Here is a 57,671-nt window from a genome sequence, read left to right as displayed (position 1 = left end):
AGAGTAAAACCGGCATAAAAAGCCGTTGCATACAGTATAAAGAAAAACGGCAGAACAACAAAAAAATTTTTTTTGAAAATAGCTTTACTTTCGGCGATAATATGCTTCATCTTCATACTTTCTTTTTTATACACCAAGATAGTCGGTACAAACACCAATCGGCTGAACCAATATAAAAGAAGAATAAAAACCAAGCCTTTACCTATCCAATCCATAACGGAGGCAAAACCAGATACTTCCGGCTGTACCGAACGGAACATCAGCATAACAAAGACAACCGGTACTGTGATAATAAGCAACTGAATAAGATAAATAACATAGAGGTGCAGAATTACGGCAAAAATAGAATTGAAAACGACATTCCCTATCTGTTGTTTTATATATGCGCGTTGAAAATAGACAATAGCGGCTGTTTGCAAAACAGCTACGGCAAGAATTAAAAGAGTTATAAGAGAGTTTACAGCCTGATTTGAACTGTTAAACAGAGAAAGCACGTTTGAAACAACTGCCAAACCTATATAGGCAAGCGTATAGTTGATAAACGGTTTCCCCAGAAGTCTCATATCGGATACGATCGATCGAATAAGATTGATGAATTGTTTCATACCGGTTTTCCTTCTCTTATATTCTTAACGGTTTTGCTATCATAATCGATATCCGATGTTTTTACAACGAGAAAACATATTTTTTAGAAAAGACCGGAGAAATACATCGTTGACCTTTCATAAGGGGTATTCTATAATTATGGAATGAAAAGCACTATTACCATTGAAATTTGCGCAGGCTCGCTCGATGATGCGATTGCAGCCGAAAAAGCCGGCGCTGCAAGAATTGAATTAAATTCTTCATTATTTTTGGGAGGGCTAACCCCCTCGCTCGGCACCCTTCTCCTCGTTAAAAAAGAGACCAACCTCAAAGTGATGACGATGGTTCGTCCCCGTGCCGCAGGATTTTTGTACACCGCATCCGAATTTAAGACGATGAAAGAAGATGCAAAACTGTTTATCGACAACGGAGCGGACGGTATCGTATTCGGCTTTTTAAAAAAGAATGGAACGATAGACGAAAAGCGGTGCGAAGCGCTCATCAAAATTGCAGGCGATAAAGAAAAGGTATTCCACCGCGCCATCGATGTCGTACCCGATCCCCTTAAAACGCTCGATATTTTGATTGATCTCGGCTTTACCCGTGTACTCACCAGCGGACAGGAACCGACCGCCTACGAAGGCATGGAGCTGATCGCCGCGATGGTTAAGCACGCAAAAGGCCGCATAGAAATTCTACCCGGCGGCGGCATTACAAAGAAAAATGCAGCGAAGCTCATAAAAGGCACCGGCGTCAACCAGATTCACTTTGCAGCGTTAAAAGCCGTTGCCGAACCTTCCACGGCAAAGAACCCCGCCATCTACTACGGCGGAGTCCTTTACCCGCCGGAAGACCGGTTTGAAACAGCCGACCTCGGCGCAATGTCCGAAATTATCGGCACCGTAAAATAATAAGCGACGGGATCAGGGAACCTCTAAAACCTGCTATCTTTTAGAAGTTCCCTCTGTTTTATCGGCGGCTTTCGGAGCTGCTGCCGGCAGCGGTTTCAAAATCAGCTTTGATTTTTTCCAATACTACACCGATATCATTTTGATAGATAAAATCCCAGCCTACCCACGAGAATTTTTTATCGGCCGATAAACGATTATCGACGGACGGATTGGTAGATGGGAAGAAACCGCTTTGCGCAAAAACCGTACCGGTCTTTTCCGAAAGGAAAAACGATACAAAATCTTTTGTGAACTCCTCAGTATCTTTCTTTACCAGCATAAAAATAGGAGCGACAATCGCACCGTCTTCCGGCCAAACCGTTTTAAGAGGAGTCCGCTCGTCTATCATCTTAGAGAAAAAGTATGGGCTGATACTGACCACAGGCTGCACAGCCGCGGCTTTACCGCCTTTGACCATTTGAGCGGGATGCATATAGGCACTGCAAGCCTTCCCTAATTTCTTAATGCCTTCGTCCCCGAAACGTGCGTAGATATTGAGAATAACCGAATTAAATAAATCCAAATCACCGAACGGAATAGCGACGGAATGTTCAAATTCGGGAGATAAAATATCCTCCCATGTTTCCGGCATTTTTCTGCCGTCCAACAGCGCAGTATTCACAATCATAATTGCAGGAACGACACCGATAATGGCGTAATTTTTTTTCTCATCCCGCAAATCGATAGAGTCATTGCAAAAATCTTTATTGACCGTATCAAGTGCGCAGTGGAATTCCTTGTTTTCAATAAAAGAGCCCATCAGTTTTTTATCAAAAAACAGTTCAAAACCGGCAGAAAGGAGCACATCCGGCAGGTTTTCTTTTTTACCGGTTTTTGCCAGATCGATTATCCAATCAATACCGAGATTAGCCGATCTGAGATCATACCTGATTTTATAGTTTTTCTTTTCAAACTCTTCCTTATGCGTTTCGACATAATCGGAATAAAATGCTTCAAAGCTTTCCAGAAGAGGAATCCGTATCGGACAAGGCAAAACACCTTCAATCCTGATCGTTTGTTTACCATCATCCGGTTCAACACGGTTATTATTCTTTGTCTTTAAGCTCAGATCAATATGAGCAAAACCTGATGAAGCGTTTTGTTCGATAATTTCAACCAGTTCCCGCTCACATAAATCGATATCCAATTTCTTAGAAAGAAACGCTTTTTCAAGTGTGATTTTCTTTCCCATCAATTTACGCATCATGGGGTTTGTCAGCGGGCTAAAACCTTTCCCTGCTAAATAGCGGATTGTTTCGGGGTACCGTTCCGTAACGTCAAAAACCGTTTCATCCATGCTAAAATAACTATTCATTTACTGCTTCTCCTTATAACAGACTATTTACAACCGATACTAAAAAAAGACCCACATACGATGCAAAGGAAGGACGCTGTGAATCCGTTATTCAAAGATATCCCTGTAGAGGAACTAAAAAGCTATCTTACCGCAATCAAAGCAAAAAATACCATCTATCAAAAAGACAGTTTTATTTTCTTTGAAGGAGACCTCCCCAAGGCATTGTTTGTTCTTAAATCAGGGGTTGTCCAAATCGAAAAAAATGATGCCGATGGTAAGCGAATCATTATGAACCGCTTTGAAACACCGGAAACCGTCTTCGGTGAAGTCTATGCATTCTTGCAATCCACCCCATACGATTATTCATGCAGGATAATCGCCGATGCGGAAATTCTCAGTATTCCGGCAAATATATTTTCGGCTTCTGCAACACTGCCTGCCGTACAAACAAAAATTGTACAGAATCTTTTATCCATTCTTGCACATAAAGCTTATTTTTTAAACCAGAAGCTGTTGATATTTTCATCATTTACCTTGCGTAAAAAAATAGCCGTGTATCTGTTACAGCAAGCGCGCGGTCAGCCTAAAATAACGCTTAAACTGAACCGAGAAGCTATGGCCGAATATCTTGCCGTTCCTCGCCCTTCCCTATCCCGCGAATTGATGAATATGCAAAAAGATAAGCTGCTCACCATATCCAAAGATACCGTAACCGTTAATATCGATAGACTCGAAGATCTTGCATAAATTAAACCTGTTCGGAAACTTCCGAATAGGGTTATTAATTGCGCAGGTAACCGGCTCTAAAAGTCCAATTTTTAGAGCTATGCGGACTATATCATAACGAAAGCAAGAACTCGGTACCATTTGTTACCGGATTGGGTTTTAGGGAAGCAATATAACCGCAAAACCGGTGATTGACATTTCACGGTCAAGCTGGTAGAGTTATCAACTGTCCATCTAAAAAGTAAGCATATTGAAAATTAAATAGAGAATCTATAATTAAGGAAACAAAACTATGGCGGGCTTTAAAAAAAATACTTTAGCAATCGGAAGTATTATTATTTTGGTTTTTTCGGTAATTGCGTTTGTCTTTGTTCCGGCAGCAGGCGGGCAATCGGGCAGTAATGCTAAAACAATGCTCGGTAAATGGAAAAACAAGCAGCTTGACAACACTGCTGACGGGCTTTTTTTGCGGGAATACCGGCAGCTTCATCGTGCCGCCGAACTACGCGGGTATCTGAGAAACGACAATAATAACAAGGCACAGCAGGAATTTATAGAACGGCAGATTATGCGAACCGCATTTAATTCTTCCATGATTCAGCTTGCTGCACAGGAAGAAGCCCTGAGCGCCGGTTTTTATCTGCCGAATAAAAATATCAATAAAGCGCTTATCTCCTTTTATACGGATTCTACGGGTACTTATTCTGAAAAATTGTATACGGATACATCGGAACAGCAGCGGCTTACCAATAGACGGCAAGTAATCGATTATCTGACCGCACAACGCTATATCGAAGATAACTTCGGTACATACGATAATATCTTCGGCTTGAAAACAAGCTCGGCAGAAACTGCTTTCGTGCAGAAGATGGCGGAAAAAGAACGCACCTTTAAATATGTTGTATTTGAGGAAAGCCAATTTCCGCAGGATAAAATCCGTGCGTATGGCGAAGAACATGCCGATTTATTTGCTGAACATAACTTACTCATGCTGACATTTAACTCGCAAGAGGACGCAAATAAAACCGCTCAAGCGCTCCAAAAAGGAGAAATCACGTTTGAAGATGCCGTTATCACAAACTCTACCAAGGCGGGTACCGATTCTAACGGAAAACTGTTATCCCCATACCGAACAACGGTAAACCGGACATTCCCCGAATCAAAGGATCTTGATACCGTACTCAAGCTCGGTACCGATGAGGTGAGTTCCGTTGTTAAAACGTCTTCAGGATATGCAATCGTAAAATGCACTGCTCCGGTTACACCTGCCGATTTTACACTAGCCGAAACTCGAGACCGTGTTCTTTCGTATATGAAATCGAATGAGCGCGGCATTATCGAAGATTACCTTGAACAAAAGGCAAAAACCTTTATCGAAGCGGCGAAAATCGGCGGATTTGCACATGAAGCATCTATAAATGATTTGGTCGTGCAGACAAGCAACCCGATAACACTGAACTACGGTAATGCCGCTATTTTACCGCAAATTTCTTATCAGTCGGATACTTTCTTTACGGCCGGTGTACGGAATGAAATCTTCTTTAAAAAAGCCTTTGCACTTAAACAGGGGGAAATTTCGGAGCCGATTTTGCTGGGGGCAAACGTACTGGTATTGCAGCTTGACGAAGAGAAAGCAGTCTCGGAAGAAACCCAAAACAATATCGCAACATCATACCGGCAATTCGCATCGATTTGGTATTACGAATATCCGCTTGCTATGCTTGCCTATCAGCAGCTTTCATGGGGTCAGCAAACCTTTATTGATTTTGTCTTAAACAGTAAAAACTTTACCGACAATTTTAATGCGGTATTCAACTAAAGAGATTGATTAACACCAACAAAGATGAAAAGCCTCTGCTGATACAAACAGACAGGGGCTTTTCCGTTTTATACCGAAATAAATATCTCTATTCAAAATACAATCCTCAAGCAGCTATTACTGCACAGATTACATCGTTGCAGATACCCGATTCTACATTAATACTCTGCCTGTCGCCGGTACTGGGCTACGGGCTTAAAGAATTGACGGAAAAGCTGCCGGCATCTTCTTATATTCTTGCGCTGGAATACGATCAAATGTTGATGCGGTTCTCGCTCGATCATTGTGATTTCTCTCCGTTTGCACAGCAGCGATTTTCTTATATCCGGACGGATTCGGTTGCAGAGGTACTGAAAAAGGTAGAATCCTTGCCGCTGTTTCCCTTTAAAAAGTGTCTTGTGCTTTCCTGTTCAGGCGGGGTACAGCTGAATCAAACCTTTTATGATGAAGTGCGTTTGTATGCCGATGAGGTGATTTCACGGTTTTGGAAAAACCGGATAACGCTGATGCACCTCGGCAGGAATTACGCGCATAACACGTTCCGCAATCTCCTCTCGCTTGCGAGATCACTCGCAAGCTCGCCGGCGAGACCAATGATGGGATCACTCACAAGATCGCCGGAGAGTTCTCCGGCGGAATCCTCTGTATGGGGGGCACCGTCGAGTAAGAACAGGTTCCGTTTACTCACCGGCAATGAGCGTATCCGCAAGCCTCTTTTGGTTGTAGGTGCCGGTCCTTCGCTCGATACTGTACGGGATTTTATCATCAAGAATAGAAATTCCTTTTTTTTACTTGCGGTGGATGCCGCAGCCGCAGCGCTTCTACCCGATATTCAACCTGACGCAATCGTATTGGTGGAATCGCAGTACTGGATTGATTCGGCGTTCATCGGCTTGCGCAAATACAGCATACCGGTCTTTGCCGATCTGACGGCTTCCCCCCGTGCGTTGCAAGCATGCGGCGGAAGTGTATACTTTTTTTGCACCGAGTACGCACGGCTGAAGTATTTGGAACATCTCTATCAAACGCTGCAGCCGCTTATTCTTCCGCCGATGGGATCGGTAGGATTGACAGCACTACAGCTTGCCTTAGCGCTGACCGCCCCTCACCTGCCCGTACTGCATACCGGCTTAGATTTTGCATGGCAAAACGGTCTTACCCATGCCGCCGGAAGCAGCCCTATAAAAAAACTCTTTGCGGAAATAAACCGTACCGAATCGCCGTATAAGCTCAGTCTCTCTACCGGTATGCAGCGTATTTCCGGGAAGCGTGGACTTTCCTATTGGACAACTCCGGTGCTATCCGGCTATGCGGAACTGTATCGCCATACCTTCTCCGAAAATAAGCGGGTCATCGACATTGGAACGGAAGGCTGCTTTTTGAACGGCAGGCAGGCTGATATGACTGAAGCGGAGCGGATACTTACCGATGTCTGTGCCTCGGATGCGGACAGTACAGCTATCGGAACCGGTTGCTCACAGACAAATGCAGCCGATACTTTTTTTGATTCCGTTTGTGAATCAGACACTGCAAACGAACGATATGAAGCGCTCTGCGGCTATCTTGCCGGTGAAGCGGAAGCGTTGACTATGCTGAATGACCATTTGCAGGGCAAGCGCTCGATATCGGAACACATGATGGAACAACTCTTCGCAGCGCGCGACTACCTCTATAGTCATTTTCCTGATGCGGCACGCGGCTATTCGCTTGACCTCGGCTTTCTAAAGCGGGCAGGTATCGAGCTGCGGTATCTGCTGAAGATTCTCGGCTAACGGTGGTGGAACCTCCTTTTTCAGAAATTTGAAAAATTTTTAGAATTTTTTGTTGCATTTTCCTGAAAGGTGGTGTAATCTTATATTATGATATGTAATATATTACATATCATAATATAAGCTAAGTAAAGGAGAAAGCAATATGTTAATTGCAACATGGATCATTACGTTTTTAATCGTTGTCGGTATCGGTATTTATGCCGGAACAACCATTAAGTCGTCCGCACAGTGGTCGGGAGGTGATAAGTCCCTGAGCGCTGTTTCACTCGGTGCTATTTTTGCCGCATGGCAAATCGGCGGCATGGCAATTGTCGGAGCAGCTCAAAACGGATATAACCTCGGCATCGCCGGATCGTGGTATTCAATAGCCGGATCGTTTTACTTTATTGCATTAGCTGTTTTTGCAAAAATAATCCGAAATAATATGCCCGGTGAATCGGTCCCTGTATACTTACAATCCAGATTCGATAATAAAACGGCAAAACTGTACTCATACGCATGGATTGTCTACGGTTTTCTCTATATTCCCATTCAGTTAAAAACGGTTTCGTCCATCATTCAAATTGTATTACCCAATATAAACTTCATGGCGGCAATGATAATCGGTGTAACGGTTGCCGTCGTTTATACCGGTTTTTCGGGTATGAAAGGAGCATCAGCGGTAGGAAGAATCGTCTGTATCGGTATTTATATCTTACTCATTATTTTTGTTGTAACGACACTGCCTAAATTTGAAGGCTTTAGCGGATTGCTGGCAAAATTACCGCAAGGATATGACAGTATGAAAAATATGCCGCTGCACAGAATCATCGCGTGGATATTCGGAGGGTGTATCAGTACGGCTGTTATGCAATCGGTACTTCAGCCGTTATTGGCGGCAAAAACTCCGCAAGCTGCCCGCACCGGTTCCATCCTCGGATATCTTATTGCAGCACCGATTTGTTTCTTTACGGCAACCTGCGGAATGCTTGCAAAAGCTTCGGGAGCTGATTTAGGTGATGGAACAAGCGCATTTGCCTATGCTATTAAAACCTTTACCTCACCGTTCTTCGGCGGTATTATCTTTGCATTCGTTACAATGATTATCGCTGCAACGATGGCAACAATGATGCTGGCCACCGGTACGATTATCACCAACGTATATAAGACGGATATCAATCCAAATGCCGATGATAAAAAGGTTCTCAGTATTTCCAAAAAGATTACATTTATTTTTGCATATCTTACGCTGATACCTGCACTTTTTATTCCAAGCCGTTCGCTTACGAATCTCTTTTTAACGCTCCAGCATGTTGCCGCTGCTCCTATCAGTTTTTCTATCTTAGTCGGTTTAACATGGAAAAAGGTTACCAAGCAAGGTGCTTTCTGGAGTATCCTCTGCGGTATGCTCGTTGGGATAGCTTGGATGTTACTGCGCTTGAGCGATAAGCTTGAAGCGATTTATCCGGTTGTCATCGTTACATACGGCGTTGGAATAATCGTTTCGTTACTGACATATAAAGAAGGCGGTAAATAATCGTATGCAGGAAAAGAAAATGTATATGTGGCCGTCTGCATGGAATCGGCCGTCTATCAACGGAACATACGGGGCAATCAGCAGTAATAATGTGTATGCCACTCAAGCAGGACTGAATGTTTTGAGGAACGGCGGAAATGCTTTTGACGCTGCCGTTGCGGTTTCGTTGGTATTATCCGTTGTCGAACCGCATCATTCGGGAATCGGCGGGGGCTGCTTTACACTGGTGTACTCAAAGCAGGAAAATGCAGTCTATGCATTGGATGGGAGAGGAATAGCTCCGCGGAATGCGACAAAAGATTTATTTTTAAAAGACGGAAAGGTGTGCGACGAATGGAAGGATATAGGCGGAAGATCGGTTGCCGTTCCGGGATTATTGAAAAGCTTAGATGTCTTGCTAAAAAAATTCGGTACAATGACAATGCAAGCGGTTGCACAAGATGCAATCAAGTTGTCGTTCAACGGTTTTAGGACAAGCTTTACCGGCTCGATCACCGGTACGGATGACTCGGTTATCAGAAAACGGAATACCTATCCCGCCTTTAAAAAGAATTTTATGAACGGAGATAAGGGATATGAATTCGGCACTATGCAAAAAAATGAGAAACTGGGACGGCTTTTAGAAAAAATCGCAACAGCCGGAGTTGATTATTTTTATAGCGGAGAAGCAGCAAAGACAATCATCAACACAATAAATGAGCATGGCGGTTGTTTTTCCTATGAAGATATGTCCGAATATCAACCTAAATTCCGTGAACCCGTAAGTATCAATTATCGAAATGCCGCCGTATATTCCTTTCCTCCCCCCGGAGGAGGCTGTACCGTACTCGAAATGCTGAATATCCTTGAAAATGCGGATATAAAAAAAGCAGGACATAATTCGGCACAGTACATACATCTATTGGCGGAAGCAATGAAGATTGCTTTTGCAGACAGAAGTATCGGATTAGGTGATCCCGATTTTATCAAAATCGACACGCATAAAATTCTCAGTAAAGATTATGCAAAATTACAATATCAGCATATCAATAAAACGGCACAAGAGTATAAACCGGGAATCGACACAGCATTCGACGAGCATAAAGGAAACACCTCTCATTTTTCCATTATGGATCGATATGGAAATACGGTATCGCAAACACAGACGATCAGAGACTGGTTTGGAAGCGGCATTGTCGTAGATGCTTACGGTTTTGTATTGAATAATGCAATGTCGGATTTTTCCGCAACGGAAGGGGCACTTACCAGTCAAGGATTATCGTACGGCAGCTCCAATGCGATAGCCGGCGGAAAAACACCGATTTCCAGTATGTCGCCGACTATTGTTTTTAAAGAAGGAGCACCGTTCATGGCCATCGGTTCTGCCGGAGGACCCAGAATTATTACCGGTGTGCTGCAAGGAATAGTCAATGCAATCGATTTTGATATGGAACCTGAACAGCTGGTAGATATGCCGTATATCAACTGCCTGAGTAAACAACAAGGCATAGAAACCGAATTCGGTATTTCACCCGATACTGTCGCTCATCTGCAAGCAGCACTGCATACCGTACATCAGGTTCCCGTACATCAGGCAATGAGTACAATGGTAAATTGCGTGATGAAAAAACAGGATAGGTTTTATGCAGGGCGGACAAAGCGAGTCGATGGCTGCGCAGGAGTTCTTTTTTCCTCCGGCGCAAGCTTTGACGGCATAGGATTTATGGAAATATAGGAGAGCATCTCTAAAAGCTAAGCGAGTTTTTAGAGATGCCCGGTATTCGGCTTTAACATACGGGGATGTCTCAAAAGTTGGTTACTTTTTTGCCAGCCCCGTTCAGCAGCAGGGCTTAGTTTAAGCTCTGTTCCGGTGCTTATGTCAATCGAGGGAAAGCGGCTGCTGTCCGCTTGCGCTGAACATACGCCAGAACCACACAGCACACCCCAACCGCAAACGCTGCGGCCGAAAATATTGCACGCTGTATTCCGCTTTCCGGCGCAATAACCGGAAGCCGTGCAAAAAAATCTGCTGCTACAAAAATTATCCGATACGCGGCGTTCAATCCGTATCCCAGCAGCGGACTCGTGAAAGGGAAAATAAGTGCAAGCGGAATGCAGATAAGCCCCGCAATGAGGAAAACCGAAACGAGCGGGCTGACCATACATGAAGCAATGACTCCCGCCGCTGCGATATTCCCGATTGCAGAAATAACAATCGGAGCAGTAAAAAGCTGTGCGCCGACAGATGCGGAAATACTGCCTGCAAGGGCAGGCGGTATTTTTCCTGCCATAAGACGAGCGCACGCATCGCCGAAGATGATAATCCCTGCACATGCCCCATACGAAAGCATAAACCCAAGCGTTATTGCTTCGGCGCCGGCGATTGCAATATGGACGGTCAACATGGCGCACAGCACCGACAAGGGCGGCGGCTTTAACCCGAGCGCTCTCCCTGCGGCGGCGATACATACCATTCCCAATGCACGGTTTAACGAAGGAGCAGCGCCCGCAAACCAGACAAACAGGAAAACCGCCGCAAGCGAAAACCATGCGGCCCGGCTCTTATGCCCGAATAGCCTGCCGCCTTGCAGCGCCGCTGTCCCGATTAATGAAAGGTGCATCCCCGACAAGGCAAGGATATGAGCAAGTCCGGCGTTGCGGAAAGCTGCGATGCATTCCGCCGGTAAGAATGCCTTATCGGCAGCAAGCAGCGCAAGCAAAAGTCCGCCTGCCTCCCCCCAACCGTATAGCATCCGCATAAAAGCAAAGCGGAAAAACGCACGGAGGCGGCTGAGCGGAGAGTCCCATCCGAGAAATACCGGCTGCACCGGCCGCGCATAAAATACCGTTCCCGTCTTACCGAACTTTCCTTGAACTGCAAGCTTCATTCCACAGACATAAAACCGGCATTCTTGAGGATTTCGCAAAGCCTCCGCAAATACAGCCGTACCGGACAGTAGCGGCGCTGCCGCTTCTGATTGCTCCGCTCTGCTGATACGGGTAATACCTCCTGAATATGTTCCGCGGACAAGCGCTGCGGGAACAAAAAGCTGCACGATACCCGATGCGGAAAACTGCTCATTGCGTCCGGTATTACACGCAATCAGTTTAACCGGTATGCGGTAATAATCAGTACCTGCCGGAACAGGCTCACCGGTTAATTCCGCAATAAGCGTCCGCACCGTAGGCAACGCAGCAAGCGTTTGAGGAGGGCGTTGCTCTCTTTGGAGTGTATGCACGGAATACGAGCCGATCGCAGCTCCGGCAGCGGCGAAAAGTATAAAGCGTATTGCAGACAGCGCCGGCTTCTTCCGGCTGCTGCGCCGCCCTTCCCTTCCCTGAAGCGGCAGCTTACCTGCTACGGATACCGCTATTAAAAACACCGCTAGTGCGCAGAGTAATAAGAATGCCGTTATAAAAACAAAAGATATAATTTTACTGCTTGTTTGAGCAAATGCATACAATCCGTAAAAAACCGCGGCCGCCGCCACGGCTATGACCGTAACAGGCGGAACAACGTGTCTCTCCATACTCACCTCTTACAATTCCTTATACGGCACGAGGTGTAAAATGGCTACAAATTAACGATTTTTACGGGATCGATTTTGTATTTTTATATGATACAGCGTATGATTATCAGGATTACCCTTAAACCGTATCTGCTGTTTCTGTACGGTATCGGTAACGGAAAGAATGGCACGTTTAACGGAGCGGTTATTAAAAAGAGCTTCGGAAATAACGATCTCATTCGGAAGCGCGGTATCTTTTATATCGATGGTACTATTGACCGTTAAACCCACATAATCGAGCCGATTATTCAACGTTACAGCCAACATAGGACCGCTGTGCAAACCTATTTTAATTTCCAGTTGTTCCTGTATCGGCTTATTTTGAGTATGTTTCATCAAGTACCGCAGCGCTTTCACAGCAGCATTAAAAGCCTTACCGGGATCGATAAAAGTACCCATAACGGCAGCACCGATTGTCTTAACCGGTACCCCACCGCATTTTTCAATCGTATCGGAAAGAATACACGTATACTCTTTCAGCAATGAAAATGTTTTTCTGTCATCTAATGATGCATACAGTTTTGTCGAATTTATAACATCCGCAAAGAGAACCGTTGCATTTTTCAACGGGAGAACTTGGTCACCGATAAGCACTTCGGAACGCATCAATTCACGGTATAAATTATTTTGAATAATCTCAACGCCTTTTATCGCATCGGGTGTATCCCACGTCCGGTATTTCCCGTTCCGAATACTTTTACCCATATCAGCGATATAATTAAGTTTAAATGCAGGATCAAGTGTTTTGAGCCGTGGATGAATCGAAAAGCACACTTCAATATTGGTGTCAAGCGTATTATTAAAAACCTTATTACAAACCGTACAAAAATTTTGCGACGAAGCTTGTTGAAGAGACGATGCCTCATAGACAACATGCCCACACGTAGGACAATGATAAATCCACTCCAAGATGAACACTCCGTCATAAACACCTTGAATAAAAATATCAAGAATTTTTTCACGGGGTATATCGAAGGCTTTACCGATTTCATAGAGCGGAATATGGAAAAGCAGTCTATCGGATACATTCGTTAAAAAAGCCGCAATTTTATCAGCCGCTTTTTGATTCATTTTACAGCGTAATTTCATACTCATAGTTCTCTCCTTTGCACAGCATCTAGGCAAACACTCAATGTTTTGCACTGTGTGTTCTATTCGATGCAAGTTGCCATCGTTCATAAATGTACATATATACATTTATGAGCTAACTCTCAGGGAATCGTCCAAAAACCGAAGTTATTGGACAGCCCCTCGATACTGTTTAAAACCACTGATGTTCTATCAGCAGAAGCAACGTTTTGAGTTGGACACACAAACAAAAACCTTCATGATGAAAAGCAAGGGAGTGCGGAAAATCATGGCAGGTGGTACGGAATATTTTTAACGCACCATGCTAAACAGCCGGTTTTCAAAATGGTTATAAAAAAATTTTACAAAATTTTAACAAATATTTGACAAATCGTTTTTTCCCATGCTATAGTAGATAGAAACTCGGTGGTATTACCACATATTACTATTCTACCTACGAGATTATATGAAAAAGAAACGACAAACAACGGCCAAAAGCAATAAAGAGCGCTTTATAGAGCAGATGGAAACACTGCTATTGATGCACCTTATTCTGCCCGGAGAGCAGCTGCCACCTGAGCGGGAACTGGCACAGCAGATGGGTGTCTCTCGGCCGGTGATTCACGAAGGGCTTTTGGAGCTGGGGGCGAGGGGGCTCATTTCCATTCGCCCGCGGCATGGCTGGATTGTCAACAACTTTACGGAAGAAGGTGCACTGCCGCTGCTTTCGAGTCTTTACCGCTTTTCGGCGCCGCAATCGGCCGCCCGTATCGATGCCGATTTGGAAGAAGTCCGCCGAATGATTTTAATAAAATCGTTGATGCAGTATTTCTCTTCCGATGCAGCGAAAAAAGAAACCAATTCACCGCTTATCGAAAAATTGAACAAAATCTACAAAGAAGAAAAGAAAAATAATACAGGACGTTTACGCCCTGCCGACATACGGCGGTTGACCGAATTGGATTTCCTTTTTTATCGTGCCATTATCGAAGCGGGAGGCAATACCGTATTTCTCCTGCTTTTTAATTCGGCACGGGAGTTGTACCATCAAAAACTGGAACAGTTCTTTACCGAAAACACCGGCAGTATTCAGACGGCCTCAGCTTTAAAATCACAACTTATTACTTATATTACTGACGGCAACCGACAAGAGGCATTAGCACTGCTTGAGAAAATGACTTCAATCGGTGCATATACTGTTTTGGAATTGAGTAGCGGAATATAGTATCATGAAAGCATATCTGCAAAAACTCGAGCAAAAGATTAAAAAACGGTACCCCCAGCTAAAACTTTCGGCAGCATGGGACGGCCGGTCGGTAATATTGACCGGAGACGCGCCTACTGTTGAAGAACGGTATGCAGCCGGTGTTTTTTTTGTAAAAAAGTGTAAGCACCTGCCCGGATATAAGGGGTTGGTGAACGATATAACCGTCGCCGGAAAGGGTGAGCCGCCGATGCGGATGCCGGAAGTGCGGGACAACCTTTTAGCGGGTAAGACATTCGATCTCGTGATTATCGGCGCCGGGGTTGTCGGATGTGCAATTGCACGGGAACTGTCCCGTTATGATTTAACAATTGCCGTTCTCGAAAAAGAGTGCGATTGCGCAATGCAGGCGTCCTCCCGCAACGACGGTATGATCCATCCCGGCTTTGCGGACAATCCTTCAAAGATAAAAGGCAGACTGAACACCCGTGGCAACCGTCTCTACCGTAAACTGGACAAAGAACTAGGATTTCAAACCGAATGGCCGGGCAGCTTTATGCTGTTTAACTCTCCGCTCCTGAAACTGCTCGTGCCGTTTATGCACCGGAGGGCGGCAAAAAACGGTGTTGACGGGCGAGTTGGATATCGAAATAAAACAACAATACAAACCATGGAACCGAACCTAAGTACGGAATACTATGGCGGTTTTTGGATGCCCTACTCCGGCATTGCCTCTCCTTTTAAGGTGACGATTGCCTTTGCGGAAAATGCTGCGGCAAACGGTGTATCGTTTTTCTTTGAAACCGCTGTAACCGGTTTTGACAAAACGAACGACTTGATTTCGGCAGTGCACACAAACCGCGGTACGCTGAACGCCCGTCTTATCATTAACGCAGCGGGCGTATGGTCGGATAAAATTGCGGCATTTGCGGAAGACCGGTTCTTTTCCATTCATCCCCGAAAGGGCATGGATATTATCCTCGACAAAAAGAAACGGAATTTTCAGTATACCATTATCGGAAAGCCAAATCTTCTTAATTCTTCAAAACAGCATTCAAAAGGCGGCGGAATTATCCCCTGTATAGAAGGGAATATCCTTGTCGGGCCTACCGCGCATGAGGTATACGACCGTGAAGACTACGGTACCGATGCCGAAGATGAACACGCCTTGCTTGAGCAAATGTCCATGAATAAGACGCTTTCGCGGGGCGATATCATCGCGTATTATAGCGGTATCCGTGCAGCAACGTGGGAGGAAGACTTTATCGTTGAAACGTCCGAAAAGGTACCCAACTTAATTCATGCTGCGGGTATTCAATCGCCGGGTTTTGCTTCCGCTCCGGCAATTGCAGAAGATATTACAGCGCTTGCACTCCGGCGCTTTCCTGCCACCCTCAAAGAAAAACCGGACTTTATACCGCGCCGCGCCGCACCCCGCGAAACAGCCACCATGCACGATGCCGAGCGGCATACGCTTATCAAACAGGATCCGCTCTACGGGAAAATTGTCTGCCGCTGCGAGCAGATTTCCGAAGGGGAGATACGGGATGCGGTCAGGAGCTGCCTTGCGCTCGGTATGCAGAATATCAGCCTTGATGCGGTAAAACGCAGGTGCCGTGTCGGAATGGGGCGGTGCCACGGCGGTTTTTGTACGCCGCGGGTAATGGAAATCATCAGCCGGGAAGCCGGTATTCCGCTTGAGCGCATTACGAAAAAAGGCTGCTCGTCATACATACTGAACAGCCCACTACCGGCAGGCGAAGGGAAGGCGACATTATGAAACGCTTTTATGATATCATTGTGATTGGAGCGGGGCCTGCCGGTATGGCTGCCGCCCTTGCCGCTGCCGAAAAAGCTCCGCAGTGTAGCATCGCACTGATAGAACGGGAAGAGCATATTGGCGGTATTTTAAAGCAGTGTATTCACGACGGCTTCGGACTTATTCGATTTAACGAGCGGCTGACCGGCCCCGAATATGCGTGGCGGTATCGCGATATGCTCGATCAGCATTCCAACATCGACATATTCGTATCCACCTTTGTTATCCGTATTGTGCAGCAGAACGGCGGCGGCTTTGAATTGACCTTTACCAATCCGCAGAACGGCATTTTTAATCTTTCCTGCACTGCACTCATTTCCGCAACGGGTTGCAGAGAACGCACCGACCGCCAAGTGTTTATTCACGGCGACCGGCCTTCAGGGGTATTCACCGCAGGGCAGGCACAAGCCTTTATCAACCTAAAGGGATACCTCCCCGGTAAGCGGTTTGTCATTTTGGGCAGCGGAGACATCGGGCTTATTATGGCGCGGCGGCTTACCCTCGAAACCGCACATATCGGCGGCAGCGTAGAGGGTGTCTACGAGGTAAAAAGCGAACCGTCGGGACTGACCCGCAATATCGTGCAATGCCTTGAAGACTACGGTATTCCGCTCTGCCTTTCTACGACGGTGAGCGCCTTGCACGGGGCAGGACGCTTGGAGGGCGTAACCGTTACGCAGGTTGACGGACGGATGCAGCCGGTCGCCGGTACAGAACGGTACATTCCCTGCGACACCCTCATATTGAGCGTCGGGCTTATCCCCGAAAACGACATCCTCGACAATCTCGCGCCGAAAATGGATACGCGGACAAAGGGGCCGCAAGTTAATCAATATATGGAGACAACCATACCGAGGCTTTTCTCCTGCGGAAACGCGCTGCACGTCAACGATCTTGTAGACTATGTTTCGGAGTCGGGCAGTATTGCCGGGGAACGGGCTGCCTCACTCTGCAGCGGAATGGCGTTTGAAGGCAATACCGCCTCGGAAAGAGCCGCGGGAGCAGACTATCACACGGCAGAACTCGAAAAAATCGAGCCGTTCTTAACGGAAGCACAACCGGCGGCGCTGCGCAAAAATTCCGCTGAAATTCCCATCTATGCCGATAAAACACTCCTATACCAAACCCCCGCCCGTATCGTACCGGACGGGAAGCAGGCGGTGCTGTACTTCCGGTCTGCGGCGCAACGGGAGCAAGCGGTATTAACGATTACCGCGGAAACAAAAACAGGCTCAAAGATTCTTTTCAAAAAAACATTCCGGTCATTAAAACCGCCGGAGATGGAACGGATTATCGTGGATACCGCATCGATACCGACCTACACGCAGCAACTATCCGTTTCGCTGACTGACCCAGAACCGGTACATCGGGCAAAGGAGGCGAAATGATCAAAAAGCTAACTTGTATTGCGTGTCCGCGCGGCTGTGCATTAACCGTGACAATCGATGATGCAACGAATATAATAGAAGTAAGCGGAAACAGCTGCCCTAAGGGAGCCATTTACGGCAAACAAGAAGTGCTGTGCCCTACGAGAACACTCACGACCACCGTTGCCTGCCGGTCTGCTCGGTGTAATGGAAAAACGACAGGGTTCGGTGCGCCTGAGTTTATTCGCCTGCCGGTAAAAACCGGATGCGAAATTCCGCTTGAGGAGATGAAATCTATGATAGAAAAAATCCGCACTATTACCGCCTCTGCTCCGGTGCGGTACGGCGACTGTCTTGCGCAGCTTACCGCTGAAAACGGGACAAAAATACCGATTCTCGCCTGTGCAAGTACGGAGACTGAATGATTATGAGCAACCAATCGACGATTATTTCGATCGACTGCGGTACCCAAAGCCTACGCGTTATCATCTTTGGAGAGGATGGTTCGGTACTCGCAAAAAAACAGATCATGTATAAACCGTGCGTCAGCCCGCGTCCGGGATGGGCGGAACAAGACCCTGCTGTGTGGTGGAATGCACTTTGCAAAGGTGCGGCTGCCCTCAAAGTAGAATATCCCGATTTAATAGCCCGCGCAAAGGGGATCGGCGTAACAGCTCAGCGGGACACCGTTATCCTTATCGGTAAAGACGGAAACGTGCTGCGCCCCGCAATCACATGGCTCGATACCCGAAAGGCACGCGGCCGGTATCATCCGAATTTCATTATGAAGGCTGCGCTGAAAGCAGTCGATTACTACGAAAAGATCATGCACTCCCAAAGCGACGGCCAGTGTAACTGGATACAGGAAAACGAGCCCGAAATTTGGAAAAAAACCTGGCGGGTACTGATGGTTTCGGGCTATCTGCAATACCGGCTGACGGGAATTGCCGCGGATTCCCCTTCATCCTTAGTCGGGCACATCCCCTTTGATCATAAAAAACAAAAGTGGGCATCGCCCGGACACATCACGGCGAAGATATTTCCGATAGATGATGATAAAAAATGCAGTGTTGTGCAAAGCGGGAAAGAAATCGGACGGGTTTCCGCTCAAGGCGCGCTGGAAACGGGGCTTCCTGCCGGTATACCGGTCATCGCCTGCGGCAGCGATAAGGCATGTGAAACACTCGGTATGGGATGTCTCGATGCAAAAACCGCCTCCCTCAGTTTCGGCACGACGGCGACGGTAGAAATATGTACCGACCGCTACACGGAACCTATCCGCTTCCTGCCCGCATACAGCGCTGCCTATCCCGGACGTTGGGTACCGGAAATCGAAATATTCCGCGGCTACTGGATGATCAGCTGGTTTAAGGACGAGCTCGGCTATGAAGAACGGGCAAAGGCGACGGCAACCGGTATTATTCCGGAGCAAATTATGGATCGCCTCCTCGACTCCTCCCCGCCCGGCTGTTACGGCCTCATGCTGCAACCGTATTGGGGCGCAAGCCTTAAAGATCACTATGCGAAAGGTTCGATGATCGGCTTCGGCGACGTACACGGACGGCACGCAATATACCGCGCAATCGTCGAGGGGCTTGCCTACTCGCTGCGGGAGGGGTTGGAACAACTGCAACGGCAAAGCGGTGTTCCCGTACAAAAGGTTGCCGTTTCGGGCGGAGCCTCGCAGAGCGACCGTATCTGCGGCATCACTGCTGATATTTTAAACAAACCACTTGTCCGCGGTGCGACAACGGAAACTTCGGCGTTAGGGGCAGCAATTTTAACCGCTTACGGGACGGGAAGCTATTCCAGCATCGAAGAAAGTGCCAAAAACATGGTTCATTTTGCGCGGGAATTTAACCCTTCACCGGATAACCACGAATTATATGATGAGCTCTATAAAATATACACGCAGATATATCCTATCTTAAAGCATGTGTATAAACGGATACGGGAAGTAACCGGTTATCCGTCATAAAAAATAGTATCGAGAGCCTCTAAAAATCTCATCGAGTTTTAAGAGGTACTCTATCATACATTCAAATAGGAGATGGCTATGGCTGAACGTAAAGTATACAAGAACTTTAAACCGGAGTGGGAGCAAGTTCCCCCGCCGCCGGCTTCATTCCGATCGATTTTAAAATGGGGAGATCCCAACGAATTTAAGGAACCGAATGAAAGGCTCTTCACCTTTATGAAAGGCGAGCTCGGCTTAACCGATGCCGATTTTCAGCAGAAGGGCGCCGACGGACACGAAGTTGTGCCCGAAACATTAGCGACGCCGCCGCTTGAACCGGAGCATGTCGCATTCTTTGAATCCGTGTGCGGTAAGGACAATGTAAGCACCAAGGGATACAACCGGCTTTCCGTGGCTTACGGCAAAACCATGTACGACCTCTACCGGCTGCGGGAAAACATCACCGAAAATGCCCCGCGAGCAGTGCTCTATCCTTCAAGTCATGAAGAAATCGTGCAGATTGTCGAATACTGCCAAAAGCAGCACATCCCCCTCTATGTATACGGCGGCGGCTCTTCCGTTACCCGCGGCGTGGAAGCGTTCAAGGGCGGCATCAGCCTTGATATGCGGCGAAACTTTAATAAAGTGATTAACTTTAACGAAACCGATCAAACCATCACGGTTGAAGCGGGGATGTCCGGCCCCCAGCTCGAAAAAATCTTGAGCGAAGCAAAAACCCGGTTCGGCGCACGGCACGCTTATACATGCGGACACTTTCCGCAGTCGTTTGAATACTCCTCCGTCGGCGGTTGGACGGTAACGCGGGGTGCCGGTCAAAACTCAACCTATTACGGCAACATTCACAATATCGTGATGGGGCAGACCTATGTTACCCCTGCCGGCGTGATAAAAAGCTACGGACTTCCCGCTCACGCAGTCGGCCCTGATATCGATGAGTTGATGATGGGGTCGGAGGGAGCGTTCGGCGTACTGACGCATGTAACGCTGAAAATTTCCCGCCTGACTGCGGAGAACCGCCGGTATTTCAGCTTTATGTTTAAGGACTGGCAGAGCGGACGTGACGCTGCGCGGGAAATTATGCAAGCCGAAGCAGGCTATCCTTCCGTGTTCCGCCTATCCGACCCCGAAGAAACCGATGCAATGATGAAGCTCTACGGCGTGGAAGGCACCCCGCTCGAAAGCTTGATGAACCTCCGCGGATATAAAGCGCATGACCGCTGTATGTTCTTAGGTTGGACGGAAGGAGAACGAGGCTTTTCTTCAAACCTCTTCCGCATCGTAAAAAAAATCAGCAAAGCCCACGGCGGGCTGTACCTCACCGGCTATCCCGCACACAAATGGGAAGAAGGCCGTTTTACCGATCCCTATTTGAGGGAATCGCTGCAGGACTACGGCATCATCATCGACACGATGGAATGCTCCGTTACCTGGGAGATGATGGGCAGGGTACATGAAAAGGTTCGTGCCTTTGCAAAATCCCGCCCAAACACGGTCTGCATGACACACCTTTCCCATGCGTATGAGCAGGGAGCCAACCTCTATTTTATCTTTATCGGGAAATTCCGCGATAAAGAAGAATATGCAGAGTATCAGTTCGGTATCTTTGATAATATCATGGAACAGGGCGCTGCGATGAGCCACCACCACGGTGTCGGCAAGATGACGGCGGCATGGGTGGAACAATCGATCGGCACGGATAGGCTGAATATTTTCCGCGCGTTAAAAAAGCATTTTGACCCCGACAACATTATGAACCCGGGCGGTACCCTCGGCATCGACATGACCGAAGAGCAAAAGCGCAAGCCGAAGTTCTGCAGCAGAACATGGGATAATCCCGCGTATTAAGGGGTATTGCTCAAAATAACAGAGCCGCTAAAAAAGCCGATTAAACCGTACGGTCTAATCGGCTTTTAGGGATTTACTAATTTTGTTTTATAATTCGTTCTTATATCGTTATTTTGCGGGAAGATTCCTCTTCTGTATTATCTAAAAAAATCTCAGTCCCTAAATTTACGTGAAGTTCCTCACACTGCTTTAATAGTTCCGGCGATAAATTAAAAGCATCATGCCTATTAATGTATAGTCCAATATAATAGTTTATTCTCCCTCCTGTTTTAACAAATATATCTAAGAACGATGTATCGTCTATAATCTTTCTAAAAAATGTATTGGTATATTCAACAGCTTCCTCTAACTCGCCGCATTCCCATATACCGGAGATTTCATAGCATATATAAGATTCTTTATGAAATCCGCTAAGAATTTTACCATTGGGTAAAACCCATGGAGCGCCGACTGAAAACTCTACATCCGGTTTTGCAGTAAAATGTTTTTTTATTTCATTGCTACTCAACGATGGATGAAATAATTGTATTGCAATATCTACATTTCCTCGCATAAGATTCTCTCATTTATTCAGTGATTCTTATCTAATATAAATTGAAATACATCTGTCAAAGCAAAATCATCACCATCACAATAGAAGTGCTCTAGATATGTTTCATCAGAATAAAATCCTTCGTAAAAATCCATACCAAGGATTTTATCAAAAAATTCTACTGCAAAACGTTCATTTTTTAGAAACTATGCTTCAATTATTATACTTTTTTGCCTAATTCCGCAACTGTATAATCCAGATTATCAACATCACACATTTCAACTATTTCTTTTTTGATTTTAAATATTTTATATGTGTAAAGGAGCACAGGCGACCGCCTAAACAACTTTCGTGACAAAATAAATATCAGCTTTAAAAACGGTGTTAGACAATTTAGACATAGGCGTACATTTTTATTGTTTCAAACTCTCGGAAATGATTATTGTTTTCTTCTTCCAAATCATACAGATTCTGAAGATTGAGCCAGAATTCTGCTGTCGTTCCAAAGAATTTTGAAAATCTGATAGCGGTATCCGCAGTAATTGAACGCTTTCCGTGAATTATTTCGGAGATTCTTGTTTCAGAAACATTGATTTCTTTTGCCAGACGATATGCAGAAATGTTCATTGCATCTAAAAAATCTTCTTTAAGAATTTCTCCTGGATGAACATTGGGTAATTTTTCATCAGTGATAATCTGTGATTCTAACATTTTCTGCACCTCCATTTTCAAACTTAAAGATAATTCTCCATTGATCATTTATTCTGATTGAATAAAATCCGTCTAAATTCCCAGCAAGTTTTTCTAAATGATTACCTGGAGGGATCCTTAAATCTTCTGCAACTTTTGCAGCTTCAATCATTCGAAGTTTTCTTCTTGCAACATTCTGAATCGTCATCGGTAACTTTTTACTTTTATTACCTTTGCATATTGATTCTGTTTCTATATCATCAAAACTTCTTATCATACCTCTATACTAACGCTAAACAGAAGCACTTGTCAATCCAAAAGCTTGATGAATCTCCGCGGATACAAAAGCGCAAGCCGAAGTTCTGCAGCAGAACATGGGATAATCCTGCGTATTAAGGGGTATTGCTCAAAATCACAGAGCCGCTAAAAAAACCGATTAGACTGTATTCAGTTTAATCGGTTTTTGGAGATTTACTAAAAAGTTCTGCTGAGTTTTTAGAGATGCCCTTATATTTTTAGAAATCAATTTCCTTGCCGTAATACGCTGCAAGATAAATCTTCTTAATATCGGCGGCAGAGGTTTTGCGCGGATTGGTCAGCGTACAAGCATCGTTAAATGCTCTTTCGCTCATCAAATCCAATACCTTGAGGAACTTATCTTCTGCAATAACAGTGTTCTTGCCTTCCTGAATAGTGCGGGTGATACCCACTTTCCGGTTCAAGGCAGAGACAGCCTTTGCAATATCGTCGATACCCAAAGCGCCTTCCAGCTTGCTGTAGCGGTCGGTTTCTTTTCTGTTGTAGTTGATAATATACGGAAGCATGATTGCATTCGCTTCACCGTGTGTCAGATGGAATTCACCGCCGATCTTATGCGCCATCGAGTGTACGATACCGAGTGAGCAGTTGCTGAATGCGATACCGGCAACGGTGGATGCTGTGTGCATTTTTCCGCGTGCTTCCATATCGTTTCCGTTTGCAACAGCCCGTTCCAGATACTCGAATACCAGCCGGATTGCTTCAAGTGCATAGGGGTCGGTGTAATCGTCATGAGCGGTAGACACATAAGCTTCGATAGCATGGGTCATAACGTCCATACCTGTCTGAGCCGTTACCAGCGGCGGCATCTTTGCAGGGATTCTATCATCAACAATTGCAATATCGGGGATAATATCAGGGCTTACGAGCGGATATTTGATATTCTTTTCCGTGTCGGTAATAACGGAGAAGGCGGTAATTTCGGAAGCGGTTCCGGAGGTAGACGGGATACCGACTAATTTTGCTTTTGTCCGCAGCTTCGGGAATTTGAAAGCGGCTAAATCGTCAAAGTTATAGCCGGGATATTCGTAGTACACCCACATGATTTTTGCAGCATCCATTGCAGAACCGCCGCCCAATGCGATAATCCAGTCGGGATTAAAGGCTGCCATCTTTGCGCCGCCTTCTTTACAGGTTTTAACGGAAGGATCGGGTTCTACGCCGTCGATAACCAGCACTTGCATACCAGCTTTTTCCAGATAGCCCTTTGCTTCATCAATAAAGCCGAATTTTTTCATCGAGCTTCCGCCGGTAACAATAGCGGCTTTCTTTCCTTCCAACGTAGAAAGGAATTCCAAGGCTCCCACACCGTGTACAATCTTCGGGGGGATGCTGAATGTTGCGTACTTCATAATTTATACTCCTTCATAATCCAAAGAACTATTCAATATCCGTTGTATTACACTCAGCGGATATTTAATCGTCCTTTTATTATTAGTATAAATATAACGATATTTTATTATTTAGTAAAGAGGGAAAACGATAAAAAACACCGATCGGTCAGAAACCACTGACTAACCGGTGTTAACCGAATGAAAAAATTCAGAAGTTCTATTGACATTACAATCAAACCGCTGTATAGTCACAGATGTAAATTCATAAGAACAACAAAAACTTTCTTTCAAAGAAGGTACATGATGACAAAGACGGAGGATTTTATATGAGAGAAGCTATTGAGCAATTAAAACAGATTATTTCCGAAGCGGAAACCGTTGTCATCGGTGCAGGGAGCGGTCTTTCCACTTCGGCAGGTTTCACCTATTCCGGTGAGCGGTTTGAAAAATACTTTTCCGATTTTGCGGTCAAGTACGGTTTTCAAGATATGTATTCGGGCGGATTTGCTCCTTTTGCCTCGCTTGAAGAACGTTGGGCATACTGGAGCCGCTATATTATGATAAACCGTTATATGGATCCACCCAAACCGGTTTATAACAACATACTTTCGCTTGTACGGAACAAAGACTATTTTGTGCTTACGACAAATGTAGATCATTGTTTCCAAAAAGCAGGTTTTGACAAAGATCGGCTGTTTTATACGCAGGGCGACTACGGGTTGTTTCAATGCAGTGAACCGTGTCATCACAAAACGTATGACAACGAAAAACAAGTCCGCGCAATGTGGGAATTCCGCAACGAGATGAAAATCCCGTCAGAACTTGTACCGCATTGTCCTGTTTGCGGAAGACCGATGAGTATGAACCTTAGGGCAGATGACACGTTTGTTACAGACGAGGGCTGGGATCAGGCAGCCAACCGCTACCAAACATTTTTACAAAGCAGGAAGATAATAAGCCGGTCAGGGCAACAAGAAGGAACGGGGGACGTGTTGTTTCTTGAACTGGGGGTTGGAAGAAACACCCCCGGAATTATAAAGTATCCGTTTTGGCAGATGACGGCAAAAAACCCGAATGCACAGTATGTTTGTATCAATTTTGGGGAAGCGTTTGCACCGTACGAAATAGAAAAGCGGTCGCTCTGTATCAATGATGACATTGGCGCGGTTTTGCAGGAGCTACTATAAAAAAATGAGATAAGGGTGAAATATGAAAATCAGTGTTCGTTTTACAGCAGCGGTTCATACGCTTTTGTGCATTCAGTATTTTGAAAAGGATATGCGCGTTACTTCGGATTTTATTTCTGCAAGCACGGGTGTCAATGCTGTTATCATACGGAAGATTTTGCTGCAGCTGCAAAAGGCTGGATTGGTAAGAACTGCCGCAGGAGTCGGCGGTTCTTACTTGGCACGGAAGGCTGATACAATCACGCTGCTGGATGTGTACAACGCAATCAATGAGGGGGCAGAGGAGCGGGAGGTTTTCAATTTCCATCCCAATCCAAATCCGAAATGTCCTGTCGGAAGCAAGATTCACCGTGTGCTTGACACCGCATTGCAAGAGGCGCAACAGGCGATGGCAGATTCGCTTAACAAAACCACAATTGCCGATTTAGGAGCGGGAATATAACGGGAGCCGTGTTTCTTTTACGCATCCGCACGAATAAAAAAGCTGAGGACTTGCAGACCTAAGGATACAATATCCAAACGTCCAAGATCCTCAGCTTTATACTATTTACAACTCTATAGAAGGATTCGCTTGCGTCAAAATTTCGGTTGTAACAGCAGCACCGAGATACTTTTGAGCATATTCGCCGATAAGCGCCAATGCTGCTTTTAAGTCTTCCAAGCGGGCAGGATCGAGATTTTCCATGATGATAAACGCATTTTTTGTATTTTCCGTAATCATCGTGCGCTGCCCGTCACGCCAATTAAAACAGCGGCAGACGGCGCCTTTATTATCGCGGTAGCACAACTCCCCTTCCAGGGTTTGGCTATGCTCTTCATCGCCGAGCGCAAAAAAATCGTCACCACCCTTTGTAACACCGAGGATTAAATCGCCGTCAAAGGCATCGCTATCTTCCGCTCCGCACGGCAAGCCGAATTGCAATGACGCGGCATTGTAAATATCTACCAGCGGATTAATATAAGAAACAGGATTTTGTTTTTCTACCCGTTTCAACAGCGCTTCGATACTGCATCGGACGCCCTTCTTTGTCTTAAACTTCCGATACGCATCCCGCCAAATAGCGATAACGGGATTTTCGCTGAATACGTTTTTTACCAAAAATTTTTCCGCATCGGCATTACTCCGCGAAAGTAATACCTTTATATCACGGACACTTTCGCCGCTATTATCAATTCCCTTTAACAACACCACACCGAGCTGCGCTTGAGGAAAAAGTTCCCAAAAAGAGGCATCCGCCAAAAATTTACTCATACCGCTTTAGTATCTCCTTTGTTCTCAATGATGACAATGTGAAATAATATCACTACTATAAAAGTATACTATTTTTTTGTAAAGAGGCCGAAAATTTTAGTTATGGAAACAATTATATTGGGACTTGGCTCCAACTGCGGAGATTCAAAAGTAATCCTCACAGATGCAATTAAACGGCTCGCATCATTCTTAAGCGGAATCCGTACCTCATCCGTCTATATTACAAAACCGCAGGATTACCTTGATCAGGACGATTTTTACAACATGGTTGTATCGGGAAACTATACAGGCAGCCCCGCATCACTGCTTAAAACGCTCCAGCAGATTGAAGCGGATTACGGCAGAAACCGCGAAGCCGAAATTCCCAAAGGCCCCCGCACACTCGACATCGATATTCTCTTTTTCGGAAGTCAAATTGTTAAGCTCGACAATCCTCCGCTTATCATCCCGCACCCCGCAGTATACCGGCGAGCCTTCGCACTCATCCCCTTGTTGGAACTCTACCCGAACTACCGTAATCCCGTTACGCAACAGCCGCTCGCCGCCGCACTCGCTGCCCTACCCGATCAAGGCGTGCGAAAAAGTCTCTAAGCAGTAGATGCGTCGTATCTCCAGCGCTTTTGAAAAGAGACGATGTAGATGCGCCGTATATTTTCAAAAGTTCTATTCTTCGATATAATACCGCCCATGATAACTGGCGAAGATGAAAAGCATGAAGAACAGAACAACGAGGCGCTGAGTGCGTTTAAAGTCAATGATTTTGAAGGGCCGCTCGACCTTCTTCTCTTTTTAATTAAGAAAAATGAGATCAATATCTACGATATTCCCATCGGGGACATAACCGAACAGTACCTTGAATATCTCGATTACGCGGTAAGCCTCAATCTGGACAGCTTAACCGAGTTTTATGAATTGGCGGCGCATCTTATCTACATTAAAAGCAAGATGCTCCTTCCCGTCGAGGTTGATCTGGACGATGAGGATATCGAAGACCCGCGTATGGAATTGGTCAACAAGCTGATTGAGTATCAGAAATTTAAAAAACTGTCGGTTCTAATGGAAGAAAAAGAAAGCGAGGCCGAATGGTTTTTTGAGCGCAAGAAAATACAGCACGCGCTTCCCTTTACCGAAGAGAACCTGTGGGAGCGGGTTGATACGTGGGAGCTTTTACGGACGTTCTCAAAACTGATGTCCAATTATAATTCGGAACAAATTCTTGACCTGTACGAAGAAGTGTCCGTAAACGAAAAGCTGACACTGATGAACGAATTTTTGGAAGAAAAGGGCGAATGCCTTTTTACCGATTTAATTGTACGGAAGGGCAATCTGCTGGATGTTATTTGCGCTTTTATGGCGCTGCTTGAGGCGGTCAAATTCAGGATGGCAAGTATCTGGCAAAACAGGATGTTCGGCGATATAAAAATACGCCCGTGGGAAGCTGCCCGCAATGATGATGGAGTATAAAATGGAAAAAGAAACAGCTCTCGTAGAGGCAATCCTCTATTTGGAAGGAGAGCCGCTTGACGACGCTGCAATCAGTAAAATTGCCGGCTTATCGGTCGATGTCGTAAAAGAATGTATTAAGAATTTGAAAGATTCATATTCGGAAGGTTCGAGCGGTATCGAAATTACACAGATGATGGGCGGCTGGATTATCACGCCCAAAAAAGAATTTTGGGATGCGCTGAAAGACCGCTACGGTAAAAAGAACGAGAACCGCCTTTCGCGCGCTGCGATGGAAACGCTGTCGATTATCGCCTATTCTCAGCCGATAACCCGTGCCGAAATCGAGGCAATCCGCGGGGTTTCCGCCGACACGATGATTAGGCTTTTGGTAGAAAAAGAGCTGATTAAAGAAGTGGGGAAAAAAGACATTCCCGGAAAACCGGTGCAATTCGGCACGACCAAAGAATTTTTAAAAGTATTCGGCCTCAACAGCATCGCGGACTTACCCAAGATGGATGAGACGGAACAGGAGCGGTTCGAACTTGCGCGGTAACAATCATTTTTCCAAATCGCCCCGAGCTTTCGACAGCAAACGGATAAAATCTTTCGATAACAGCACTCTTAACAAAGACGACGAAAACAGCGGCAAGCGAACCGAATATTTCAACAGCGGTACAGCTCCCGAAGATAACGGACAAAGCGACAAGCAGGAGATGCGGCTGCAAGTCTATCTTGCCCATGCGGGGGTGGCGTCGCGGCGTGCCTGCGAAAAGATTATCGCGGAAGGGCGCGTTTCCGTAAACGGAACGCTTGTTACCGACATGGGCAGCAAGGTTCGCACGGGTGATACGGTACTCCTTGACGGGAAGCCGGTGCACCCCGAAGCGCGCAAATGCTACGTACTATTGAACAAACCGGCGGGCTTTGTCTGCACGCTCTCCGACGAGAAAGGACGCCCCACTGCCGCAGATCTTTTAAAAGAGACCTACAGCGAGCGGCTCTACAACATCGGCAGGCTCGATATGTTTTCGAGCGGGGCAATCCTCTTTACCAACGACGGGGACTTTGCCGCAAAGATAGAACACCCGTCGGCACAGATCGAAAAGGAATATGTCATCGAAACTACGCAGGACTTTCCGCCGGAGCTGCTCACCCGCTTTGAACGCGGTATCCGCGTTGACGGCATTTTTTACAAATGCCGTTCAGCCGCTGCCATTAACCGCCGTAAGCTGCGGATTGTACTTGTCGAAGGGAAAAATAGAGAAATCCGCCGCGTGCTGGATTCCTTTAACTGCACGATAAAGCGGCTGGTGCGGGTTCGCATCGGGAACCTTGAGCTGGGAACCCTGAAAGCAGGAGAGTTCCGCGACCTTACCGCAAAAGAACGGCAGGCGCTGCTAGACCTCGCAGCGGAGAGTCAAAACGGGGAGCGAAAGTACACAGAATAATATACAGAGCTGCGTTTTTTACTCAATAGTATACTCGATAAAGCCTTGTGCTTTCCGTTTGATGATTTCTCCGATTCCGGCACGTACGGTTCTGATATTTTTATACTGTATGTCGTCCATCCCCTGCCCCGCTAAGGCATTATGGCACAGGGCTATGTCGCAACCGCAGTCCGTAAAATCATTTTCAAGATTCTTAAAATATTGCACAACGTCTCCGGCAAACACGATTTCAATTTCCGCCGTATCGCCGGTTTCTTTGCAATAATTTCGGTAATTGACTAATTTATTTTGCAATTTAGCAATCAACTGAAGCTTTTCTATTCTGAATAAAACTTTATAGTGCATAGTGCCGAAACTATACCCTGCGCTTATGCACCTGTCAAGAAAGTCCGCATATAGTTTCCGGTATCAGCATATCAATCGCCGCCTGTATATGTTCGGGTACCGGCACGGTAAAAAGGCGAAGCGTGCCGCCGATGGGAAATCGGAGGCGGTATGCGCAGAGCTGGAGCTTTTTAATGCGGGCGGTTTTCCAAAGCTGTTTATTTAATGCAAAGTTTCCGTGCTTATCGTCGCCGATAATCGGGCAGCCGATACCGGCAAGGTGAATACGGATTTGGTGCATTCTGCCGGTATGCAATCGGACGGAGAACAAGCTGTATGCGTCACTACCCGCAAGCAGTTTGTATGCACTTGAGGCAGGCTTTGGCGTGCCGTTTTCCATAATCGGCGTATCGATAATGCCTTCTTTCGGAATAGGTTTCAGTGTTTTTTTATTTACAGAATGTTCAAAACTGCCGAAGCATAATGCAAGATATTCCTTTTCGACCGCCCGCGACTCAAACAAGGTACGGCACGAACGGGCGGCGGAGGCGTTTTTTGCAACTACCAATAAGCCGGAAGTCTCTTTATCCAGCCGGTGTACCGGAAATATTTCTGTCCTGAGCTGCTTGCTTAAAATCTCGGTAAGGCACACGGAAATATGCGCGCCGCCCTGTACCGGAATACCGTAAGGCTTATTAACGATACAAATTGACTCGTCCTCATATACAATCGGAATGGATTTCTTTACAATATTTTGTTGACTATTGTGCATAGTGGAGAGTATATGATGAATCGGAAAAAATTTCAGCACTTGTTATGTTTCATTCTTTTATCGTTTTGTATCGGCCATCCGCTTCGGGCGGAACTGATCAGCAATCCTTCATTAGGCTATACATTGGATTTACCGGAGGGATTCAGACAGGTGAATTCACGGGATAATTCCCGCTATCTTTATCAAAATACAATTATCCCCGTCGGATTACAGGTTGCGCTCTACCCGTATCAGCAGTTCGGTACGGTAACCGCTGCGGCAGAGCATATTTTTTCTCAACTGAAAGCGCAAAAAAAAGCGATACAATTTTTGATGCAGGGCAACCCCGCGCTCGTTGCAAACCTTCAATTTACACAGCAAAACCAAAAACAGGCGGGGTGGCTTTTGGTGCAGCCGCTCGCCGAACAAAAGGGATGGCTGGTTGTCTTAACAACAACACAGGCGGCAAAAGCGCAGGAATATGAGCCGATGATGATTTCCTGCTTGGATGCGGTGTTCATCAGCCGTCAGTCCTTTTTTGAACCCGGCCCGATGATTCAAGCGGTATATCCCAAAGAAGGAACGGTAAAAAAAGAAGTGCTCTTTAACGGAAAAAAACTTTCCGTGCATTTTGACCGCTCCGATTCCGAAGCGAACCAAGCAGTAATAGACCGCGAGTTTGCCCTGCTGACACGCTATCTTAATTCCCCGCTGCAGCAAAAAGCATGGCAGCGCTATTACCGGATGATTTACCGCGACAGTATTGCCCGCTGCCGCCATCTTGCGCTGATGCTGGAAAAAGAATTAATTGAAGTGGACAAAAAAGGGAAAATGCCCGCTGCGGAAACCGTCGCCGCAGTCCTGCTTGAGTGGATGCAGGATTTTACCTATGCAAGGGATGAAAGCGGAGCCGACTTTCTCAATATCCCGGCCGTGTGCAGCGACCGAAGCGGCGATTGCGACAGCCGCGCACTGCTGATGTCCGTACTATTGCAGTACTTCAATATCGATTCAATCTTGATGATTGCCCCGGAACAAAAGCATGCGGTTGCAGCCGTAGATTGCAGCGGCGACGGAGCACGCTTTACCCACAACGGCAAGCGCTATCTTATTGCGGAAACGACGGCAAAGGTTGGGCTCGGTCAAATCGCACAAGACCTTGCCGATCCCCGCCTCTGGTTTGCCGTCGATTGGTACGTTCCGCCTGACCGGGATGAATACGGCTTCGGTAAGAAGGAATAAGCACTATTGGGAGCCTCTAAAAATCTAACCGAGTTTTTAGAGGTGCCCTATCGTTTTTACTCAAGCATATTCTTTTGCCGCATAATTTCAAAAACGCTCGACTTTCCAAGAAAGTGAGCAGCACCGGCAAAAACAAATGTGTCGCCGCCTTCGCGCAGGTATTCATCGAATTTCTGTGCCCATATCCGGTTCCGATCGGTCAACAACGCATCGATATAAGCTTGCGCTTTTTTCTCAGAAAAAGAAGACGGTACTTCTAAAAGTAATTCGACAAGTAACGCTGAAAGTTTTTTTCGATTATTGCTGAGGTAAAGGTCTCGAATCGTATGTACTTCCGCTATACTCTTGTCTATATCTCGCAGAGCTTGTATAGAATCCTTTAATAGTGCTAGCTGATCTTCAAAAGTACCGTATGACAAAGCTGCAATTTGCTGCTCTGCCGTATCGAGTGCCTCAATTTTCTTATTTTCCGCACGCTGCATCAAATACATATCGATACCATCTGAGGGATCCATCCCAGCCTTAAACGTCAGCAATTGCACCAGTACCGTATTTAAGACCCACGGATTAAATAAGGCGAACCGGTGCATCGTATCATCACCGATCATTTCATACAGAAAAACAAGTTCATCCTCTGATAAGACATTAAGTAAACTCTTTTTAGGGTCGGTATTCATATTTTTCATAATAACGGTTTGCATCTCACCGACGAGAGCTTCCATTTCGGCCATACCGCCAATCTCACTCACCAACCGGTCGGCTTTATCGAAGGCACGCAGTACATTCTTTTCAAGCGGATAAAACTTTTTATCGGCAACATGAATGGTTCCGAGCACATAAACGGATCCCTTATTACCCCGTATCTCCCAAAAAAAGCGTTCGGGACGTTCTATCAGCACCGGCTTCGATAATGCTGACGGCCGCTTACCCTGTCCCGTAGTCGTACAGGCAGTAAGAGCGATACTCAGCATCAGTAGCAGCACAATTTTTTTCACATATTTAAAAGCTATCATACAATCCTCCTATCGATAAAATAGCGTTTTTTTGTATTTCCTACTAGAGGATTTATATCCGGGGGGAAGGGAAAAGCCGTCTGATTCGATTGCCCTATAATATCGGCAAAAAGAGCATTGACATTTATCATTTTACCGGTAAAATAAAAGTAAATGGGGAAAAGTGGAGGAAAGTAGGTAAAAGTGGAAAAAAGTGTGTTTTCAGGAGAGTATAATAATACGCTTGATGAAAAGGGACGTATTATGTTTCCTGCAAAATTACGCTGTTTACTACCGGGATCACAAGTAGTGATTACCCGCGGAATTGACCGCTGCTTATGGATATTTCCACCCGAAGAATGGGCATTGCTATCCGAAAAAGTTATGCAATCCGCTTCTTTGTTTCAGGCAAACTCCCGTCTTGTACTGCGCAGGCTTATCGCTCCCGCACAGGAAATAGACATTGATAAGGCCGGACGTGTTTCAATACCCCAAAGTTTACGTGAATACGCGCAGCTCGAAAAAGACTGCGTGCTATTGGGCATCAACCGTTATCTAGAATTATGGGATGCGGATGAATATCGGGCTTATCTGGAGGGAAGCGAGGCGGATTTCCATCAAGCGAGCGAGGACTTGGGGCTTATCCGTTTTTAACATGTATGAACTTTGTACACACACCGGTTTTATTACAAGAATGCCTGCAATTGCTTGCCCCGGAAACATCCGACCCGCTTCTTATTGATGGAACATTAGGCGAAGGCGGCCACAGCGAAGCCTTTTTAACCCGTTTTCCGCAGTTAAAGGTTATCGGTATCGATGCCGACCCTGCTATTCAAGCAAAAGCAAGGGCACGGCTTGCCCCATTCGGCGAGCGTATGCAGTTTTTTTTAGGCTGGTCGGATACTTTTTTTGATCAATACCCTCAAGATAGAGCGGCGCCTTCGCTCATCTTATTTGACCTCGGTATTTCTCTTTTCCATTATATGGAATCAAAGCGCGGCTTTTCATTCAGCGCAGATGAACCGCTCGATATGCGTATCAATCCGAATGAATCGCTGACAGCCGCTGATATCGTAAACACCTACAGCGAAAAAAAACTCGCAGATTTACTGTACCTCTATGCGGAAGAACGCTTTTCGAGGCCGATTGCCCGCGCTATTGTTGCAGAACGGGAAAAGCACCCTTTTACGGAAGCGCGGCAGTTAAGTGAAACCGTATTCCATGCGGTTCCCACCCGCTTTAGACACGGCCCCATACATCCGGCAACCAAGACGTTCCAAGCCTTACGGATTGCCGTGAACAGCGAACTTGACCGGCTGCCGCGCCTGTTGGAAAAAGCTTTTTCGTGCCTTGCGGCAGAGGGTAAAATGGGCGTTATTTCCTTTCATTCGCTGGAAGACCGCATTGTTAAACTTTTTTTTAGAGACCTTGCAAAAAGCTGTATTTGCCCGCCTGAAATGCCGATATGTACATGTGGAGGCGTGCCCCGTGCAGCTTTGCTTACGAAAAAACCGGTCGGCCCCTCTGCCGAAGAGACAGCCGGTAACGCACCGTCCCGCAGCGCCCGGCTCCGCGTTATAAAAAAGCTCTCTTTGAGGAGGTCATAACCGATATGAAACACCTTGTAGCTTTGATTCTTACCGTCAGTATTCCGTGTCTGCTTTTCTTCACTGTTAAGCAGTCTCAAGTTTATAATACACTTGAACGCGAAGTAAATGCCTATAACAATGAGCAGAATCGTCTGATTGCAGAAAACAAACGGAAGATTTCGGCTATTTCCATCCTCTCAAAACCGCAGCGGATCGAAAAGATCGCTGTGGAAGAATTGGGTATGCATAAAGCGGATTCCTCTCAAATTATCCGCATCTCCTTAGATAAGGAAAAGAAGGGATAACGCCATGTTGTTGGGTTGGGAGGCTCTCTGCACGGCAGTTGCGGGAACATTTATTTGCAATTATTCTCCTTATCAAGGTTTTGACTCTGTTACCACGGACAGCAGAACGGTAGGCGATCATGCGCTTTTTATTCCGTTGCGGGGTACACAGCAGGACGGACACCGCTATATCGAACAAGCGTTACAGCATGGAGCTGCTTGCGTACTTGCCGATGCAGCGTACCTCGGCGTTCAAGAAAACACTCAACTCATCCTCACCCTCTGTGAAAAATATCAGGCAGCCTGTATCCGCGTTGATCATACGCTAAAGGCATTGCAAGACGCCGCAGCGGCCTATCTGGAACAATTCCCGCAGCTCATTAAAATCGGGGTAACCGGTTCAAACGGTAAAACGACGACCAAAGAACTGCTTGCATCCATCTTTGCACAGAAATACCGAATTATAAAAAATGAGGGCAACCTCAATTCCGAAACAGGTTTGCCGCTGTCGGTTTTTACCGTAACGAAAGAACATGAAGTAGGCATTTTTGAACTTGGTATGAACCGGAAGGGAGAAATTACGGAGCTTGCCGCAGTCCTGAAACCGAACATTGCCGTTATCACCAATATCGGTACCGCTCACATCGGGATGCTCGGTTCCAAAGACGCTATTGCCCAGGAGAAAAAAGAAATTTTTTCCTGTTTTGATGAAAACTCCGTCGGATTCGTCCCCGCTCAAGATGAATATACGGCGTTCTTGCAAGAAGTACCGCACGGAAAAATAGTTACCTACAGTGCCGATCCCAGCTCCTATACCCTCGAAGGACTTTCCGGCGCGGAGATACGGTATCGGGGAGAAACTATCCGCTTACCGCTTCCGGGAATCCATAACGTACAAAACACCTTTGCCGCGATTGCCGTTGCGGAATACTGTCATATCCGGTTGCAGTCGATAAAAGCGGGCATCGAACAGATGCATGCCTTATTCGGAAGATCGCAAATTATCCGCGGGCCGGTAACCTATCTGCTCGATTGCTATAACGCAAATCCCGATTCGATGAATGCAGGGCTTGCTCTGTGTGCAAATATCCGGGTAAGCGGCAAAAAGATTTATATACTTGCCTCGATGAAGGAGCTGGGTGCAGAATCCCATGCTGCACACAAAGCCGTATGTGCAGCAGCCTTCGCTTCCGATGCCGACGCATTGTTCTTTTTCGGCAGAGAGATGTGTACGGCAGCCATCGAGCAAGAAAACACTGCAAATAAACCTTTTTTCTGCTTTACGGAAGCCTTTGCCGATAAACTCCGCGACACTTTAGACGGTTTATTAAACCGGAACGATTTTGTATTCCTGAAAGGATCCCGCAGCCTTGCGCTCGAGCAGTTTGAACCTATTCTGCAAAAGGAGCGGGTATGATGCACCACACTATCGCCGTCGAAAAGAATATCAACCGCGACCGGTACAGCTTCACATTTATTCTGCTCGTACTCATCATGGTTGGAATCGGAATTGCCGTTCTCTATTCGGGTTCTTTGCATTATGCCGAACGGTTTTTTGATGATTCTTCTTACTTCCTTGTCCGGCAATTCCGTAATCTCCTTATAGGCTGCATCGGTCTCATCTTTTTTTCATTCTTCAGTTTTGATCATTTACGAAAACTGCTGCCCTATCTACTGATAGCAGGCTTTATTTTTCTGTTGCTTCCCTTTATTCCGGGCATCGCTTCACCGCGAAACGGCGCCAACCGCTGGATTTCCATCGGAGGTTTCAGTTTGCAGCCGTCGGAATTTATCAAACTTCTGCTCATTATCTTTCTTGCAAACTTCTTTGATAAAAAAGCAGATCAATTGGATGTTCCGCTGATTTCAATATTGCCGCCTTTTTTTATCACATCCATATTCGTATTGCTAATATACCTTGAAAATGATTTTTCGAGTGCAATTTTTTTAATGCTTATCTTTATGGTGATGTTTTTTGCGGCAGGAGGACCGCTGCTCTGGTTCCTGAAGGGATTGATTGTTACCATTCCCTGCGCGGTACTTATGGTTGTTACCTCAACCTACCGGATGAAGCGTGTACTCTCTTTTATCTCCCCCGATAGCGATCCGCTCGATACGGGTTATCAAATCAATGCAGCCATCGAAGCGCTTGCCGGCAGCGGTCTTTACGGTACGGGAATAGGGAACGGTGTACATAAAATTTCGAGTGTTCCCGAAATATACTCCGATTTTATTTTTGTCGCATGGGCGGAAGAAATGGGCTTTTTAGGCGTCTGCGGCTATCTTGCACTCTTGCTTGCATTTACCGCGGTAGCCTATTTGATTGCGTTTTCCTGTAAGAATCGCTTCGGCTGCTATGTTGCATTCGGAGCAGCATCGTCAATCGTCCTTCAATCTTTTTTAAATTTAGGAGTCGTTGTCCGTCTGCTGCCTGCAACCGGTATTCCCCTCCCCTTTTTCTCATTCGGAGGATCTTCGCTCATTACCAGTCTTTGCCTATGCGGACTGATTATCAATGTTTCAAGTTATACAAAAAGGAGTGCTTCATAATGTCTGATATTATCGGTTTACAAAACCACGCATATACCGAACCGCGTCAATTACCTCAAGCCGTTAAAAAAACAAAAGGAAAGCAGCTCCTGAAAATCCTTATTTTAGCGATGCTGTTATTTTTAGCAGGAGAGTCCGTCTATCACCTTTTTATTCTGCCTTTTAATTCAACGGCAAAGATACAGGTCTTAGGAAATGATACCATTTCCGAAGCGGAACTGAAAAAAGCTGTCGGTCTGACCGGAACGGAAAAATGGGGAAAGATCGATAAAGATGTGTTATTGCATCGGGTTGCAAGTTATCCGCTCGTTGCGGAAGCACGGGTACTCAAAAAGTATCCGGACAAAGTGCTAATTGAAATAACCGAACGGAAGCCGGTCGGTGTCTTGCTTGCAACAGTCAGCGGACGCACTATCCCGATGGAAATAGATAAAACGGGAACAGTATTTAAAACGGCTTCCAAGAAAGGGCAGCCGGAGCTGCCTGTTATCAGCGGTCTTTCCTTTCAGACTATACGGGCGGGAATGAAGGTGCACAAGCAGCTTGTACCGCTGTTCAAGCAGCTGGATCTTTTGCAGAAAAAAAATCCGGTTTTACTCAGCGAGATATCTGAAATAAAAATTGAACAGAAAAAATACGGCGGTTTTGATCTCATCCTCTATCCGGTACAAACACAAGTTAAGGTACGTACCGACAGTACATTGAATGAGGAGCGATTGCGGTATATGATGTTGGCATTGGATGTCATACAAAAATTTGATCTGAGTGCGGAGATTGAGGAGTTGGATGTACGGGCAGGAACCGCTTCCTACCGCTTAAGAGGTGAAGCCAATGAGTGATATCATAGTCGGATTGGATATAGGTACCAGCGCAATCAGAGCCGTTGTTGCTGAAAAACTGGAAACAGGAGTCTTGCAAATTATCGGCGTAGGCACCGGTATTTCTGAAGGCTTACGGAAAGGAACGGTTGTCAATATTGAAAAGACCGTACAAGGAATCCACGAAGCAGTGGAAGCCGCGGAGATGATGTCCGGCGTAGAAATTACCCACTGCATTACGGGAATCGGCGGCACCCATATTGAAGGAATTAATTCACGCGGTATTGTCGCCGTTACCGATAAAGGTAAAGGAAACCGCGAAATAGACCAGCAGGACATCGACCGTGTTATAGAAGCAGCACGAGCAGTCGTTATCCCGATGGATAGGCGCGTTATGCATGTTATCCCGCAATCGTATATCGTTGACGACCAGCGCGGTATTGTGGATCCGCATAATGTTATCGGCGTCCGCATCGAAGCGGAAGTACATATTATTACCGGCTCGGTTACCTGCATCAAAAATATTGTCGATTGTGTAAAGCGTGCTAATTTACAAGTTGATACCCCGATGTATCACGGTTTGGCCGCCGTAGAATCCGTTATGACACAGGAAGAACAGGATCTCGGTTCGGTACTCATCGATATCGGGGGCGGCACCACCGATATTGTGGTGATGTCCGGCGGAGCGCCGGTACTTACGGCAGTGCTGCCCGTCGGCGGGAGCCATGCGACAAACGATTTGGCAATCGTAAAAGGGCTTTCATCCGAAACCGCCGAGAAGGTCAAGATAACTGACGGATGCTGCTGGCAGCCGCTTTTGGAAGATAATAAATCCGTACTAATTTCCGCTCCGGGCGGAAGGGCACCGATACAGATTGAAAAAGCGGATATATGCGATATTCTGCAAGCCCGAATGGCAGAAATCTTTACGATGGTAAAGGATAAAATAACACCCATAACTGCTTCAAACCGGTTTGCCGGTAATGTAATTCTCTGCGGCGGCGGTTCGCTTATGCCTGGTGCTACGGAACTTGCCTCCGAAATCTTCGGCACACCGGCTGTCCGGTTAGGTATCCCGGGAACCTTTGGCGGTTTAACCGGAGAATACCGCAGCCCCGAATTTGCCGCCGTACTCGGACTGATTTTATCTCAGTACAAACAGCAAGCGGCTTCCGATGAAGAAACAAAAAAAACAGAAGCAGAGCCGGGTAAAATTGTCGGCAAAATCAAAGACTTTTGGAAAAATCTATTTTAATAGAGGAAAGGGAGGGAACATATATGGATTATCAAGTGATGCAGCAAAATGAACTGTTACCGGTTAATCCCACTGTTATTAAGGTAATTGGTGCGGGCGGCGGCGGTTCGAATGCGGTTAATAGGATGTTGGAGTGCAACATACAGTACGTCGATTTTATCGTAGCAAACACCGATGTACAGGCACTCAATTATTCAAAAGCGCCGATGAAATTGGCAATCGGCTCAAAGTTAACCGGAGGACTCGGCGCAGGAGGAAAGCCTGAAATCGGCGAAAAAGCCGCTATGGAAGACACCGAAATTATTGCGAATGCCGTCCGCGGAGCGCACATGGTCTTTATCACCGCCGGTATGGGAGGCGGCACCGGTACGGGTTCTGCGCCGGTTATCGCAAAGATAGCCCGCGACCAAGGAGCCTTAACAGTCGGTGTCGTTACCAAGCCCTTTTCCTTTGAAGGACGGGCAAAGATGCGTACTGCCGAAGCGGGAATTGCAAAGCTTCGGCAAAATGTCGATACACTCGTTGTTATCCCCAATCAGCATTTATTAAATCTTGTAGACAGCAAGCAGACAATAAAAGATGCCTTCGTAATGGCAGATGATGTGTTGCGCCGTGCAGTACAAGGCATTGCAGATATCATTACAAAAAACGGATTAGTCAATATCGACTTTGCGGATGTACGTTCTACGATGGCAGGTCAAGGCGATGCCTTAATGGGTGTCGGTACCGGATCAGGAGAAAACCGCGCAGTCGATGCAGCAACGAATGCCATCAACAACCCGCTTTTAGAAGATTCCCATATCGAAGGTGCAATGCGGATACTGGTTAATATTTATGCAGCAGAGATGCCTTCTACCGTGGAAGTCAACGATATTATGGAAATCGTTACGGCAAATGCCCATCCCGATGTGGAAACCATTCACGGTATTACCGTTGATGAAACCGATGAATCCATGAAGGATAAAATTACCGTAACGGTAATCGCAACGGGCTTCCCTACTGACACGGATCCGATTCAAGGAGTGATGCAGAAGCAGGGACAGTCAGCGGAGTCAGCGGCTCAACCTGAATCTCTCCATACGTCGTTTTTACAAAACGATTTTATTTCGGCAAGCGAATGGGCAAAGCTGCAAACACCGCAACAGCCGAGCCTCCCCGGTCTCGGCCCGCGGAATGCAGGAATACCAGCAGCTCCGCCGCTTCAACAACCGGCAATGACCGAAACCCCGCGGCAGCCTATCCGTGTACAGCTCCCCGGCGCCAATACCGATTTGGATGTGCCGGCCTATCTACGCAACCAAAGGTAACTCCTTTTAAAAATATGCGGGCACCTGCGTTGTCGCATCATGAAAAGTGTACATCCTTGTACACTTTTCATGGCGAGTTTCGGCTCCGCCGAAACATCGCTTCTGATGGAACCAGCGGCATCCATGCCGCTTCTGAAACTAGTCTTTTTTAAAAGGCTAACGGAAGGGCTAGGTGCAAAATTTATGACCACCTTTAGTTATATAAGAGCTTAATATCTCGACGCTCTGCATCGAGGTTGTTGATTACAGTCCTTTTGTGCGAAATTTTGGATAAAATTTCGCACAATTTATTTTAGAGGAAGGATAAGCACACCAGATGAATTAATCACAATCGCAAAATAATTGAGGTCGTGAGACCATTTGAACCGCGAAGAGGTTCAACTCTGGTTGAACGACCTCAATTATTTTGCGGGGAGATTCAAACAACGTTCTGGTGTGCTTATCCTGAGTAAATTACGATGAATGAAATACAATTACGGGCATTTTACGGGTATTTAATTTCGGCGGAGGCGCGGGCGCAGCTGACCGCTAAAACATATCTCAATACGCTACGGCTCTTTCAGCAGCAGCTGGGCGGGGAGCGCCTTATCGAAGACGCGTCTCAAGACGATTGTATCGGCTTCATTCTTGCGCGGGCGGAAGAAGGGGTAACGGGGAGAACGCTTGCAAAAGATCAGGCGGCGCTCCGCTCCTTTTACCGCTTTTTGCAGCTGGAAAACGTCCGCGCCGATAATCCTGCAGAACAGCTGGAAAGCCCCCGCCGTGAAAAAAATTTACCGCGGGCGCTCGCCCCCGATGAAGTAGACAAACTTTTGGCAGCCATCCCGCTGGATACGCCGAACGGTATCCGCGACCGCGCCCTGTTTGAGCTTATCTACTCGGCGGGGCTGCGCGTAAGCGAAGCGGTAACGCTTTCACTGGAAGATGTGTTCTTTAACGAACAGCTGCTGAAAGTTCACGGCAAGGGCGGAAAGGAGCGCATCATCCCCTTCGGAACGCAGGCGGAAGCGCGGCTCAGTGTCTATTTAAAAACTGCCCGCCCCCTTCTTTTAAAACCGGCTCATCGCGAAAACACCGAAACGACAGGGGCGGTGTTCTTAAATCACCACGGGGAGCGCCTTACCCGTAAGGGTATTTGGAAACGCTTGCAGGAAATCGAACAACTGAGCGGCGTTACCACAAAAATCCACACACTCCGTCACTCGTATGCAACCCATCTGCTCGCAGGCGGCGCTGACCTCCGCTCCGTGCAATGTCTCCTCGGTCATGCAAGTATCGCTACTACGCAAATTTACACTCATATCGAAGACAAGGAGTTGGAATCGTACCACCGCAAATTTTTTGAAAAAAAACATTAAAACTAACACCCCGATAAAAAGAAAATCTCCTCTTGTACCGGTACCGGTAAAAATGCTATAGTCAAAAATTTTTGGGCAACTACCGACGATACAGCTCGATACTGCCTGCATTTTAATATGTTAGATGGAGGTTTTGATGAAAAAAATCTATCAGGTAGATGAAAAAATACCGGCAAGTCTTTTTCTCCCACTCAGTTTACAACACACGTTCGCAATGTTCGGCGCGTCGGTTCTGGTTCCAATCATTTTCCAAATCAACCCGGGAATAGTGCTTTTGATGAACGGAATAGGAACGCTGCTTTTCATCCTTATCGGAAAGGGAAAGGCTCCGGCTTACCTCGGTTCCAGTTTTGCGTTTTTAGGCCCTGCCGGTTTGATTATATCGAGCATGGGATTCCAATATGCACTCGGCGCCTTCGTAGTAACAGGCCTGCTCGGCTGTCTGATTGCGCTGATTATCTATAAGTTCGGTTCGTCATGGATTGATATTATCCTTCCCCCTGCAGCAATGGGTTCCGTAGTTGCGCTCATCGGGTTTGAGCTGGTCAGCCTTACCGTCCGCGGCGGCAATATCGGGGCTAATATTATGACAGATACCGTTACCACGGCGGATATCACGGTGTTTTTTATAACGCTCGGCGTCGCGGTATTCGGATCAGTTCTCTTTCGAGGATTCTTTTCCACCATCCCGATCCTTATCGCAATTATCGCCGGATACACAGCTTCCGTCTTTTTTGGGTTGATCGACTTTACACCGATTAAAGAAGCGGGGCTTTTCACCCTTCCCCACTTTCAATTACCGAAATTCGACATCAAAGCAATTTTAACAATGCTGCCGGTGCTGCTAGTCATCACAAGTGAGCATATCAGCCATCAGGTGGTTACATCGAATATTATTAAGCGAGATCTTATTAAGGATCCGGGTTTGCACCGCACCATTTTTGCAGATAACTTCTCTACTGCGCTTTCGGGTATGGTCGGCGGCGTTCCCACGACAACCTACGGTGAAAATATCGGCGTTATGGCAGTTACCGGCGTGTACAGCGTGTACGTTATCGGCGGAGCTGCGGTCATTTCCATCCTAATGGCCTTTATCAGCCCCCTTGCAGCAGTTATCCAAACCATACCGGGCGATGTTATCGGCGGTGTAACGTTTCTATTATACGGAATGATTGGCGCCTCGGGTATCCGACTCTTGGTTGACTCAAAAATAGATTATTCCAAACCGAAAAACCTTATGCTGACTTCCGTTGTCTTTACAACAGGATTGAGCGGGGTATCCATCAGATTGGGACAAATCGAGTTTAAGGGTATGGTACTCGCTTCCGCTGTTGCGGTATTGATGAGTTTAATCTTTTATATCTTTGAAAAAATAAACGCCTTAGAATAGACCTGTTCGATAACTGCGTTGTTGAACAGATCGCCGAGTTCTAAATAGCACGATTTATTTAGAACATCGCATTTCAAAGTAACCTGTTCCGAAACGGAAGTTTCCGAACAGGTTTAATCTTAAAGCAGCGTCAGGCAGTGCAGTTTCCTGCGCAGGAAATATACTGCACAGGACGCTCACATTATTAAAAAATAAAATTACTATTTATAATACGGCAATTGCTCTTTAAAGTGAGTTTTACCGTTATTCAACCAGAATACGACATGATTCATTGCTTCGGCAGCTTTAGTCTTTGCTGCTATATCTGAATTAAACCCTTGATGGGGCTGGACATAGAAATTCGATTTCCTTGACAACGATTCATCGATAATTTCCTTAGCTGCCAGAATATTTTCATTACGGCACCCTGTAAAATCATCTGCTCGCAAGTAATCCGTTAACTCAGACTCTTGGCTGAACACGTCCGCTGCGATACCGGTAATCTTACCTTCTCGATATAGCTTCAGTAACGTTGCTTCGGGAGCAATTTCTCCTCTTGTAACATTGATAAAAATCAACGGTTTTTTTGCCTTTAAAAGATATTTTTCATCGAAATATCCTTCATTATAAAACCTGCTATTTTTGTCTTTTGTTAAATTCATCACATTGATCAGTATATCGGAATTTGCAATAGCGGTGTCCCGATCTGTAAAACAGCAATCTTTGTATTCCGGTAGTTGTTTCAACTCATTTTCGCGAATATCAACAGCTTGAACAGTTAAACCGTTCGCTTCCAGATCTTCATAAACTCGCTTACCAATCTTCCCAACACCGTACACGGTAGCAATCCTGTTTTTTCCCAACTCCATAAAAGATTTGGTATTTTTTCGTTCAAAAACCTTCGTATTATACGAATATTCATTCAAATTGCCAGCTGTACAATAAAGAAATTTTATTGCAGTTTGTGCAACGGCATCGATACAATACTCTCTTAAACTTGCTAAGTTAATCTTGTATTGCAAATGTTCAAAATGATCATACCCCGCACTTCGTGTAATAACGCTTTTTTTAATTCCGTTATTAACATACGTATCCGGCAACTTTGAATGTGTTTTTGTCGTAATTATATCGGGTAAATCAACTGTATTTTCTTTCAGGTACTCTTGAATAGTCAACGGGGTAATCAAAGAGGTAAAAGAAGTAGGCAATGCACCTTTCTTTTGCAGTTCTTCTGTTATATTCTTTAAAAACTCTGCTTCCTTACCAAGAGCTTCAAAATGCATTATATCGTAATTCATTCTAGTTTTCACCTATTCTTTTGAATACTGCATCTTTCCAGGTGTCCACCACTTAAATGCTAAGGCTACAATGGTTAACACTATAAAACCTGCGCACATAACTAATGTTGTATACATCGGATACGACCCGCCCATTGCAATAAAAATAGGGGGTAATGCTTGTAAAGCAATTGCAATCGGTCTATTAAGCAAGTCTGTTATACCGGTATCTTCCAAACCTCGCGATTTTTGATCAGGGTCAACAACTCTACTGAGCAAGACACCCGTTGCAATAACACCATTTGCGCGGCCGTAATTCATAATAGCCCGTTCAAACCAATCTTTAGAAGAACTATATTTACCGACATAGATGAACCACGCGATATTGAGGATAAGACCAAAGGCAAAGCTGATTAAAAGCGGCCCAAAATTTGCTGCAATAACATTGAGTTTTAAGCCGACAATTGCGGATATAACCAATAAATCCGTTGCAGTACTGCTTATTCTTTGTACGGTGTATCTATCAACATACTTTGTAGCACCGGTTCTCTTTAAAAAGAATTGCATGACATAACCGAAGATCAATGCAGAAACAAATTCCGGAATGGAGAGCCAGCTCACTTGGCTCTTGACCATAACTGAGAACCATTTACCCAACATCGTAGCAATCATGATGATTGCAATATGGAATGCAAGGGGATCCAAGGACATATTCGAAATAGTGATTTTTCCAGCACTTTTTTGCTGACTTTCAGGAATAAGACCAGTACGGATATGTTCTGGAAGCTGCTTCGGTGATTCAACATAATTCGTATAACCTTTCCGTGTTCCCCAGTTGATAAGAACCATACCGAGCACAATACCACCAACTAATCCGACAGTTGCAGAGACGTTTGCCAAATCGAAAAATTCCGGATACCCATGCTCTTTATAAATCGCGCCAACAGCAGCGGCAGTTCCGTGTCCGCCGTAAAATCCGGTTGCCATCAGCAAACCAAAACCATCGTTTAGACTGGGCCAAATCTTATTGAGGATACCCAGTGCTAAGACCATTCCGGCTGCATATTGCAGCATAAGGATTCCCGTATTTTGATAGAAGAAACCGCCTACCCCCTTTATATCCTTTTTGGAGATAGGCTTATCTCCAATAGGAGTAGCAGCAAACACAACCGCGATAAGCACCCCTGCATACTTTGTTAATTGAGCTGAGAACGGCAATATATGAAAACCGCTCGGTCCGAGCGCCAAACCGATAAAACCGCCGATCAATGAAGCCGGCATCAGTATAGACTGAAAAAACTTAACTTTAGCTCTTAAAAATTGACCGATGAGCAGCAGTGCTCCTAAAAGCCCCGCATCGGTTACAATATCCCATAAAGACATAGATTCCTCCTCTTTAGGTTTAACATCACTCTTTTGATGTATTAGATAGATCTTAAACAAGATATTGATTTTGTCAAGTTCTCACCATCAAAATAGGCAAAAATTGGTATCATAATCACATCTTACTGAAATACGGAGTAAACATAATATTGCACGACCTAAAATATAAATAAAAAGGCTTCCTTCTTATGCACATACGGCATATATTAGGAAGCCTTTTGTAGATGTTGAATTTTTTAAAGTAGTTCTATACTACCGAGAATAGAATTCGACGACGTACTGGATATTTCCAACCGGTTGAATATCGGCGGGAGTAGGAAGTGCCGTTACCGTTGCAGATAAGTTTTCATCATTAACGGAAAGCCACCCTCCCTTTGAACCTTGTACGGTGCTTAAGTTGTGCCGGATAAGATTTTGGAAGCCTTTCTTGTCTTTTGTCGTAATGACATCACCGACTTTAACCCGCATGGACGGGATATTTGCCGGTTTACCGTTCAGTAAGAAATAAGCGTGAGAAACCATCTGACGCGCCTGCGCACGGCTTACTGCAAATCCCATGCGATAAATGGTATTATCCAACCGCTGTTCCATTAAGGAGAGCATATTATCACCGGTAACACCGGACATCTTCAATGCCTTTTGGAACAGATTGCTGAACTGACGTTCGGACATCCCATAAGCAAAGCGGAATTTCTGTTTTTCTTTTAACTGTTCACCGTAAACGGAGAGCTTTCCGCGTTGTTTAGCGCCGCGTTCCTTTCCGGGCGCATTCGGTTTTCTATCCAATAACTTACTGTACTTAGGATTTCCAAAAATATTTGATCCGAACCGGCGGACCAATTTACCTTTCGGCTGTCTCGTTGCCATTTTTCACCTCGTAAATCTAATAAGAACACCGCAGCGGTGTTACAGTAGTCTCTTTTATTAGGGAACGATAAAAAAGAGCATGGCAAACGCCCAAAACCGCATTGGATTATCAGCGTTTACCGGATCATGCTTACCGTACTTCATCAAGATGAAAGCCGCGTACGGCAGGACATAACGATATAACTTATCGCAAAAGACAGCGTTTTGTCAAGATTGTGCCTTTATAGTTTCAAAAATTCTGCATTATCAATATTGTAAGGGAGATACGCCGTCCTTCTGCGCAAAATTTTATCCAAAATTTTGCGCATTTTTTTCAACAAGCGGACAAACGCATCAGGTAGCGTAAATAAGAACCGCGGAAAAATTGAGACTGTGAGACCATTTGAACCGCGCAGAGGTTCAACTCTGGTCGAATAGTCTCAATTTTTCCGCGGAGTCGTTAAAAAACAACCTGATGCGTTTGCCCTGTTTACAGTTTGGTCAAAGGGATTGTTATCGTCATTGCCTCGCCTATTAACACCTTGTGTTTTTTGAAGTTGCCGGGAAATCCTTTTCCATTATAGTTACTGAAGCCGTACGGTTCTTTTGGTATGCCTATCGCATTTGTATTGAGTTTTCCGTCGTTGTTGACATCGTGATACACGCAAAAAGCATACTCGCCGGCCTTTAGCTGTATATGATACACCGCTTGTTCTCCGGTTACAGCCAGTTCGGCAGTTTGATACGGGAGCCGTTTGTTAAAACTTTCCGCTGAATCATGAATACTTATCACAATCGCCCCCGAATGTTCTTGTATACCGGTAACGACGATTTCAACATCGTAGTGCACTTCGCTCTGCGTTGTTTGGGCATACGCTGACCAAAGACACATCAGACAGAAAAATACGGCACATGTTTTTTTCGTATTTATCTTTTTCATGTTGTTTTCTCCTCTCCATAATTTTCAAAGCGGCACTGTTCGAATACGTCCGTACCTATCAGTGTGATCGCCTTTGTAGGACAGTTGTTGATACATCGATAACATATCGTGCAGTTTCCGGGACAAAATACGGCTTTATTGTTTTCGATATGCAATGATTTTGAGGGACAATGTGCCGCACATATTCCGCAGCCGATGCAGCGATCCGTTCGGATTTTAAGCTGCTCAGTCAGTTTTTTTGCATGCCGTTTAAACCACAGGCGTTGTCCGAATAAACCTGCAATGTGATGCAAAAGGGACAAGCCGTCTTTGGGATAGATGCCCCGCTTTATACCATCTGCCGTTTGTTCAATTTTTTTTTCTGCCACCAATATGAGAGTTCTATTTTCTTCAAGCGTTTTTTTCAAAAGCTTTACATCGGCAATACAGTCCGGCATTCGTATGTGCAAACCTCCTGTAACAACGGCGCCGTATTTTTGAAGCAGCCGCGCCGCAAGTCCCACGCCGTCTCCGCTAAAAAGCCCCATCGTCGCAATAACGAAAACGCGCTTTCTGTAAAACATATCGGCATGTTCTACAATAAACATTTTTACAATACGCGGAATGTCGCTGAAATAAATGGGGTAGCCGATCGCAATTTCATCCGATATGCGTAAGACTTCAAGAGCGCCTCTTGTTTCGATGCTGAAAGCCTTGCCTCCCGTTGCTTTTGTCAATACTTCCATGCAGTATTTTGTATTGCCTGTTCCACTAAAATAAATTCCATTCATATCATATCCCATTACTATCCCGCGCACGGTGAGTTTAAAAAAGACGGTTCAAGCAAATCCATAAAATCGGTGATTTTTTCTTTCCAATTTTTGTCGTAGCGGACATTTTTCATTGTTGCCAATGCCGTCAGTCCGTGTATAAAAGCCCATGTCGTTATGAGAATATCGTTTTGCTTTTCTTTCGAAACCGTACTTTGATCGAGCAATGAAAGAACGCTATTTTTATACAGAATAAAGGGGGTGTAATTTTCCCCATCCGGTATCGATAAAGTTAAATCCACCTTGATATCGGAGTTGGCATACAAAAATTGAAAATAAGAGGGATTATCAATAAAAAAAGAAACATAGGCTATACCTATATCTTTTAATAATGCGGCAGGATTTTTATTTTCGACGATAGCCGCCTCGAGTATTTGCGAAAAACGCTCGGTGATATGCAGCTGCATTGCGCTCAACAATTCTTCCTTGTTGTGAAAATGGCTGTACGGAGCAGCATGACTGACTTTACAGGCAGCTGCCGCTTTTCTCAGCGAAAAAGATTGTAAGCCATCGGCGTTAACAATTTCGATTCCTTTTTCAATCAATAGATTTTTTAGATCCTTGCGGTGGTAAGGCAAATTCGACGTACTCATAATCTCCTCTCAATCTTTACACTGACAAGATAATAGCTTATAATCTTTACAGTGTCAAGATTATACTCCTTGCTTGTATGCAAAATTTTACATAGTTCATTTTATACGGAAGGATAAACACTCATTTTACGCCTCCTTTACTTTTTCGGCCGATTATAGTATGATAGCTCGATTTTCATAAAGAACGGGAACTTCTATCATTATCATCATTTTATATTCCCTTCATTTTATTCTCTAAGGACAATGCATGACAACGCCTTCATATTCAGCGGAAAATATTACGGTTTTAAAGGGGCTGGACGCCGTCCGCAAACGCCCCGGAATGTATATCGGCTCTACCGGTCCTGACGGGCTGCATCATTTGGTATACGAAGTTGTCGACAACTGTATCGACGAAGCGATGGCGGGCTATTGCGATACCATTTTGGTCGTATTGGAAAAAAACGATACCGTCAGGGTAGAGGATAATGGACGCGGTATTCCTGTCGATATTCACCCCGAAGAGGGTGTGAGCGCGCTGGAGTTGGTTTTGACACGGCTCCATGCAGGCGGTAAATTCGACAAGGGTTCGTACAAAGTTTCCGGCGGTTTGCACGGTGTCGGTGTGTCTGTCGTCAATGCGCTTTCTACCAATATGGAAGCGATTGTTTGCAGGGACGGCTTTGAATATGTGCAAAAATTTGCACGCGGCGAACCGCTCGGCCCAGTTACCAAACGGGGAGAAACGCAAAAGCGCGGCACTACCATCCGCTGGACTGCCGACCCGACTATTTTTACCGAAACGACCACCTATAACTTTGATGTACTGGCAGTCCGGTTGCGCGAACTCGCCTTTTTGAATAATACCATCAGCATCACACTACGCGACGAGCGGCTTTCCACACCCAAAGAAGTAACCTTTGCCTTTGACGGCGGGCTTTCTCACTTTGTGCGCTACTTGAACGAAAGTAAGCAGGTGCTGCCCAAAGAACCGATCTATTTTGACGGTGAAAAAAACGATGTCATTGTTGAACTTGCAATGCAGTACAACGACGGCTATAAAGAAAACATCCTTTCCTTTGTCAACGATATTAACACACGGGAGGGCGGTACCCATCTCGAAGGCTTTAAAACGGCGCTCACCCGCGTGATGAATGAATTCTTGAAAAAAAACGCCAAGCTTTCTAAAAAGATGGAAAAAGAAGAAAAGCTGATGGGTGAAGACGTGCGCGCCGGTTTAACGGCGGTACTATCGGTCAAAGTTCCCGAACCTCAGTTTGAAGGACAGACGAAAACCAAGCTCGGCAACAGCGATGTGCGCAGCATCGTTGACACCTTTATCAACGAAAAACTCACCCTCTTTTTTGAGCAAAACCCGACCGAAATCGATAAAATCCTCGAAAAAGCAGTAGGAGAAGCAACCGCCCGTATCGCAGCGCGCAAGGCAAAAGAAGCAACTCGCCGGAAAAGCGGGCTGGACAGCTTCGGACTGCCGGGGAAACTTGCCGACTGTTCTTCCAAAGACCCGGAAAAATGTGAGGTTTACATTGTAGAAGGTGATTCAGCTGGCGGTTCCGCAAAGAAGGGACGCGACAGCAAGACGCAGGCAATTTTACCGCTCTGGGGAAAGATGCTGAACGTCGAGAAGACCCGGCTCGACAAGGTACTCAGTAATGAGAAACTCCAGCCGATTATCGCAACACTTGGTACCGGCATCGGTGAAGACTTTAACCTTGATAAAATCCGCTACCACAAGATTATCATTATGGCTGATGCCGATGTGGACGGTTCCCATATCCGCACGCTCTTACTCACCTTCTTTTTCCGCTATATGCCGGAACTGATTGAACACGGCTATGTGTATCTCGCAATGCCGCCGTTGTATAAAATTTCCTATAATAAAAAAGAATGGTACGTGTATGACGACAGCGAACGGGACAGTATTTTGAATGAGATTGGGCGGAATGTGAACCCTGCAGTACAGCGGTACAAGGGTTTGGGTGAAATGGACGGCACGCAGCTCTGGGAGACAACGATGGATCCCGCCCGCCGTAAGATGATGCGGGTGACCCTGCCCGATGCGGTAGAGGCTGACCGGATTTTCAGCACACTGATGGGCGAAGAAGTAGAGCCGCGCCGCAAGTTTATCGAAGAAAATGCGGTGTACGCAAATCTCGATGTGTAATGGAGCATAAAACGTGGAAGAGATAAAAACGCCGGAAGGCGGGGTGTTAATCCCCATTCCGATTGAAACTGAAGTAAAACGTGCATATATAGACTATTCGATGTCGGTTATTGTGAGCCGTGCGCTGCCTGATGTGCGGGATGGCTTGAAGCCGGTACACCGCAGAATCCTCTATTCAATGGAGGAGAAGAACTTGCGCTATTCGGGGCCGACGCGCAAATGCGCGAAGATTGTCGGTGATGTGCTGGGAAGTTACCATCCGCATGGCGATGCCTCCGTATATGATGCACTTGTCCGTTTGGGGCAGGATTTTTCACTCCGGTATCCGGTAATCCATCCGCAAGGAAACTTCGGTACCATCGGCGGCGACCCGCCTGCAGCCTACCGTTATACGGAAGCAAAGATGGCGCGGCTTGCGGAGTCGATGGTAGAGGATATCAAAAAAGATACCGTTGATTTTATTCCGAACTTTGATGATTCTACGCAGGAGCCGACCGTTCTGCCGGGTAAATTTCCGTTCTTATTGGCGAATGGTTCAAGCGGTATTGCCGTCGGTATGGCAACCAATATGCCGCCGCACAACCTACGCGAAATTGCTCAAGCGGTATCCGCCTATATCGACAATCCCGACATTACCATTGATGAGCTTGCCAAATACATCAAAGGGCCGGACTTTCCGACCGGCGGCATTATCTTCGGCAAAAAGGGCATCCGGCAGGCGTTTAAAACCGGACGCGGGAAGATTTTAGTCCGCGGTAGGTTCAATATCGAAGTTGATAAAAAAGGCAAGGAAACGATTATCTTTACCGAAGTGCCTTATCAGGTAAACACCACGGCGCTCGTTGCTAAAATCGGTGAACTTGCCCGTGAAAAAGTGATAGAAGGGATTGCAGCCGTCAACGATGAAACCTCAGACCGCGCCGGCTTACGGCTGGTTATCGAGTTGAAGCGGGGAGCAATCGCAAAGGTTGTGCTGAACCAGCTCTTTTCCAAGACAGCGTTGCAGTCCTCCTTTGGCGTTATCAATCTTGCATTGGTGGATGGGCGACCGCAAACACTGACGCTCAAACAGCTGGTCGGCTACTTTGTGGCACACCGGCAGGAGGTTGTTACCCGCCGCGTCCGTTTCGACCTGAAAAAAGCTGAAGAACGAGCTCATATTTTACGCGCCCTTATCGTCGCCATCGACAACATCGATGAGGTGATCAAGATTATCCGCGGCTCCCGCGATACGGCAAGCGCCAAGAATGCATTGATGGAGCGGTTCTCGTTTGACGACATACAGGCGCAGGCCATCGTTGATATGCAGCTCAAGCGCCTCACCAGCCTCGAAATTGAAGACCTCCGCAAGGAATTACAGGAGCTTGAACTGCTGATCGAACACCTGAAAGACCTCTTGGCGCATCCTGAAAAGATTCTTGCGCTGATTAAGCAGGAAACCGATGAACTTGCAGAGAAATTCGGCGATGACCGCCGTACCGATATTGTCAGCGATGAGGTGGAAGAGATCAACATCGAAGACCTCATCAAAAAAGAGCAGATGGTAGTGTTGGTTTCCAACCTCGGCTACATCAAGCGGGTGCCGGTTACCGCCTACAAGCGGCAGAACCGCGGCGGCAAGGGTTCCAATTCGGCAGCCTTGGTTGAAGATGACTTTATCGACCAGATTTTCACTGCTTCCACGCACGACTACATCATGTTTATCACTAATGAGGGGAAGGCATACTGGGTTAAGGTACACGAAATCCCCGAAGCGAGCCGTACAAGCCGCGGTTCTCATATCAAGTCGCTGCTCGCCGTATCTTCCGACGAGGAAATTACTACGATTGTATCCTTAAAAGAGTTTAGTAGCGACACATACCTACTGATGGCGACGGCAGGCGGCATTGTGAAGAAGGTACAGACCGACAGCTTCCAGAATGCCAAAACGCGCGGTATTATCGCCATTAAGCTCGATGAAGGGGACAAGCTCGTAAGTGCGATCCTTACCACCGGTAAAGATGAGCTGATGCTGGTAACCCGGCACGGACAGGCGCTCCGCGTTTCCGAAACCGAAATACGCGACCAAGGCCGCGCTTCGCATGGGGTAATCGGTATTCGGTTGTCCGGCGGGGATGAGCTGACCGGCGCGCTTCGGATTAACGGCGGTAAGCTCCTCGTGATGAGCGAGAACGGCTACGGCAAGCGGGTTGATTTTTCCGAGTTTTCTCCGCATGGGCGCGGTACAGGCGGGCAAAAGGTGTACACCATTACCGAAAAAACCGGCGAAGTGGTCGGATTGCTTGCCGTCGCTGACGATGACGAAATTGTCTGCATCACCGGACAGGGAAAGACCATCCGCGTGCAGGTTTCTTCTATTAATGTGATGGGACGCGCCGCGCAGGGTGTTAAAATTCTCGATATCGAAAGCCCCGACCAGCTCATCGGGTTGGATGTGGTTGCACGCGAGGATGAAGAAGACATCGCGCCGCCCGCTTCGGAAACAACCTTCAACGGAGAGCTTGACCTCGACGGAGGGGATGTTTAGCATAAAAAAAGGCGTATCGGCTTCTTTTTAAGGAACCGATACGCCTTGCAGATTAACCCTTTTATCTAACCGTATAGGAACCTCTAAAAATGAAAGTCTTTAGAGGTTCTCGTATATTTTCAGGCAGATAGGAAGTTCGGGATTAATACCAGCCTCTTACCTTCATCGCTTCATCAATTCTCTTGATGGATTTCATGTAGGTTGCTTGGCGGAACGAAACGTTCTTTTCTTGCTTCAATGCCCAAATCGGGTTGAATGCATCGACCATTGCACGCTCTTCTTTCTCTTCAACTTCTTTTTCAGTCCAGTAGTAGCCGTAGAGGTTCTGTACCCATTCAAAGTAAGAAACCGTAACACCGCCGGCATTAGTCAGAATATCGGGAGTAACGAGGATACCTTTCTTGTAAAGGATATCGTCCGCTTCCAACGTGATGGGGCCGTTTGCACCTTCACAAATCAATTTTGCTTTGATCAGGTTGGCTTCGTGCTCTTTAATCGCGTTTTCCATTGCGCAGGGGCTGATAACATCGACATTCAATGCCCAGAAGTCATCGAGAGAGATTTTCTTCGCACCGGGTACGTGGAGCAAGCTGCCGTCTTTTGTCTTTGCATCGTTCAATTCTTCAAAGGTAAAACCGCTTTCTTTATAGGTCGCATAGGTGCCTTCTTTCTTATCGAATTCTGCAACTGCAACAACTTTTCCGCCCAACTTAATGATGTTCTTAACGGTGAACTTTCCAACGTTTCCGAAACCCTGAACGGCAACGGTTGCTTTCTTTAAATCCATACCGATTGCTTTGCATGCTTCACGCATAATAACGGCAACACCGAAACCGGTTGCTTCGTTTCTTCCCTTGGAACCGCCGTAGGTGAGCGGCTTACCGGTAAATACACCGATGGTCTGCTCCCCAGTGAGTTTATTGTATTCATCCTGCATCCATGCCATGATCTGGCCGTTGGTATTGACGTCCGGAGCAGGTACGTCTACTTTTTCGCCCAAATACTTATACATACCGCGTACCCAGCCGCGTGAAAGCTGCTCAAGCTCGCGCTGAGAAAGTTCCGAAGGATCAACCGTGATGCCGCCCTTTGATCCACCATACGGGATACCTGTTACTTGGCACTTAATACTCATCCACATTGACAGAGCTTTAACTTCATCTGCATTAACATTTTGATGGAATCGGATTCCGCCCTTGTAGGGACCGACCGCATCGTTATGTGCAGATCTATATCCCTTAAATACCTTGATAGAACCGTTATCCATCTTTACCGGAATGGAAATTTCAATTATCCGTTGCGGTTCCTTCAATAATTCATATACCGCGGGATCCGTACCCAAAGCATCGCATGCTTTTTTTACTTGTGCCTGTGCATTCGCTAACGGGTTTAAGGTTTCTTTGCTCATAAAACTCCTCCACAATAAGTTTCAGCAAACAATTATATTATGGTAAAAATGGAACTAAAAACTTTAGCTATACTCATTTTACCTCACTTATATTATCTATAAGTATAGAACCGAAATTGCTAACAGTCAAGCAAAAATTTACCGTATCTTCAGGGTATTAGAATAGCATCGATGTTGTTGTTCGAAATAAATAACTTAAACGAGGAAGAAAATTGCCGCAAGAACCGCACAAAGTAAAAGGACTACCCCGTATACCCATAAAGGTAAGGGGTCGGCGTCGGTGCGGGCATCGGCTTCATGTCCGACGTATTGCACAATACGGAATTTCTTTTTTTTTCGTTTTTTTGTATTATCTTTTTTGTTCTCTTGCTGATCAGGAGTGAACGCATAGCCGCATGAGGGACATCCGTCTTTAAACTCTTTATGTGTTCCGGTAAATCCGCAACTGGGACACCGCACGGAGGCAAAAAAACGACCGCAATGAGGACAGATCACTGCATCACGACGAACTTCTGCATTACAATTTTCACAAAAAAACTTAGGTTGTTTATTCATATACTTAGCTTGAACACGAACAGCCGCCTGAGCATCCGCAGCCTCTACTGCACGAATGAGCCGTTTTGTCTTTCCCTTGCGAAGAGGAACCTTGCACATCAGCCTTCTTCGCATCTGCAGATACAGATGCTTTTTGCGTATCGGTTTGATAAAAGCCTTTACCGGTAAAATTTAATCCAAAACCAGCCGAGAATACTTGATGAGCAGATGCTCCGCATTGCGGACAAACTACAGCAGGCGTATCGGTCATTTTATGCTGTACCTCGAAAGAAGCTCCGCAAGAATCGCACATATAGTCATACGTAGGCATAAGCCCTCCACAGATCAATCAAGTAATTAAAACGCTCTATGAGCAGCCGAAGTTATACCGTCCTTAAAATGCAACGGTTGAGAGAATATCAATTCTCGAGAACTGATGCATTATGCCATTTCGGAATAAAATGAGAAATGGCGTACAATAAGTAAGCTTTCAGTAGAAAACTTGACGGTTAACGAGGCTGCGCAATGTTAGCAGCCGAAGTTATACCCTGTAGCATTGTAATGAGCTCTGTTTCTGTAATATCGGCATTTTCTACAAAAATAGAAGAGTCTTGAACGGAAAAAGCTCCATTCAGACCATGACTCAGAAGCAGCCGGACAACAAGAGCTGCGCGAGCGTCTATTGCTTCAAATACTGCAGAACAACGATACATTGAGTTGATATCTCTTTTCAGATAAAGCTCTATCGACCGTATCGGCAGCTCAATATCCTCTAAGCCTAACAAAGCGGATACTACGGAGCCTCCCGAACGGGCATATAAGCCGATTTCACCTACCCTACCGGCTTCACTCAGCGCTTGAAATCGGGGCGGAAATATCGGGGGCTGAGGCTCGGCTATCCGCTGCAAAAACGCTGCCGAATTTCGTTGATTGCCGCCTAAGCACATAAAGGCTATTTTTTCCTGAACCACTATATCAGCAACCGCAGAAGAATAATAGGTACGATTGTTCAGTGCTGCCGAGCGGCGTTTTTCCCAACCGTCTTTTTTAGAAAACAGCAAATCTCCCAAACTGACAGGATAAGAACCGCTCGAAACAACGGTTACCGATGGCGGCGCCCCGTAGTCTGCACCGATATACAGTACCGATGTCCGGTTTAAGTACTGCAGAGCGGTTCTCTCCGGCACAAAAGCGGTAAACAGAGCTTTTAAAAGCGGTTCGTTCCCGATAACCGGAGCAACTATATACACATCGGCGTCCGATCCAACAGCACCGAATGCTCGTATATCATACTCAACAGAACGTGATACGCAGCTGCTTGCCAGTATAAGTGCCGCAATAATACAGCCGACTCCGAATATTTTAGAAAAGTAAAGCTTTTGCATGTAATTCCCCTTATCTTGAATGATTCAACCTTGAGGAAGACGCAAAAGTTAGTTGTTTTTTCGCCATCCCAGCCCACTATAATACGTACGAGGACATACTGTCAATTTGAAATCATCAGAATATTGTGGATTTTCTAATATGGGAATCATATTCGTAATATGTAGTTCCATCTTTTAGAGAATTTTTATAAGTACATTTTCTAAAGTCATCTGTATATGTCCACCATTCATGATGTTCACCAAGTACTGCCTGACTATATCTATG

General features: G+C 45.9%; 53 protein-coding genes (1 of these 53 cut by a window edge). 31 read left to right on the top strand and 22 right to left on the bottom strand.

The features are described 5' to 3' along the window. Positions 1-605, bottom strand: the 5' portion of a protein-coding gene (locus tag E4N65_RS03715) for a hypothetical protein (protein WP_253674089.1). It extends 157 nt beyond the left edge of the window; the window shows 605 of its 762 coding nt (coding positions 1-605); it begins with the start codon at positions 603-605; its stop codon lies beyond the left edge, outside the window. A 144-nt stretch (positions 606-749) separates the two neighbouring features. Between E4N65_RS03715 and E4N65_RS03710 the strand changes: the two genes are divergently transcribed. Further along, positions 750-1,496: a copper homeostasis protein CutC gene (locus E4N65_RS03710; RefSeq protein WP_253674087.1), complete on the top strand. Its 747-nt coding sequence runs from the start codon at positions 750-752 to the stop codon at positions 1,494-1,496. Between the two features lie 58 nt (positions 1,497-1,554). Here E4N65_RS03710 and E4N65_RS03705 read toward each other — a convergent pair whose 3' ends face one another. Then, positions 1,555-2,850, bottom strand: coding sequence for an ABC transporter substrate-binding protein (locus E4N65_RS03705; protein ID WP_253674086.1), 1,296 nt, complete (start codon positions 2,848-2,850; stop codon positions 1,555-1,557). A gap of 78 nt (positions 2,851-2,928) precedes the next feature. On the opposite strand from E4N65_RS03705, the gene E4N65_RS03700 reads away from it, so the two are divergent. From E4N65_RS03700 to ggt, 5 genes are all read left to right on the top strand, one after another. After that, entirely contained in the window at positions 2,929-3,579 is a 651-nt protein-coding gene (locus tag E4N65_RS03700; RefSeq protein ID WP_253674085.1) for a Crp/Fnr family transcriptional regulator, read from the top strand. Between the two features lie 271 nt (positions 3,580-3,850). Beyond that, complete coding sequence (locus E4N65_RS03695) at positions 3,851-5,377, top strand: peptidyl-prolyl cis-trans isomerase (RefSeq protein WP_253674084.1); 1,527 nt, start codon at positions 3,851-3,853, stop codon at positions 5,375-5,377. Between the two features lie 5 nt (positions 5,378-5,382). Next, positions 5,383-7,149 (top strand): 6-hydroxymethylpterin diphosphokinase MptE-like protein, encoded by a 1,767-nt coding sequence (locus tag E4N65_RS03690; RefSeq protein WP_253674083.1) that lies wholly within the window; start codon positions 5,383-5,385, stop codon positions 7,147-7,149. Positions 7,150-7,291: 142 nt separating this feature from the next. After that, on the top strand, positions 7,292-8,665 hold the full coding sequence (locus E4N65_RS03685) for a sodium:solute symporter family protein (RefSeq protein ID WP_044013069.1): 1,374 nt from the start codon (positions 7,292-7,294) through the stop codon (positions 8,663-8,665). A gap of 4 nt (positions 8,666-8,669) precedes the next feature. Further along, positions 8,670-10,379 carry a gamma-glutamyltransferase gene (gene ggt / locus E4N65_RS03680; protein WP_253674082.1) on the top strand — a complete coding sequence of 570 codons (1,710 nt, stop codon included), beginning with the start codon at positions 8,670-8,672 and terminating at the stop codon, positions 10,377-10,379. Positions 10,380-10,518: 139 nt separating this feature from the next. Here the strand turns inward: ggt and E4N65_RS03675 are convergent, their stop codons facing one another. Next, positions 10,519-12,174 (bottom strand): ComEC/Rec2 family competence protein, encoded by a 1,656-nt coding sequence (locus E4N65_RS03675; RefSeq protein WP_253674081.1) that lies wholly within the window; start codon positions 12,172-12,174, stop codon positions 10,519-10,521. Positions 12,175-12,225: 51 nt separating this feature from the next. Beyond that, positions 12,226-13,308 (bottom strand): adenylate/guanylate cyclase domain-containing protein, encoded by a 1,083-nt coding sequence (locus tag E4N65_RS03670; protein WP_253674079.1) that lies wholly within the window; start codon positions 13,306-13,308, stop codon positions 12,226-12,228. Between the two features lie 439 nt (positions 13,309-13,747). Here E4N65_RS03670 and E4N65_RS03665 point away from each other — a divergent pair, with 439 nt between their 5' ends. From E4N65_RS03665 to E4N65_RS03640, 6 genes are all read left to right on the top strand, one after another. Next, positions 13,748-14,506 (top strand): FadR/GntR family transcriptional regulator, encoded by a 759-nt coding sequence (locus E4N65_RS03665; protein ID WP_253674077.1) that lies wholly within the window; start codon positions 13,748-13,750, stop codon positions 14,504-14,506. Positions 14,507-14,510: 4 nt separating this feature from the next. After that, the gene (locus E4N65_RS03660; RefSeq protein ID WP_253674075.1) at positions 14,511-16,265 is read left to right on the top strand and encodes an NAD(P)/FAD-dependent oxidoreductase; all 1,755 of its coding nucleotides are present in this window, start codon (positions 14,511-14,513) and stop codon (positions 16,263-16,265) included. Then, a complete protein-coding gene (locus E4N65_RS03655) occupies positions 16,262-17,692 on the top strand; it encodes an NAD(P)/FAD-dependent oxidoreductase (protein WP_253674073.1) in 1,431 nt (476 codons plus the stop codon). The genes E4N65_RS03660 and E4N65_RS03655 overlap by 4 nt, the downstream gene beginning before the upstream one ends. Continuing rightward, positions 17,689-18,096, top strand: a complete 408-nt coding sequence (locus E4N65_RS03650) for a DUF1667 domain-containing protein (protein WP_253674071.1) — start codon at positions 17,689-17,691, stop codon at positions 18,094-18,096. The genes E4N65_RS03655 and E4N65_RS03650 overlap by 4 nt, the downstream gene beginning before the upstream one ends. After that, positions 18,093-19,649, top strand: a complete 1,557-nt coding sequence (locus E4N65_RS03645; RefSeq protein ID WP_253674069.1) for an FGGY-family carbohydrate kinase — start codon at positions 18,093-18,095, stop codon at positions 19,647-19,649. The genes E4N65_RS03650 and E4N65_RS03645 overlap by 4 nt, the downstream gene beginning before the upstream one ends. A gap of 78 nt (positions 19,650-19,727) precedes the next feature. Next, positions 19,728-21,494 carry an FAD-binding oxidoreductase gene (locus tag E4N65_RS03640; protein WP_253674067.1) on the top strand — a complete coding sequence of 589 codons (1,767 nt, stop codon included), beginning with the start codon at positions 19,728-19,730 and terminating at the stop codon, positions 21,492-21,494. Between the two features lie 100 nt (positions 21,495-21,594). Here the strand turns inward: E4N65_RS03640 and E4N65_RS03635 are convergent, their stop codons facing one another. The 4 genes from E4N65_RS03635 to E4N65_RS03620 form a co-directional block, all read right to left on the bottom strand. Further along, on the bottom strand, positions 21,595-22,047 hold the full coding sequence (locus tag E4N65_RS03635; protein WP_044013086.1) for a hypothetical protein: 453 nt from the start codon (positions 22,045-22,047) through the stop codon (positions 21,595-21,597). A 372-nt stretch (positions 22,048-22,419) separates the two neighbouring features. Then, on the bottom strand, positions 22,420-22,737 hold the full coding sequence (locus E4N65_RS03630) for a HigA family addiction module antitoxin (RefSeq protein ID WP_253674065.1): 318 nt from the start codon (positions 22,735-22,737) through the stop codon (positions 22,420-22,422). Then, the gene (locus E4N65_RS03625; RefSeq protein WP_253674063.1) at positions 22,712-22,993 is read right to left on the bottom strand and encodes a type II toxin-antitoxin system RelE/ParE family toxin; all 282 of its coding nucleotides are present in this window, start codon (positions 22,991-22,993) and stop codon (positions 22,712-22,714) included. Before E4N65_RS03625 ends, E4N65_RS03630 begins: the two co-directional genes overlap by 26 nt. A gap of 238 nt (positions 22,994-23,231) precedes the next feature. Continuing rightward, positions 23,232-24,386, bottom strand: a complete 1,155-nt coding sequence (locus tag E4N65_RS03620; protein WP_044013095.1) for an iron-containing alcohol dehydrogenase — start codon at positions 24,384-24,386, stop codon at positions 23,232-23,234. A gap of 308 nt (positions 24,387-24,694) precedes the next feature. Here E4N65_RS03620 and E4N65_RS03615 point away from each other — a divergent pair, with 308 nt between their 5' ends. Together E4N65_RS03615 and E4N65_RS03610 are read left to right on the top strand one after the other, a co-directional pair. Further along, a complete protein-coding gene (locus E4N65_RS03615; protein ID WP_253674061.1) occupies positions 24,695-25,555 on the top strand; it encodes an SIR2 family NAD-dependent protein deacylase in 861 nt (286 codons plus the stop codon). A gap of 22 nt (positions 25,556-25,577) precedes the next feature. Further along, positions 25,578-25,997, top strand: a complete 420-nt coding sequence (locus E4N65_RS03610) for an Rrf2 family transcriptional regulator (RefSeq protein ID WP_253674059.1) — start codon at positions 25,578-25,580, stop codon at positions 25,995-25,997. Between the two features lie 105 nt (positions 25,998-26,102). On the opposite strand, the gene E4N65_RS03605 is transcribed toward E4N65_RS03610, so the two are convergent. Next, a complete protein-coding gene (locus E4N65_RS03605; RefSeq protein WP_253674057.1) occupies positions 26,103-26,807 on the bottom strand; it encodes a B3/B4 domain-containing protein in 705 nt (234 codons plus the stop codon). A 102-nt stretch (positions 26,808-26,909) separates the two neighbouring features. On the opposite strand from E4N65_RS03605, the gene folK reads away from it, so the two are divergent. From folK to E4N65_RS03585, 4 genes are all read left to right on the top strand, one after another. Continuing rightward, on the top strand, positions 26,910-27,398 hold the full coding sequence (folK, locus tag E4N65_RS03600; protein ID WP_253674055.1) for a 2-amino-4-hydroxy-6-hydroxymethyldihydropteridine diphosphokinase: 489 nt from the start codon (positions 26,910-26,912) through the stop codon (positions 27,396-27,398). Positions 27,399-27,494: 96 nt separating this feature from the next. Then, positions 27,495-28,271, top strand: a complete 777-nt coding sequence (locus tag E4N65_RS03595) for a segregation and condensation protein A (protein ID WP_144389692.1) — start codon at positions 27,495-27,497, stop codon at positions 28,269-28,271. A 1-nt stretch (position 28,272) separates the two neighbouring features. Then, positions 28,273-28,806 (top strand): SMC-Scp complex subunit ScpB, encoded by a 534-nt coding sequence (gene scpB / locus E4N65_RS03590; RefSeq protein ID WP_006189743.1) that lies wholly within the window; start codon positions 28,273-28,275, stop codon positions 28,804-28,806. A gap of 160 nt (positions 28,807-28,966) precedes the next feature. Then, positions 28,967-29,701 (top strand): pseudouridine synthase, encoded by a 735-nt coding sequence (locus E4N65_RS03585; RefSeq protein ID WP_253674865.1) that lies wholly within the window; start codon positions 28,967-28,969, stop codon positions 29,699-29,701. An 18-nt stretch (positions 29,702-29,719) separates the two neighbouring features. Here E4N65_RS03585 and E4N65_RS03580 read toward each other — a convergent pair whose 3' ends face one another. Together E4N65_RS03580 and E4N65_RS03575 are read right to left on the bottom strand one after the other, a co-directional pair. Continuing rightward, entirely contained in the window at positions 29,720-30,046 is a 327-nt protein-coding gene (locus E4N65_RS03580; protein WP_044013107.1) for a DsrE family protein, read from the bottom strand. Positions 30,047-30,080: 34 nt separating this feature from the next. Beyond that, the gene (locus tag E4N65_RS03575; RefSeq protein ID WP_253674053.1) at positions 30,081-30,797 is read right to left on the bottom strand and encodes an RluA family pseudouridine synthase; all 717 of its coding nucleotides are present in this window, start codon (positions 30,795-30,797) and stop codon (positions 30,081-30,083) included. A 12-nt stretch (positions 30,798-30,809) separates the two neighbouring features. Between E4N65_RS03575 and E4N65_RS03570 the strand changes: the two genes are divergently transcribed. Then, positions 30,810-32,018, top strand: coding sequence for a hypothetical protein (locus E4N65_RS03570; protein ID WP_253674051.1), 1,209 nt, complete (start codon positions 30,810-30,812; stop codon positions 32,016-32,018). Between the two features lie 56 nt (positions 32,019-32,074). Here the strand turns inward: E4N65_RS03570 and E4N65_RS03565 are convergent, their stop codons facing one another. Further along, a complete protein-coding gene (locus tag E4N65_RS03565) occupies positions 32,075-33,031 on the bottom strand; it encodes a TraB/GumN family protein (protein ID WP_253674050.1) in 957 nt (318 codons plus the stop codon). A gap of 183 nt (positions 33,032-33,214) precedes the next feature. On the opposite strand from E4N65_RS03565, the gene mraZ reads away from it, so the two are divergent. From mraZ to uraA, 10 genes are all read left to right on the top strand, one after another. Continuing rightward, positions 33,215-33,664, top strand: coding sequence for a division/cell wall cluster transcriptional repressor MraZ (mraZ, locus tag E4N65_RS03560; RefSeq protein WP_044013113.1), 450 nt, complete (start codon positions 33,215-33,217; stop codon positions 33,662-33,664). Between the two features lie 5 nt (positions 33,665-33,669). Then, a complete protein-coding gene (gene rsmH, locus E4N65_RS03555) occupies positions 33,670-34,617 on the top strand; it encodes a 16S rRNA (cytosine(1402)-N(4))-methyltransferase RsmH (RefSeq protein ID WP_044013114.1) in 948 nt (315 codons plus the stop codon). A 5-nt stretch (positions 34,618-34,622) separates the two neighbouring features. After that, positions 34,623-34,904, top strand: a complete 282-nt coding sequence (locus E4N65_RS03550) for a septum formation initiator family protein (protein ID WP_044013116.1) — start codon at positions 34,623-34,625, stop codon at positions 34,902-34,904. Positions 34,905-34,908: 4 nt separating this feature from the next. Further along, positions 34,909-36,300 carry a UDP-N-acetylmuramoyl-tripeptide--D-alanyl-D-alanine ligase gene (murF, locus tag E4N65_RS03545; protein ID WP_044013118.1) on the top strand — a complete coding sequence of 464 codons (1,392 nt, stop codon included), beginning with the start codon at positions 34,909-34,911 and terminating at the stop codon, positions 36,298-36,300. Beyond that, positions 36,297-37,433 carry a putative lipid II flippase FtsW gene (gene ftsW, locus E4N65_RS03540; RefSeq protein WP_044013121.1) on the top strand — a complete coding sequence of 379 codons (1,137 nt, stop codon included), beginning with the start codon at positions 36,297-36,299 and terminating at the stop codon, positions 37,431-37,433. Before murF ends, ftsW begins: the two co-directional genes overlap by 4 nt. Then, complete coding sequence (locus E4N65_RS03535; RefSeq protein ID WP_044013123.1) at positions 37,433-38,272, top strand: cell division protein FtsQ/DivIB; 840 nt, start codon at positions 37,433-37,435, stop codon at positions 38,270-38,272. Before ftsW ends, E4N65_RS03535 begins: the two co-directional genes overlap by 1 nt. Continuing rightward, positions 38,265-39,506: a cell division protein FtsA gene (gene ftsA / locus E4N65_RS03530; protein ID WP_044013125.1), complete on the top strand. Its 1,242-nt coding sequence runs from the start codon at positions 38,265-38,267 to the stop codon at positions 39,504-39,506. The genes E4N65_RS03535 and ftsA overlap by 8 nt, the downstream gene beginning before the upstream one ends. 23 nt (positions 39,507-39,529) lie before the next feature. After that, a complete protein-coding gene (gene ftsZ, locus E4N65_RS03525; RefSeq protein ID WP_044013127.1) occupies positions 39,530-40,813 on the top strand; it encodes a cell division protein FtsZ in 1,284 nt (427 codons plus the stop codon). A gap of 458 nt (positions 40,814-41,271) precedes the next feature. Next, positions 41,272-42,171: a tyrosine-type recombinase/integrase gene (locus E4N65_RS03520; RefSeq protein WP_044013129.1), complete on the top strand. Its 900-nt coding sequence runs from the start codon at positions 41,272-41,274 to the stop codon at positions 42,169-42,171. A 136-nt stretch (positions 42,172-42,307) separates the two neighbouring features. Beyond that, the gene (uraA, locus tag E4N65_RS03515; RefSeq protein WP_044013132.1) at positions 42,308-43,561 is read left to right on the top strand and encodes a uracil permease; all 1,254 of its coding nucleotides are present in this window, start codon (positions 42,308-42,310) and stop codon (positions 43,559-43,561) included. Between the two features lie 200 nt (positions 43,562-43,761). Here the strand turns inward: uraA and E4N65_RS03510 are convergent, their stop codons facing one another. The 6 genes from E4N65_RS03510 to E4N65_RS03485 all read right to left on the bottom strand — a co-directional run bounded on the left by E4N65_RS03510 (position 43,762) and on the right by E4N65_RS03485 (position 49,388). Further along, positions 43,762-44,838, bottom strand: a complete 1,077-nt coding sequence (locus E4N65_RS03510) for an NAD(P)-dependent oxidoreductase (protein WP_044013133.1) — start codon at positions 44,836-44,838, stop codon at positions 43,762-43,764. 12 nt (positions 44,839-44,850) lie between these two features. Next, entirely contained in the window at positions 44,851-46,200 is a 1,350-nt protein-coding gene (locus E4N65_RS03505) for a sodium/glutamate symporter (RefSeq protein WP_044013135.1), read from the bottom strand. A 252-nt stretch (positions 46,201-46,452) separates the two neighbouring features. Further along, entirely contained in the window at positions 46,453-47,067 is a 615-nt protein-coding gene (rpsD, locus tag E4N65_RS03500; RefSeq protein WP_253674049.1) for a 30S ribosomal protein S4, read from the bottom strand. A 469-nt stretch (positions 47,068-47,536) separates the two neighbouring features. Then, entirely contained in the window at positions 47,537-47,986 is a 450-nt protein-coding gene (locus E4N65_RS03495; RefSeq protein ID WP_253674048.1) for a DUF2141 domain-containing protein, read from the bottom strand. Then, complete coding sequence (locus E4N65_RS03490; RefSeq protein ID WP_253674047.1) at positions 47,983-48,756, bottom strand: EFR1 family ferrodoxin; 774 nt, start codon at positions 48,754-48,756, stop codon at positions 47,983-47,985. The genes E4N65_RS03495 and E4N65_RS03490 overlap by 4 nt, the downstream gene beginning before the upstream one ends. A gap of 14 nt (positions 48,757-48,770) precedes the next feature. Continuing rightward, complete coding sequence (locus E4N65_RS03485) at positions 48,771-49,388, bottom strand: TetR/AcrR family transcriptional regulator (RefSeq protein ID WP_253674046.1); 618 nt, start codon at positions 49,386-49,388, stop codon at positions 48,771-48,773. 247 nt (positions 49,389-49,635) lie between these two features. On the opposite strand from E4N65_RS03485, the gene gyrB reads away from it, so the two are divergent. Further along, positions 49,636-51,552 carry a DNA topoisomerase (ATP-hydrolyzing) subunit B gene (gene gyrB / locus E4N65_RS03480; protein ID WP_253674045.1) on the top strand — a complete coding sequence of 639 codons (1,917 nt, stop codon included), beginning with the start codon at positions 49,636-49,638 and terminating at the stop codon, positions 51,550-51,552. Positions 51,553-51,565: 13 nt separating this feature from the next. Continuing rightward, the gene (gene gyrA, locus E4N65_RS03475; RefSeq protein ID WP_253674044.1) at positions 51,566-54,079 is read left to right on the top strand and encodes a DNA topoisomerase (ATP-hydrolyzing) subunit A; all 2,514 of its coding nucleotides are present in this window, start codon (positions 51,566-51,568) and stop codon (positions 54,077-54,079) included. Positions 54,080-54,221: 142 nt separating this feature from the next. Here gyrA and E4N65_RS03470 read toward each other — a convergent pair whose 3' ends face one another. The 4 genes from E4N65_RS03470 to E4N65_RS03455 form a co-directional block, all read right to left on the bottom strand. Then, positions 54,222-55,487 (bottom strand): Glu/Leu/Phe/Val family dehydrogenase, encoded by a 1,266-nt coding sequence (locus E4N65_RS03470; protein ID WP_044013150.1) that lies wholly within the window; start codon positions 55,485-55,487, stop codon positions 54,222-54,224. A gap of 195 nt (positions 55,488-55,682) precedes the next feature. After that, positions 55,683-56,042: a double zinc ribbon domain-containing protein gene (locus E4N65_RS03465; protein WP_253674043.1), complete on the bottom strand. Its 360-nt coding sequence runs from the start codon at positions 56,040-56,042 to the stop codon at positions 55,683-55,685. Between the two features lie 4 nt (positions 56,043-56,046). Then, positions 56,047-56,352 (bottom strand): FmdB family zinc ribbon protein, encoded by a 306-nt coding sequence (locus tag E4N65_RS03460; protein WP_044013152.1) that lies wholly within the window; start codon positions 56,350-56,352, stop codon positions 56,047-56,049. A gap of 178 nt (positions 56,353-56,530) precedes the next feature. Then, positions 56,531-57,406, bottom strand: a complete 876-nt coding sequence (locus E4N65_RS03455; protein WP_044013154.1) for a hypothetical protein — start codon at positions 57,404-57,406, stop codon at positions 56,531-56,533. Between the last annotated feature and the right edge of the window lie 265 nt (positions 57,407-57,671).

It is taken from the genome of Treponema sp. OMZ 855, assembly GCF_024181145.1.
Taxonomy (GTDB): domain Bacteria; phylum Spirochaetota; class Spirochaetia; order Treponematales; family Treponemataceae; genus Treponema.
This window is presented reverse-complemented; position numbering and strand designations above follow the sequence as displayed.

Bases quoted from the DNA above. Each gene is read 5' to 3' on its own strand.
- E4N65_RS03650 (WP_253674071.1), top strand. From the start codon at position 17,689: ATGATCAAAAAGCTAACTTGTATTGCGTGTCCGCGCGGCTGTGCATTA.
- E4N65_RS03615 (WP_253674061.1), top strand. From the start codon at position 24,695: ATGAGAGAAGCTATTGAGCAATTAAAACAGATTATTTCCGAAGCGGAA.
- E4N65_RS03460 (WP_044013152.1), bottom strand. From the start codon at position 56,352: ATGCCTACGTATGACTATATGTGCGATTCTTGCGGAGCTTCTTTCGAG.
- E4N65_RS03610 (WP_253674059.1), top strand. From the start codon at position 25,578: ATGAAAATCAGTGTTCGTTTTACAGCAGCGGTTCATACGCTTTTGTGC.
- E4N65_RS03675 (WP_253674081.1), bottom strand. From the start codon at position 12,174: ATGGAGAGACACGTTGTTCCGCCTGTTACGGTCATAGCCGTGGCGGCG.
- E4N65_RS03705 (WP_253674086.1), bottom strand. From the start codon at position 2,850: ATGAATAGTTATTTTAGCATGGATGAAACGGTTTTTGACGTTACGGAA.
- E4N65_RS03620 (WP_044013095.1), bottom strand. From the start codon at position 24,386: ATGAAGTACGCAACATTCAGCATCCCCCCGAAGATTGTACACGGTGTG.
- E4N65_RS03485 (WP_253674046.1), bottom strand. From the start codon at position 49,388: ATGAGTACGTCGAATTTGCCTTACCACCGCAAGGATCTAAAAAATCTA.
- E4N65_RS03565 (WP_253674050.1), bottom strand. From the start codon at position 33,031: ATGATAGCTTTTAAATATGTGAAAAAAATTGTGCTGCTACTGATGCTG.
- E4N65_RS03505 (WP_044013135.1), bottom strand. From the start codon at position 46,200: ATGTCTTTATGGGATATTGTAACCGATGCGGGGCTTTTAGGAGCACTG.
- E4N65_RS03580 (WP_044013107.1), bottom strand. From the start codon at position 30,046: ATGCACTATAAAGTTTTATTCAGAATAGAAAAGCTTCAGTTGATTGCT.
- E4N65_RS03470 (WP_044013150.1), bottom strand. From the start codon at position 55,487: ATGAGCAAAGAAACCTTAAACCCGTTAGCGAATGCACAGGCACAAGTA.
- E4N65_RS03585 (WP_253674865.1), top strand. From the start codon at position 28,967: ATGCGGCTGCAAGTCTATCTTGCCCATGCGGGGGTGGCGTCGCGGCGT.
- E4N65_RS03630 (WP_253674065.1), bottom strand. From the start codon at position 22,737: ATGTTAGAATCACAGATTATCACTGATGAAAAATTACCCAATGTTCAT.
- E4N65_RS03455 (WP_044013154.1), bottom strand. From the start codon at position 57,406: ATGCAAAAGCTTTACTTTTCTAAAATATTCGGAGTCGGCTGTATTATT.
- E4N65_RS03645 (WP_253674069.1), top strand. From the start codon at position 18,093: ATGATTATGAGCAACCAATCGACGATTATTTCGATCGACTGCGGTACC.
- murF (WP_044013118.1), top strand. From the start codon at position 34,909: ATGTTGTTGGGTTGGGAGGCTCTCTGCACGGCAGTTGCGGGAACATTT.
- ftsW (WP_044013121.1), top strand. From the start codon at position 36,297: ATGATGCACCACACTATCGCCGTCGAAAAGAATATCAACCGCGACCGG.
- E4N65_RS03465 (WP_253674043.1), bottom strand. From the start codon at position 56,042: ATGAATAAACAACCTAAGTTTTTTTGTGAAAATTGTAATGCAGAAGTT.
- E4N65_RS03640 (WP_253674067.1), top strand. From the start codon at position 19,728: ATGGCTGAACGTAAAGTATACAAGAACTTTAAACCGGAGTGGGAGCAA.
- uraA (WP_044013132.1), top strand. From the start codon at position 42,308: ATGAAAAAAATCTATCAGGTAGATGAAAAAATACCGGCAAGTCTTTTT.
- E4N65_RS03550 (WP_044013116.1), top strand. From the start codon at position 34,623: ATGAAACACCTTGTAGCTTTGATTCTTACCGTCAGTATTCCGTGTCTG.
- E4N65_RS03605 (WP_253674057.1), bottom strand. From the start codon at position 26,807: ATGAGTAAATTTTTGGCGGATGCCTCTTTTTGGGAACTTTTTCCTCAA.
- E4N65_RS03685 (WP_044013069.1), top strand. From the start codon at position 7,292: ATGTTAATTGCAACATGGATCATTACGTTTTTAATCGTTGTCGGTATC.
- E4N65_RS03535 (WP_044013123.1), top strand. From the start codon at position 37,433: ATGTCTGATATTATCGGTTTACAAAACCACGCATATACCGAACCGCGT.
- E4N65_RS03635 (WP_044013086.1), bottom strand. From the start codon at position 22,047: ATGCGAGGAAATGTAGATATTGCAATACAATTATTTCATCCATCGTTG.
- ftsZ (WP_044013127.1), top strand. From the start codon at position 39,530: ATGGATTATCAAGTGATGCAGCAAAATGAACTGTTACCGGTTAATCCC.
- E4N65_RS03655 (WP_253674073.1), top strand. From the start codon at position 16,262: ATGAAACGCTTTTATGATATCATTGTGATTGGAGCGGGGCCTGCCGGT.
- ggt (WP_253674082.1), top strand. From the start codon at position 8,670: ATGCAGGAAAAGAAAATGTATATGTGGCCGTCTGCATGGAATCGGCCG.
- E4N65_RS03670 (WP_253674079.1), bottom strand. From the start codon at position 13,308: ATGAGTATGAAATTACGCTGTAAAATGAATCAAAAAGCGGCTGATAAA.
- E4N65_RS03510 (WP_044013133.1), bottom strand. From the start codon at position 44,838: ATGAATTACGATATAATGCATTTTGAAGCTCTTGGTAAGGAAGCAGAG.
- scpB (WP_006189743.1), top strand. From the start codon at position 28,273: ATGGAAAAAGAAACAGCTCTCGTAGAGGCAATCCTCTATTTGGAAGGA.
- rpsD (WP_253674049.1), bottom strand. From the start codon at position 47,067: ATGGCAACGAGACAGCCGAAAGGTAAATTGGTCCGCCGGTTCGGATCA.
- ftsA (WP_044013125.1), top strand. From the start codon at position 38,265: ATGAGTGATATCATAGTCGGATTGGATATAGGTACCAGCGCAATCAGA.
- E4N65_RS03660 (WP_253674075.1), top strand. From the start codon at position 14,511: ATGAAAGCATATCTGCAAAAACTCGAGCAAAAGATTAAAAAACGGTAC.
- folK (WP_253674055.1), top strand. From the start codon at position 26,910: ATGGAAACAATTATATTGGGACTTGGCTCCAACTGCGGAGATTCAAAA.
- E4N65_RS03595 (WP_144389692.1), top strand. From the start codon at position 27,495: ATGATAACTGGCGAAGATGAAAAGCATGAAGAACAGAACAACGAGGCG.
- E4N65_RS03570 (WP_253674051.1), top strand. From the start codon at position 30,810: ATGATGAATCGGAAAAAATTTCAGCACTTGTTATGTTTCATTCTTTTA.
- E4N65_RS03490 (WP_253674047.1), bottom strand. From the start codon at position 48,756: ATGAATGGAATTTATTTTAGTGGAACAGGCAATACAAAATACTGCATG.
- E4N65_RS03625 (WP_253674063.1), bottom strand. From the start codon at position 22,993: ATGATAAGAAGTTTTGATGATATAGAAACAGAATCAATATGCAAAGGT.
- E4N65_RS03665 (WP_253674077.1), top strand. From the start codon at position 13,748: ATGAAAAAGAAACGACAAACAACGGCCAAAAGCAATAAAGAGCGCTTT.
- E4N65_RS03695 (WP_253674084.1), top strand. From the start codon at position 3,851: ATGGCGGGCTTTAAAAAAAATACTTTAGCAATCGGAAGTATTATTATT.
- E4N65_RS03495 (WP_253674048.1), bottom strand. From the start codon at position 47,986: ATGAAAAAGATAAATACGAAAAAAACATGTGCCGTATTTTTCTGTCTG.
- E4N65_RS03710 (WP_253674087.1), top strand. From the start codon at position 750: ATGAAAAGCACTATTACCATTGAAATTTGCGCAGGCTCGCTCGATGAT.
- gyrB (WP_253674045.1), top strand. From the start codon at position 49,636: ATGACAACGCCTTCATATTCAGCGGAAAATATTACGGTTTTAAAGGGG.
- E4N65_RS03575 (WP_253674053.1), bottom strand. From the start codon at position 30,797: ATGCACAATAGTCAACAAAATATTGTAAAGAAATCCATTCCGATTGTA.
- E4N65_RS03520 (WP_044013129.1), top strand. From the start codon at position 41,272: ATGAATGAAATACAATTACGGGCATTTTACGGGTATTTAATTTCGGCG.
- rsmH (WP_044013114.1), top strand. From the start codon at position 33,670: ATGAACTTTGTACACACACCGGTTTTATTACAAGAATGCCTGCAATTG.